The organism is Streptomyces sp. NPDC046939 (genome assembly GCF_040644575.1).
In the GTDB taxonomy this organism is placed as follows: Bacteria; Actinomycetota; Actinomycetes; order Streptomycetales; family Streptomycetaceae; genus Streptomyces.
This window is the reverse complement of record NZ_JBEYWV010000015.1, coordinates 115,344-173,014: the sequence shown is the minus strand read 5'-3', so window position 1 is coordinate 173,014 and position 57,671 is coordinate 115,344. Positions and strand designations below refer to the sequence as shown.

Annotated in this window: 45 protein-coding genes and 1 tRNA gene (2 of these 46 cut by a window edge); 27 read left to right on the top strand and 19 right to left on the bottom strand. The window is 72.0% G+C overall.

Annotated elements, in window-relative coordinates; genetic code table 11:
* From ABZ877_RS18660 to ABZ877_RS18645, 4 genes are all read left to right on the top strand, one after another.
* Positions 1-350, top strand: the end of a protein-coding gene (locus tag ABZ877_RS18660; RefSeq protein WP_361071982.1) for a TatD family hydrolase. It extends 532 nt beyond the left edge of the window; only the last 350 of its 882 coding nucleotides appear in the window; its start codon lies off the left edge, out of view; it ends in the stop codon at positions 348-350.
* Between the two features lie 159 nt (positions 351-509).
* The gene (locus tag ABZ877_RS18655) at positions 510-2,093 is read left to right on the top strand and encodes a ubiquitin-like domain-containing protein (protein ID WP_361071979.1); all 1,584 of its coding nucleotides are present in this window, start codon (positions 510-512) and stop codon (positions 2,091-2,093) included.
* Positions 2,094-2,126: 33 nt separating this feature from the next.
* Positions 2,127-3,005, top strand: a complete 879-nt coding sequence (rsmA, locus tag ABZ877_RS18650; RefSeq protein WP_361071976.1) for a 16S rRNA (adenine(1518)-N(6)/adenine(1519)-N(6))-dimethyltransferase RsmA — start codon at positions 2,127-2,129, stop codon at positions 3,003-3,005.
* Positions 3,002-3,901, top strand: coding sequence for a 4-(cytidine 5'-diphospho)-2-C-methyl-D-erythritol kinase (locus ABZ877_RS18645; protein ID WP_361071973.1), 900 nt, complete (start codon positions 3,002-3,004; stop codon positions 3,899-3,901). Before rsmA ends, ABZ877_RS18645 begins: the two co-directional genes overlap by 4 nt.
* 22 nt (positions 3,902-3,923) lie before the next feature.
* Here ABZ877_RS18645 and ABZ877_RS18640 read toward each other — a convergent pair whose 3' ends face one another.
* Positions 3,924-4,727, bottom strand: a complete 804-nt coding sequence (locus ABZ877_RS18640; RefSeq protein ID WP_361071970.1) for an acyl carrier protein — start codon at positions 4,725-4,727, stop codon at positions 3,924-3,926.
* A 622-nt stretch (positions 4,728-5,349) separates the two neighbouring features.
* On the opposite strand from ABZ877_RS18640, the gene ABZ877_RS18635 reads away from it, so the two are divergent.
* The 4 genes from ABZ877_RS18635 (at position 5,350) to ABZ877_RS18620 (ending at position 12,164) form a co-directional block, all read left to right on the top strand.
* Complete coding sequence (locus ABZ877_RS18635) at positions 5,350-7,158, top strand: ABC-F family ATP-binding cassette domain-containing protein (protein ID WP_361071967.1); 1,809 nt, start codon at positions 5,350-5,352, stop codon at positions 7,156-7,158.
* 204 nt (positions 7,159-7,362) lie between these two features.
* Positions 7,363-9,186 (top strand): PQQ-binding-like beta-propeller repeat protein, encoded by a 1,824-nt coding sequence (locus ABZ877_RS18630; protein WP_361071964.1) that lies wholly within the window; start codon positions 7,363-7,365, stop codon positions 9,184-9,186.
* A 55-nt stretch (positions 9,187-9,241) separates the two neighbouring features.
* Entirely contained in the window at positions 9,242-11,188 is a 1,947-nt protein-coding gene (locus ABZ877_RS18625; protein WP_361071961.1) for a PQQ-binding-like beta-propeller repeat protein, read from the top strand.
* 247 nt (positions 11,189-11,435) lie between these two features.
* Positions 11,436-12,164: a LuxR C-terminal-related transcriptional regulator gene (locus ABZ877_RS18620; protein WP_361071959.1), complete on the top strand. Its 729-nt coding sequence runs from the start codon at positions 11,436-11,438 to the stop codon at positions 12,162-12,164.
* A 166-nt stretch (positions 12,165-12,330) separates the two neighbouring features.
* On the opposite strand, the gene ABZ877_RS18615 is transcribed toward ABZ877_RS18620, so the two are convergent.
* The gene (locus tag ABZ877_RS18615; RefSeq protein ID WP_361071956.1) at positions 12,331-14,232 is read right to left on the bottom strand and encodes an AfsR/SARP family transcriptional regulator; all 1,902 of its coding nucleotides are present in this window, start codon (positions 14,230-14,232) and stop codon (positions 12,331-12,333) included.
* A 116-nt stretch (positions 14,233-14,348) separates the two neighbouring features.
* Between ABZ877_RS18615 and ABZ877_RS18610 the strand changes: the two genes are divergently transcribed.
* Positions 14,349-15,233, top strand: coding sequence for an alpha/beta hydrolase (locus tag ABZ877_RS18610; RefSeq protein WP_361071953.1), 885 nt, complete (start codon positions 14,349-14,351; stop codon positions 15,231-15,233).
* Positions 15,234-15,508: 275 nt separating this feature from the next.
* Here the strand turns inward: ABZ877_RS18610 and ABZ877_RS18605 are convergent, their stop codons facing one another.
* Both ABZ877_RS18605 and ABZ877_RS18600 read right to left on the bottom strand, forming a co-directional pair.
* Complete coding sequence (locus tag ABZ877_RS18605) at positions 15,509-15,799, bottom strand: hypothetical protein (RefSeq protein WP_361071950.1); 291 nt, start codon at positions 15,797-15,799, stop codon at positions 15,509-15,511.
* A gap of 26 nt (positions 15,800-15,825) precedes the next feature.
* Positions 15,826-17,523 (bottom strand): sodium:solute symporter family protein, encoded by a 1,698-nt coding sequence (locus ABZ877_RS18600; protein ID WP_361071947.1) that lies wholly within the window; start codon positions 17,521-17,523, stop codon positions 15,826-15,828.
* A 214-nt stretch (positions 17,524-17,737) separates the two neighbouring features.
* Here ABZ877_RS18600 and galT point away from each other — a divergent pair, with 214 nt between their 5' ends.
* From galT to galK, 3 genes are read left to right on the top strand one after another with little or no spacing between them, the layout of a single operon-like run.
* On the top strand, positions 17,738-18,802 hold the full coding sequence (gene galT, locus ABZ877_RS18595; RefSeq protein ID WP_361071944.1) for a galactose-1-phosphate uridylyltransferase: 1,065 nt from the start codon (positions 17,738-17,740) through the stop codon (positions 18,800-18,802).
* Entirely contained in the window at positions 18,802-19,773 is a 972-nt protein-coding gene (galE, locus tag ABZ877_RS18590) for a UDP-glucose 4-epimerase GalE (protein ID WP_361071941.1), read from the top strand. Before galT ends, galE begins: the two co-directional genes overlap by 1 nt.
* Before the next feature lie 37 nt (positions 19,774-19,810).
* Positions 19,811-20,986 (top strand): galactokinase, encoded by a 1,176-nt coding sequence (galK, locus tag ABZ877_RS18585; RefSeq protein ID WP_361071938.1) that lies wholly within the window; start codon positions 19,811-19,813, stop codon positions 20,984-20,986.
* Positions 20,987-20,996: 10 nt separating this feature from the next.
* Here the strand turns inward: galK and ABZ877_RS18580 are convergent, their stop codons facing one another.
* On the bottom strand, positions 20,997-21,440 hold the full coding sequence (locus ABZ877_RS18580) for a GNAT family N-acetyltransferase (protein ID WP_361071935.1): 444 nt from the start codon (positions 21,438-21,440) through the stop codon (positions 20,997-20,999).
* Between the two features lie 299 nt (positions 21,441-21,739).
* Here ABZ877_RS18580 and ABZ877_RS18575 point away from each other — a divergent pair, with 299 nt between their 5' ends.
* On the top strand, positions 21,740-22,489 hold the full coding sequence (locus ABZ877_RS18575; RefSeq protein ID WP_361071932.1) for a response regulator transcription factor: 750 nt from the start codon (positions 21,740-21,742) through the stop codon (positions 22,487-22,489).
* Between the two features lie 190 nt (positions 22,490-22,679).
* Here the strand turns inward: ABZ877_RS18575 and ABZ877_RS18570 are convergent, their stop codons facing one another.
* Positions 22,680-23,177, bottom strand: coding sequence for a MarR family transcriptional regulator (locus ABZ877_RS18570; protein ID WP_361071929.1), 498 nt, complete (start codon positions 23,175-23,177; stop codon positions 22,680-22,682).
* An 88-nt stretch (positions 23,178-23,265) separates the two neighbouring features.
* Between ABZ877_RS18570 and ABZ877_RS18565 the strand changes: the two genes are divergently transcribed.
* A complete protein-coding gene (locus tag ABZ877_RS18565) occupies positions 23,266-24,081 on the top strand; it encodes a trans-aconitate 2-methyltransferase (protein WP_361071926.1) in 816 nt (271 codons plus the stop codon).
* Positions 24,082-24,171: 90 nt separating this feature from the next.
* On the opposite strand, the gene ABZ877_RS18560 is transcribed toward ABZ877_RS18565, so the two are convergent.
* Together ABZ877_RS18560 and ABZ877_RS18555 are read right to left on the bottom strand one after the other, a co-directional pair.
* On the bottom strand, positions 24,172-24,852 hold the full coding sequence (locus ABZ877_RS18560) for a TetR/AcrR family transcriptional regulator (RefSeq protein WP_361071923.1): 681 nt from the start codon (positions 24,850-24,852) through the stop codon (positions 24,172-24,174).
* Between the two features lie 23 nt (positions 24,853-24,875).
* The gene (locus tag ABZ877_RS18555; protein WP_361071920.1) at positions 24,876-25,871 is read right to left on the bottom strand and encodes a fatty acid desaturase; all 996 of its coding nucleotides are present in this window, start codon (positions 25,869-25,871) and stop codon (positions 24,876-24,878) included.
* Between the two features lie 392 nt (positions 25,872-26,263).
* Here ABZ877_RS18555 and ppc point away from each other — a divergent pair, with 392 nt between their 5' ends.
* Complete coding sequence (gene ppc, locus ABZ877_RS18550; protein WP_361071917.1) at positions 26,264-28,999, top strand: phosphoenolpyruvate carboxylase; 2,736 nt, start codon at positions 26,264-26,266, stop codon at positions 28,997-28,999.
* Between the two features lie 13 nt (positions 29,000-29,012).
* Here the strand turns inward: ppc and ABZ877_RS18545 are convergent, their stop codons facing one another.
* From ABZ877_RS18545 to ABZ877_RS18520, 6 genes are all read right to left on the bottom strand, one after another.
* Complete coding sequence (locus ABZ877_RS18545) at positions 29,013-29,462, bottom strand: hypothetical protein (RefSeq protein WP_361071914.1); 450 nt, start codon at positions 29,460-29,462, stop codon at positions 29,013-29,015.
* 60 nt (positions 29,463-29,522) lie between these two features.
* The gene (pth, locus tag ABZ877_RS18540; RefSeq protein WP_361071911.1) at positions 29,523-30,116 is read right to left on the bottom strand and encodes an aminoacyl-tRNA hydrolase; all 594 of its coding nucleotides are present in this window, start codon (positions 30,114-30,116) and stop codon (positions 29,523-29,525) included.
* A gap of 96 nt (positions 30,117-30,212) precedes the next feature.
* Positions 30,213-30,803 (bottom strand): 50S ribosomal protein L25/general stress protein Ctc, encoded by a 591-nt coding sequence (locus ABZ877_RS18535; protein ID WP_361071908.1) that lies wholly within the window; start codon positions 30,801-30,803, stop codon positions 30,213-30,215.
* 187 nt (positions 30,804-30,990) lie between these two features.
* Entirely contained in the window at positions 30,991-31,968 is a 978-nt protein-coding gene (locus ABZ877_RS18530) for a ribose-phosphate diphosphokinase (protein ID WP_361071905.1), read from the bottom strand.
* Between the two features lie 120 nt (positions 31,969-32,088).
* Positions 32,089-33,543, bottom strand: a complete 1,455-nt coding sequence (glmU, locus tag ABZ877_RS18525; protein ID WP_361071902.1) for a bifunctional UDP-N-acetylglucosamine diphosphorylase/glucosamine-1-phosphate N-acetyltransferase GlmU — start codon at positions 33,541-33,543, stop codon at positions 32,089-32,091.
* Between the two features lie 112 nt (positions 33,544-33,655).
* Positions 33,656-33,727 (bottom strand) — tRNA-Gln (locus ABZ877_RS18520).
* Positions 33,728-33,903: 176 nt separating this feature from the next.
* On the opposite strand from ABZ877_RS18520, the gene ABZ877_RS18515 reads away from it, so the two are divergent.
* Entirely contained in the window at positions 33,904-35,223 is a 1,320-nt protein-coding gene (locus ABZ877_RS18515) for a histidine kinase (protein ID WP_361071899.1), read from the top strand.
* A gap of 16 nt (positions 35,224-35,239) precedes the next feature.
* Here the strand turns inward: ABZ877_RS18515 and ABZ877_RS18510 are convergent, their stop codons facing one another.
* Complete coding sequence (locus tag ABZ877_RS18510; protein WP_361071896.1) at positions 35,240-35,761, bottom strand: SUKH-3 domain-containing protein; 522 nt, start codon at positions 35,759-35,761, stop codon at positions 35,240-35,242.
* Complete coding sequence (locus tag ABZ877_RS18505) at positions 35,761-36,327, bottom strand: YwqJ-related putative deaminase (RefSeq protein ID WP_361071892.1); 567 nt, start codon at positions 36,325-36,327, stop codon at positions 35,761-35,763. The genes ABZ877_RS18510 and ABZ877_RS18505 overlap by 1 nt, the downstream gene beginning before the upstream one ends.
* Positions 36,328-36,610: 283 nt before the next feature.
* Between ABZ877_RS18505 and ABZ877_RS18500 the strand changes: the two genes are divergently transcribed.
* From ABZ877_RS18500 to ABZ877_RS18485, 4 genes are all read left to right on the top strand, one after another.
* Positions 36,611-37,621: an SMI1/KNR4 family protein gene (locus ABZ877_RS18500; RefSeq protein WP_361071889.1), complete on the top strand. Its 1,011-nt coding sequence runs from the start codon at positions 36,611-36,613 to the stop codon at positions 37,619-37,621.
* 7 nt (positions 37,622-37,628) lie between these two features.
* The gene (locus ABZ877_RS18495) at positions 37,629-40,169 is read left to right on the top strand and encodes an SUKH-4 family immunity protein (protein ID WP_361071886.1); all 2,541 of its coding nucleotides are present in this window, start codon (positions 37,629-37,631) and stop codon (positions 40,167-40,169) included.
* 60 nt (positions 40,170-40,229) lie between these two features.
* Complete coding sequence (locus ABZ877_RS18490; RefSeq protein WP_361071883.1) at positions 40,230-41,216, top strand: LCP family protein; 987 nt, start codon at positions 40,230-40,232, stop codon at positions 41,214-41,216.
* Between the two features lie 142 nt (positions 41,217-41,358).
* Entirely contained in the window at positions 41,359-42,252 is an 894-nt protein-coding gene (locus ABZ877_RS18485) for a cellulose-binding protein (RefSeq protein WP_361071880.1), read from the top strand.
* Here ABZ877_RS18485 and ABZ877_RS18480 read toward each other — a convergent pair.
* Together ABZ877_RS18480 and ABZ877_RS18475 are read right to left on the bottom strand one after the other, a co-directional pair.
* The gene (locus ABZ877_RS18480) at positions 42,227-43,861 is read right to left on the bottom strand and encodes a cation acetate symporter (RefSeq protein ID WP_361072113.1); all 1,635 of its coding nucleotides are present in this window, start codon (positions 43,859-43,861) and stop codon (positions 42,227-42,229) included. The two genes, ABZ877_RS18485 and ABZ877_RS18480, sit on opposite strands and share 26 nt — an antisense overlap.
* A gap of 20 nt (positions 43,862-43,881) precedes the next feature.
* Positions 43,882-44,322 (bottom strand): DUF485 domain-containing protein, encoded by a 441-nt coding sequence (locus ABZ877_RS18475; RefSeq protein WP_361071877.1) that lies wholly within the window; start codon positions 44,320-44,322, stop codon positions 43,882-43,884.
* Between the two features lie 287 nt (positions 44,323-44,609).
* Here ABZ877_RS18475 and ABZ877_RS18470 point away from each other — a divergent pair, with 287 nt between their 5' ends.
* From ABZ877_RS18470 to ABZ877_RS18450, 5 genes are all read left to right on the top strand, one after another.
* Complete coding sequence (locus tag ABZ877_RS18470; protein WP_361071874.1) at positions 44,610-45,398, top strand: ABC transporter ATP-binding protein; 789 nt, start codon at positions 44,610-44,612, stop codon at positions 45,396-45,398.
* Positions 45,395-47,977, top strand: a complete 2,583-nt coding sequence (locus ABZ877_RS18465; protein ID WP_361071872.1) for an FtsX-like permease family protein — start codon at positions 45,395-45,397, stop codon at positions 47,975-47,977. The genes ABZ877_RS18470 and ABZ877_RS18465 overlap by 4 nt, the downstream gene beginning before the upstream one ends.
* A gap of 532 nt (positions 47,978-48,509) precedes the next feature.
* Complete coding sequence (mfd, locus tag ABZ877_RS18460) at positions 48,510-52,055, top strand: transcription-repair coupling factor (protein ID WP_361071869.1); 3,546 nt, start codon at positions 48,510-48,512, stop codon at positions 52,053-52,055.
* Positions 52,056-52,222: 167 nt separating this feature from the next.
* The gene (locus tag ABZ877_RS18455; protein ID WP_361072110.1) at positions 52,223-52,912 is read left to right on the top strand and encodes an HNH endonuclease family protein; all 690 of its coding nucleotides are present in this window, start codon (positions 52,223-52,225) and stop codon (positions 52,910-52,912) included.
* A 4-nt stretch (positions 52,913-52,916) separates the two neighbouring features.
* Positions 52,917-53,681, top strand: a complete 765-nt coding sequence (locus tag ABZ877_RS18450; protein ID WP_361071866.1) for an N-acetyltransferase — start codon at positions 52,917-52,919, stop codon at positions 53,679-53,681.
* A 91-nt stretch (positions 53,682-53,772) separates the two neighbouring features.
* On the opposite strand, the gene ABZ877_RS18445 is transcribed toward ABZ877_RS18450, so the two are convergent.
* Positions 53,773-54,618, bottom strand: a complete 846-nt coding sequence (locus ABZ877_RS18445; protein WP_361071863.1) for a DUF4190 domain-containing protein — start codon at positions 54,616-54,618, stop codon at positions 53,773-53,775.
* Between the two features lie 222 nt (positions 54,619-54,840).
* Here ABZ877_RS18445 and ABZ877_RS18440 point away from each other — a divergent pair, with 222 nt between their 5' ends.
* Together ABZ877_RS18440 and ABZ877_RS18435 are read left to right on the top strand one after the other, a co-directional pair.
* A complete protein-coding gene (locus tag ABZ877_RS18440; RefSeq protein WP_361071860.1) occupies positions 54,841-56,940 on the top strand; it encodes an N-6 DNA methylase in 2,100 nt (699 codons plus the stop codon).
* 171 nt (positions 56,941-57,111) lie between these two features.
* Positions 57,112-57,671: the 5' portion of a hypothetical protein gene (locus tag ABZ877_RS18435; protein WP_361071858.1), read on the top strand. The gene runs 19 nt beyond the window's last position; the window shows 560 of its 579 coding nt (coding positions 1-560); the start codon lies at positions 57,112-57,114; its stop codon lies beyond the right edge, outside the window.

The following is a 57,671-nucleotide window of genomic DNA, read 5'->3' as shown; positions in this document are numbered from 1 at the left end:
GCATCCTGAAGGAGGAGGGCGCGCCCGAGCGCACCGTCTTCCACTGCTACTCCGGTGACGCCGCGATGGCCCAAGTCTGCGCGGCGAACGGCTACTTCATGTCGTTCGCAGGCAACGTCACCTTCAAGAACGCCCAGCCGTTGCGGGACGCCCTCGCCGTCGCCCCCCTCGAACTGGTCCTCGTCGAGACCGACGCGCCGTTCCTGACCCCGGCGCCGTACCGCGGACGGCCCAACGCGCCGTATCTCATTCCGGTCACGCTGCGCGCGATGGCGGCGGTCAAGGGCGTCACGGAGGAAACCCTCGCGACGTCGGTGTCCGCCAACACGGCGCGCGCATTCGATTACTGACCGATAACACGCATCCCGGAATCGCCCGAGATGTCGACGTGCGCCCGCGACACTGCGTGACCGCCCTGCTTTGGAGAGTGACGGTCACTCCGCTAGGTTCTGCTCGCCCGTTCCGCCCCCGCCCGGGGACCGGACCCCTGGAGCGCCTGGAGCGTCGTCGTGAGCAATACGCCGTACGAGACGTACGAGGACACGTACGGCCCCTACGTCCCGCGTGCCCGGTACGGGGGGTACTCGGGGACGGTTCCTGATCCGCGGGCGGTGCCGTTTGAGGGTGGCGCGTCGGGTGCCGGGCAGGGCTCGTACGCGGAGGGCCCGTACGCGGCCGAGGGTGGGTATGGCGGGTACGGCCAGTACAACCCTTACGGCCAGTCCAGTCCCCACGGCCAGTCCAGTCCGCACGGCCAGTCCAGTCCCCACGGCCAGTACGGCCTCCCGGACCCCTACGCTGCGTCCGAGTCCTACCCCGTCCAAGGCACCTACCCCACCCAGGACTCCGCCCCCCTCCACGACACCTACCGCCCCGCCTACACGTACGCCCGGCCCGCGCCCCGCCCGCCGCAGGCGAAGGCGCCGGAGGCCGTCGTCCGGCCGGTGACCGGGCGGGTCGCCGCCCGGCGGGCCGCGCGGCGCAGGAGGGCCGAGCAGCGCCCTGAGGCGCTGCGGCGGCTGGTCCCGCAGGCGCTGGTGGTCGCGGTCCTGGCCGGAGGCACCACCGCGTTCGTCGCCGACGACAAGGCGATCCTGCTGAACGTCGACGGCAAGGAGCGCACGCTCCACACCTTCGCCGACGACGTCACCGAGCTGCTCGCGGACGAGGGCGTGGACGTCGGCGCCCACGACGTCGTGGCGCCGGGCCGCACCGCGGCCCTGACCAGCGGCGACGAGGTCGACGTCCGCTACGGCCGCCCCCTGAGGCTCACCCTCGACGGGCAGCGCCGCGAGGTGTGGACGACCGAGCGCACCGTCGAGGGGGCGCTGAGACAGCTCGGGGTGCGGGCGGAGGGCGCGTACGTCTCCGCGTCGCGCTCCCGCCGCATCGAGCGCCACGGCCTCGACCTCGACGTACGCACCGAGCGGAGCGTCACCGTCCTGGCCGACGGCCGCCGCCGCACCATCCGCACCAACGCGGCGACCGTCGGCGAGGCCGTCGACGCCGCCGGGGTCCGCCTGCACGGCCAGGACACCACCTCCGTACCGGCGCGGAGCTTCCCCCGCGACGGGCAGACGATCACCGTGATGCGGGTGACCGGCGGGAAGGAGGTGCGCGAGGAGGTCATGCCGTTCGCGACGGAGCGCATCGACGACCCGGCCCTGTTCCAGGGCACCGAGGTCGTCACGCAGGTCGGCGAGCCCGGGATGCGCCGGGTCACGTACGCGCTGCGCACCGTCAACGGCGTCAGGCAGAAGCCGCGCCGCGTCCGGGCGGAGACGGTGCGCGAACCCCGTACGCAGATCATCCGCGTGGGCACGCGGCCGCTGCCCACCTCCGTGGCCGGCGCCGACACCCTCAACTGGTCGTCGCTGGCCGCCTGCGAGTCCGGCGGGCGGCCCGCCGCCACGGACGCGACCGGCACGTACGGCGGCCTCTACCAGTTCGACACGCAGACCTGGCAGTCCCTCGGCGGCACGGGCCGCCCCGAGGAGGCGCCCGCCGCCGAGCAGACGTACCGGGCGAAGAAGCTGTACGTGCGGCGCGGCACGAGCCCCTGGCCGCACTGCGGGCCCCGGCTGCACGGGTGATCCCCGGCCGGCGCCGCCCCGTACCCTTGAACGGTGAGCACCCCTGACCCCCAAGGCCCCCTGTTCGGCGCCGCCGACATCCGCGAGCTGGCCGCCGCCCTCGGCGTCCGCCCCACGAAGCAGCGCGGCCAGAACTTCGTCATCGACGCCAACACGGTCCGCCGGATCGTCCGCACCGCGGAGGTCACCGCGGACGACGTGGTCGTCGAGGTCGGCCCGGGCCTCGGCTCGCTCACCCTCGCGCTCCTCGACGTGGCCCGGCACGTGACCGCCGTCGAGATCGACGACACGCTCGCCGCCGCGCTGCCCGCCACCGTCGCGGCCCGCATCCCGGCGAAGAAGGACGCGTTCGACCTGGTCAACATGGACGCCATGCAGGTCACCGCGCTCCCGGGCCCGACCCCGACCGCCCTGGTCGCGAACCTCCCGTACAACGTGGCGGTCCCGGTCCTCCTGCACATGCTCGACACCTTCCCGACCATCGAGCGCACCCTCGTCATGGTCCAGGCCGAGGTCGCCGACCGGCTCGCCGCGGGCCCCGGCTCCCGGGTCTACGGCGTTCCGTCCGTCAAGGCCAACTGGTACGCCGAGGTCAAGCGCGCGGGCAGCATCGGCCGCAACGTCTTCTGGCCCGCCCCGAACGTCGACAGCGGCCTCGTCTCCCTGGTCCGCCGTACCGAGCCGATCGCCACGACCGCCTCCAAGGACGAGGTCTTCGCGGTCGTCGACGCGGCGTTCGCCCAGCGCCGCAAGACGCTGCGCGCCGCGCTCGCCGGATGGGCCGGATCGGCCGCCGCCGCCGAGGCGGCGCTCGTCGCGGCCAGGGTCTCGCCCCAGGCGCGCGGCGAGGCGCTGACGGTGGAGGAGTTCGCGAAGATCGCCGAGCACAAGCACGAGGAGACGGCCGCGTGAGTGTGACCGTACGCGTCCCCGCCAAGGTCAACGTCCAGCTCGCCGTCGGCGCCGCCCGCCCCGACGGCTTCCACGACCTGGCCAACGTCTTCCTCGCGGTGGGTCTGTACGACGAGGTGACGGTCGAGCCCGCGGACTCCCTCACCGTCACCTGCACGGGCCCCGGGGCCGACCAGGTCCCCCTCGACCGTACGAACCTGGCCGCGCGGGCGGCCATCGCGCTCGCCGAGCGGCACGGACTCGGCGACGACCCGAAGGTCCGCATCCACATCGCCAAGGACATCCCCGTCGCGGGCGGCATGGCGGGCGGCTCGGCGGACGCGGCGGGCGCGCTCGTGGCGTGCGACGCGCTGTGGGGGACCGGGGCCTCGCGCGAGGAACTCCTCGACATCTGCGCCGAGTTGGGCAGCGACGTGCCGTTCAGCCTGGTGGGCGGGGCGGCGCTCGGCACGGGCCGCGGCGAGCAGCTCGAACCCCTCGACGTGCACGGCCCGTTCTGGTGGGTGTTCGCGGTGGCGGACGGCGGTCTGTCCACTCCGGCCGTGTACCGGGAGTTCGACCGCCTGACGCCGCGGGCGCCGGAACCGGTCGCCTCCCCGGCCCTCCTTGACGCGCTCCGCACCGGCGACGCGTCCGCCCTCGCGGCCACCGTCACCAACGACCTCCAGCCCGCCGCGCTCTCCCTCTTCCCGTCCCTGAAGGCCACGCTCGACGCCGGCACGGAGGCCGGGGCGCTGGCCGCGCTGGTCTCCGGGTCCGGGCCGACGACCGCGTACCTGGCGGCGGACGAGGCGGCCGCGCGCCGGATCGCCGACGCGCTGACCGCCTCCGGGACCTGCCGCACGGCTCGCGTGGCGCCGTCCCCCGCGCCGGGCGCCTCACTCGTCACCGGGTGAGACGCGGGCGGCGGCGCGCTGCTCAGGTGCGGGGCAGCGAGGTGTTCGTGACGGGCAGCTTCGTCTCGGTCCCCGCCACATAGAGGTCGCGGGTGGCCGTACGGAGCACGAAGACGCCGTCCTCGGCGCGGACCCGGGCGGACATCACGAAGGTGCCGTCGTCCTCCGTGGTGACCTTCACACGGGACTGGCTCTCCCAGTACGTCTGGAGAAAGACCTCGATGTCCTGGGGGTCGACGCCCCGCGGCACGGTCACCTTGCCCTCGACGGTGAGGATGTCGCCCTTCTTCACCTTCTTCTTGTTGACCTTGTACGTGACCGAGGACGCCTTGGGCGTGGCGTGCACGGTCGTCTCGTCGAAGTAGCCGTCCTGCGGGGTGTTCAGGTCGCCGTCCTCGTCCCACATCGCGGTGATGTGCACGTCCTGCTGGACGTTGAGCAGGCTGCTGTTGGTGGTGTGGTCGATGCGGACGTCTTTGATCGTGAACTTCCCGTTCGCGTCGGTGACCGGGGTGCCCAGGTCGCGGGGCTCGTAGTAGTTGGGGTCGATCGGGTCGCCCCACGGGTTCCAGGTCGTGAACTGCACGACTTCCTGGACGGTGACGGGCACGTTCGGCGCGGGGGTGCCGTCGGCCTTGGTGACGGTGCCGGTGACGTCGACGGTGCGGTGGTCGTAGTCGGTGCCGGCCGGGTCGGCCGTCACGTCGATGACGTACGGGTCGCCGGGCGCGGGGTCCGCCGAGGCGGCGGGCGCGGTCAGGACGCCGGTCGCGAGCAGCAGGGCGGCGGTGGCGGCGAGACGGATCGGCAGGGACTTGTTCGGCATGGGGTACTCCGGTCGCGGGTCGGTGTGTTCGGTGTGGGCGGTGCGGATTGTTTGACCGGGGTGGGGTGCGGGGCGTTGTTCTGGGCGGGCGGGCTGTTACGGGGCTGTGGCTTGGGATGGATTTATCCCGTTTGGTCGTTCACCTGAAGGCCACCGAGACGCGCCCCCGCCGTAAGCGGCCCCAGCGGTTCTACGCGGCTGCGGCCCGGTGGGGGCTGGTCGCGCAGTTCCCCGCGCCCCTGAAGGCGCACTGCGTGCGGCCTTCTCCGGTTCACGGGTGCGGGTCTCGTCGTGGCTGGTCGCGCCGTTCCCCGCGCCCCTGAAGGCTGCGGCTTCGCCGCGCCTTCCCCTGGAGCTCGCTCCACGGGAGCGCGCCTCTCTGAGATGGCGCACGCAGTGCGCATCTCAGGGGCGCGGGGAACGGCGCGAGCAACCACGACGAGACCCGCGTCCGAAAACCATGGGAATGGCGCACGCAGTGCGCCTTCAGGGGCGCGGGGAACTGCGCGAGCAACCACGACGGTGCCGCGCCCGGCGACGCGACCCCGGGAACCCGCGGCGCGAAGCCCAACCCAGGACCCCGACTACGCTGGAGGACAGATACCCCCGCGGCAGGAGCGAAATGGCAGTCAATCTGGTCAACGTCGAGAACGTCACCAAGGTCTACGGCACAAGGGCCCTGCTCGACGGAGTCTCCCTCGGCGTCTCGGAAGGCGACCGGATCGGCGTGGTCGGGCGGAACGGGGACGGCAAGACGACCCTGATCCGCATGCTCGGCAAGCTGGAGGAGGCGGACACGGGCCGGGTCACGCACAGCGGCGGCCTGCGCCTCGGCGTCCTGACGCAGCACGATTCCCTCGACCCGGCGGCGACGGTCCGCCACGAGGTGATCGGCGACCTGGCCGACCACGAGTGGGCGGGCAACGCCAAGATCAGGGACGTGCTCACCGGTCTGTTCGGCGGACTCGACATGCCCGGTTTCGACCAGGGCCTGGACACCGTCATCGGCCCCCTCTCCGGCGGCGAGCGCCGCCGTATCGCCCTCGCGAAGCTGCTCATCGACGACCCGGACCTGCTGATCCTGGACGAGCCGACCAACCACTTGGACGTGGAGGGCATCGCCTGGCTCGCCCGCCACCTCCAGGCCCGCCGCTCGGCGCTGGTCTGCGTGACGCACGACCGCTGGTTCCTGGACCAGGTCTGCACCCGCATGTGGGACGTGCAGAAGGGCACGGTCTACGAGTACGAGGGCGGCTACTCGGACTACGTGTTCGCCCGCGCGGAGCGTGAGCGGATCGCCGCGACCGAGGAGACCAAGCGCCAGAACCTGATGCGCAAGGAGCTGGCGTGGCTGCGCCGCGGCGCCCCGGCCCGCACCTCGAAGCCCCGCTACCGCATCGAGGCGGCCAATGAACTGATCGCGGACGTGCCGCCGCCCCGCGACAAGAGCGAGCTGATGCGGTTCGCGAACGCCCGCCTCGGCAAGACCGTGTTCGACCTGGAGGACGTGACGATCCAGGCCGGCCCGAAGGTGCTGCTCAAGCACCTCACCTGGCACCTCGGCCCCGGCGACCGCGTCGGCCTGGTCGGTGTGAACGGCGCGGGCAAGACGTCCCTCCTCCGCGCCCTCGCGGACGCCGCCCGCACCCAGGGCGAGCAGCAGCCCGCCGCGGGCAGGATCGTCGTCGGCAAGACGGTCCGCCTCGCCTACCTCTCCCAGGACGTGACCGAGCTGCCCGCCACGCTCCGCGTCCTGGAGGCCGTGCAGCAGGTCCGCGACCGCGTCGACCTCGGCAAGGGCCGTGAGATGACCGCGGGCCAGTTGTGCGAGCAGTTCGGGTTCAGCAAGGAGAAGCAGTGGACGCCGGTCGGTGACCTGTCGGGTGGCGAGCGGCGCCGCCTGCAGCTCCTGCGCCTGCTCATGGACGAGCCGAACGTCCTCTTCCTCGACGAGCCGACCAACGACCTGGACATCGAGACCCTGGCCCAGTTGGAGGACCTCCTCGACGGCTGGCCCGGCTCCATGATCGTCATCTCCCACGACCGGTACTTCATCGAGCGCACGACGGACAACACGTTCGCGCTGCTCGGCGACGCCACCCTGCGGATGCTGCCGCGCGGCATCGAGGAGTACCTGGAGCGCAGGCAGCGGATGATCGAGGCGGCGTCCCCGGCGCCCGCGCCCGCCGCCCCCGCCGCCGCGAAGTCCGGCCCGTCGGCCGCCGACGCCCGCGCCGCGAAGAAGGAGTTGCAGAAGATCGAGCGGCAGCTCGACAAGCTCTCCTCCCGTGAGTCCACGCTGCACGCGCAGATCGCGGAGAACGCCACGGACTTCGAGAAGGTCGCGAAGCTCGACGCGGAGCTTCGGGAACTGGTGGCCGAGCGGGAGGACTTGGAGCTGCGCTGGCTGGAACTCGCCGATGACGCGTGAAGGCCGCGTGTAGGCGCGTAACAGACGCATCACGGGCCGGTCCACCCTTGGGAACAGGGGATCGACCGGCCCTTCGCATGCGTGTCCAGAGTGATAGAAAGGGCGGCTGGGGGCGGCCTGAGCGCACCTCGTGACCGATCTGAGAACGTCCGGAAAACACCCAGGCGTGCCGGTACATCAGCAGGGAAAGAGGGGGGAGCGCTGATGACTCAGCCGCCCAGCGGGCCGCCGTCCGGCGGGTTCGGAGCGCCGCAGGATCCGCCGAATCCGCAGCCGAATCCGCATCCGCATCCGAACGCGAGCCCGCAGCAGGGGCAGACGCCGCCGCCTCCGCCGAACGCCCCGGCGCAACCCGGTTACGGCTACCCGCAGCAGCAGCCGGGGCCGTACGGCCAGCCCCCGCAGCAGCCCGGCCCCTACGGCCAGCCCGGCCCGTACGGTCAGCAGCAGCCGGGCCCGTACGGATACCCGCAGCAGCAGCCGGGCCCCTACAACCAGCAGCCGCAGTACGGCTACCCGCCGCAGCAGCCCCCGACCATGCCGGGCAACGGCGGCGGTGGCGGCGGTGGCGTCAAGGGCAGGACCTGGGCGATCGCGGCCGCGGCCGTCGCCCTCCTCGTCGTCGCGGGCGGTGTCGTGTTCGCCGTGGTCGGCGGGGGCGACGACAGCGACGACGGCAAGACGGACACCGCCGGCAAGGACAAGGACCCCAAGGCGTCCGCGTCCGCGCCGGTCAACCCGGGCGACGGGCAGGGCGACGGGCGCGAGGGCGAGGAGGACCTGAACGCGGGCCGCCAGGACGGCGAGGCCAAGGTCCTCTGGTACAAGACCGCCCCCAAGGTGGGCAGCGACGGCGCCGACGCCCCCGGCATGTGGATCACCGACAAGGTCGCGGTCAAGGCCGCGTACAAGGAGGTCCTCGGGTACGACGTCGCCGACGGCAAGATCAGTTGGCCCGCGATCACGCTGCCGCAGAAGATCTGCGCCGTCACCAAGACGCCGTCCGACGCGGGCAAGATCGTCGTCGCCTACATGAGCGGCACCACCTCCCGCGCCCACTGCAACCAGGTCCAGGAGATCGACCTCGCCACCGGCGCCAAGGGCTGGAGCGCGAAGATCCCCGAGCGCGAGGACAAGAACGACTTCTTCGACGGCACCGGCTCCAGCATCTCGCTGTCCTACGTCGGCACCGACACCCTCATGGTCGGCCGCCAGATGTCGGGCCTCGCCCTGGACGCGAGGACCGGCACGAAGAAGAAGTTCGTCGTCAGCGAGTACGACTCGAACTGCTTCCCCAAGGCGTACACCGGTGACAGGACGAAGCTGATCTCCGTCGCCTCCTGCGGGGCGGGCGGCGACAACGCGCACGAGGAGCTGCGCCAGCTCGACCCGGAGACCGGCAAGGCGCTGTGGACCAGGAAGTTCCCGAAGGACTGGTCCATCGGGAACGTGTACTCCGTCAGCCCGCTGGTCGTGTACAGCACGAACACGGACGCGAAGAAGTACAACATCGCCTCCTTCAAGGACAACAGCAGCGCCGTGCGGGCCGAGGTCTCCGTCGACGGCCTCGACACACGCTGCGGCTCCGGCTTCTTCTCCCTGAACCGGAGCATCAGCGGCTGCGCGGGCGTGATCGCCGACGCCTCCACCCTCTACATGCCGACGCAGGGCACGAACGGCGGGCGGAACGAGGTCGTCGCCATCAGCCTCACCAGCGGCAAGGAGCGCTGGCGCGTCAAGTCGCCCGACGATCTGCCGCTGAAGCCGTTGCAGATCGAGAACGGCGCCGTCGTCGCCTACATGGGCGCCTCGTACAGCGGCAGCGCGGGGCGCGTGGTGTCCCTGCCCGTCTCGGGGGCGCACACGCCGAAGACGCTGCTGCAGAACCCGGCGGGCACGGCCGAGATCGAGAGCGGTATCTCCTCGCCGGACACCGTCTGGCGCGACGGACGCTTCTATCTGTCCGCCACCCGTCTGACCGGCAGCGTCAAGGGCCAGCAGAAGCTGATGCTGGCGTACGGCGACTGATCCGCCCCCTCCTTCCCTCTCCCGTCCCCGCTCCAGGCACCGAGGTACCCACGCCATGACACAGCCGCCCCCGCCCCCACAGCAGCCCCCGAACCAGCCCCCGGCCCAGCCGAACCAGCCCCCGGGGCAGCCGCAGCAGCCCCCGGGGCAGCCGCAGCAGCCCCCGGGCCAGCCGCAGCAGCAGCCCTCCGGCCAGCCCGCGAACCAGCCCCCGAGCCAGCCCGCGAATCAGCAGCCGGGCCAACCGCAGCAGGACCCTTTCCGCAAGCAGCCCGAGCAGCAACAGCAGCCGCAACCGCCCCAGCAGCCCCCGGCCGGTGGTTTCGGCGCGCCCACCACGCCCCCGCCCGGCGGCTTCGGCGCCCCGACGCCGCCCCCGCCGCAGGGCGCCCCGGGCTACGGCTACCCGGCCCAGCCGCCGCAGCAGCAGCCGCCGGCGCCCGCGTACGGCCAGCCCTACGGTCAGCCGCAGCAGCCCTACGGCCAGCAGCCGCAGTACGGCTATCCGCAGCCGCCCACCACCCCGATGGCGACGGCGGGCGGACCCGGCGGCGGTGGCGGCAAGAAGCCCTCGCCGATCGTCTGGATCATCACGGCGGCCGTCGTGGTGATCGCCCTCATCGTCGGCGGCGGCATCTTCTACGCCAACTCCTCCGACGACGACGGCGGCAAGGACGACACGAAGAACTCCGCCGACGGCGAGAAGGGCGGCGACGAGGGCAAGGGCGGCGGCTCCGAGGGCGCCGCGGGCGAGGAGAAGGTCCCCGCCAGCACCGCCGCGAACATCGCCTTCCAGGTCCCCGCGCCCACCGTGGTCAAGGACGCCGTGTGGAGCGTCGAGGGATCGTGGCTGACCGACTCCACGTACGTGAAGGCCGGGCTCAACGAACTCATCGGCTACGAGCCGGACTCCGGCACCAAGAAGTGGACCCTTCCGCTGTCCGGGCAGACCTGCGGCGCCTCGCCCGAGGTGACCGAGGCGGGCCTGGCCGCCGTGCTCTCCGAGGACGGCAAGCGCAAGAAGGAGAAGGACTACTTCAAGTGCACCGAGATCACGGTCTTCGACGTCAACACCGGTAAGAAGGTGTGGACGAACAGTGTCCGGGCGGGCGGCCAGAAGATCGCCTTCAAGGAGCTGTCCATCAGCGGCAACACCCTGGCCGTCGGCGGCGGTTACGACGGCGGCGCGGCCTTCGACATCACGAGCGGCAAGTCGCTGTGGAAGCCGCAGCAGGGCACCTGCGAGGACGTCGGCTACCGAGGCGGCGAGCAGCTCGTCGCCGTCCGCAAGTGCGGTGACTTCGACGCGGAGACCTACGAGGTCCAGGTCCTCGACCCGGCGACGGGCAAGCCCAAGTCGACGTACAAGGTCCCGGGCCAGGCCGGCAGCGTCAACCTGCTCTCGGTCTTCTCCAGCAAGCCGGTCGTCTTCGGCGTCGCGCTCGGCGAAGAGGTCAAGTACACCGACGCATTCGCGCTCGACGACAAGGGCGCGCTGCGCGCCAAGATCTCCATCGACCCGGACAAGTACGACGTCGACTGCCAGGTCAGTGAGGTGCACGGCTGCAAGGGCGTCGTCGTCGGCAACGACCGCCTCTACCTGCCGTCCCGGCAGCACGACGGCAGCGGCACCGACCAGGTCAACGAGATCGTGTCGTTCGACCTCGCCACCGGCAAGCTGACCGGCGACCGCTTCGACAGCGGCGCGGGCTACGAGATCTTCCCGCTCCGCATGGACGGCGGCAACGTCCTCGCGTACAAGGACGGCCCGTACGACAAGGGCGCCCAGATCGTCACCATCGCCCCGAAGGGCGGCAAGCAGACGACGCTCCTGGAGACCCCCGGGACCCCGGCCGTGCGCAACGTGCTGAGCCGCATGGTGCCGAAGTCGTCCGAGATGCTGTACGGGAACGGCCATCTGTTCCTCGGCGAGGACCTGATCAGCGAGCGCTACTCCTCGGGCGACAAGCAGGACTCCGCGGTCGGTTTCACCGCCAAGTAGCCGACGCTTTACGCTCGTTGCTCCTTCAACGGCCCCGCGCCCCCTACCGGGCGCGGGGCCGTCGCGTACGCGAAGGCCGGAATTTCAGCAATGCGGGCCGCTTCTCACCGGTAGGGGGCGCGCAACGTCGAACAAGCGTGTAGCTTCCGGGGGATGAAGGAGGACGGAGAGTCGGGGGGCTCACCTGTCCGTGGGGGGCCCGGGAGTCCTATAGGCAGCTTCTGGGGCGAACTGGGGGGTTTGCTCAATGGGTGTGCGGCTCATGGTGGTCGACGATCACCGATTGCTCGCCGAGGCACTCGCCTCGGCCCTCAAGTTGCGCGGGCACCGGGTGCTCGCCGCGGCCGCGCCCGCCGCGGGCGCCGCCGAACTGGTCATATCCCGGGCGCCCGAGGTCTGCCTCATCGGCACCGCGACCCCGGCCGAGCCCGGCACCTTCGACCCGGTGGTCCGCATCAAGAAGGAGCGGCCCCAGGTGGCGGTCGTGGTCCTCGGCCCCGTCCCGTCCCCGCGCGGCATCGCCGCCGCCTTCGCCGCGGGCGCCTCCGGCTACGTACGCCATGACGAGCGCATAGAGGGTGTCGAACGGGCGCTGATGAAGGCCAGGGCGGGCGAGGCTGCGGTGGCACCGGCCCTGCTCCAGGGCGCGTTCAGCGAACTCCTCAACCCCGCGGCCCAACCCGACGACGAGGGCCAGCGCCTCCTCCAGATGCTGACGCCGCGCGAGGTCGAGGTCCTGGTCCGGGTCGCGGACGGCGAGGACACCCGCCTCATCGCGGCCGGCATGGGCATCGCCCCCTCGACGGCCCGCACGCACGTCCAGCGCGTCCTGATGAAGCTCGGCGTCGGCTCCCGCCTGGAGGCGGCGGCGCTCGCGGCGCGCACGGGCCTCCTCGACAGGGCGGGCCCGATCCCGCAGCACGCGCCCTCCCCTGCCCTCGCTCCCACTCCGGACTCGCCAGAACCGGATGCGTGAGCTACAGTGATCTTGTTCGGAACGCCGCAACAGCGGCCCCCGGACAGTGCGTTGGTGGTCCAAGGAAAGACGCCCCGCTTCCTGCGGGGAAATGCAGGTGCAAGGCCTGCCCGGCGCTCCACTCCATGTCCCGCCCTGCCGCTCCGGCAGGGCGGGACATGTGCGTTCAGGCCATGGCGTCCACTTCGCCGAGGTACCGGGCCACGGACCCAAGAGTGAGCAACCCGCTGGCGGCGCCCGCCTGTTCGGTACGGGCGTCACGCAAGGCGTCGGCGGCGCGGCCGGCGATGTCCCGCGCGCCGAGGACCACGGCGGCGCGGGCGGTGAGACACCACATGGCCTCTTGCAGATGATCGTGTGCCGGTTCCGGCTGGGCGCGCAGGGCCGTACGGGCGTCCGCGTCCCGGCCCTGGGCGAGGAGGACGAGAGGCCGCGCCCACGGCTCGTACGGTCCCCAGTCCAGCCGGTGATCGGTGGGCGCGGGCCGGTCGTGCAGCAGCCGGAGCCCGAGGAGGGCGAGGGGGAAGAGGCCGCGGTGCAGACCCGGCATCCCGGCCGTACGCAGCCGCTCCTCGGCGGCGCGATAGCGGGCGGCGGCGTCCGTGGCGCTGGACTCCGCGGCCCGGCGCGCCCGGAACCAGTCGGCGAGGACCGGCACGAGCGGCGACTCGATGGCGGCGGCGAGCCGCTCGGCGGCCTCGGCGTGCGAGGCGGCGGCGTCGAGGTCACCGAGGGCGGAGGCGGACTGCAAGCGGATCAGCCGCCCGAGCACGGCGAAGCGCGGCAGGTCGTGGCGGGTGGCGAGGTCGAGGATCTCGGCGCCGATCCGGTCCCGTGCGGGGGCGAGCCCGCACCGCTGGAAGGACTGTAGAAAAACTCCGTTGAGGGCGAAGACGAGCAGGGCGGGGTCACCGGAGGCGCGCGCCAGGGCCTCGGACCGCCGGGCCGCCCGCCGAGCCCGCTCGGCCTCTTCCGGTGTCGCGTCGGCGCTGCGGCTCTCGACGGCGATGGTGGCGAGGAGGCGGACGCGGAGGTCGGCGGGTCCGTTGGCCCCGAGGGCGTCGAGGGTGCGCTCGGCGGCGGCGACGACGGCGCGGGACTGTCCGGGATCGTCGGCGCGGCTCCAGAGGGCGGGCACGTCGTAGGCGCCGATGACGCGGGCGGTGAGGAGGAGGTCCCCGGTGCGTTCGGCGGCCCGGACGGCGGCGAGCCGGTCACGCCGCGCGTGCACCAGGGCGTCACCACCGGCGAGGGCGAGGGTCCGGGCGAGGTCGACGGTGGTACGGGGCCCGAGCCGGCCACCGAACGACGGGGCGGCCTCTTCTTCCCGTACGGAGTCGTTGAGGATGTCCGTCTCGATGCGCCGGAGTTCCGGCCCGGGGTCGAGTCCGAGCTGCCCGGCGAGCAGGGCGCGGGCCCGCCGCAGACAGGCGAGGGCGTCGGCCTGGCGCCCCGCGCGGTGGAGAGCGCGGGCGAGCAGCCCCCAGGCGGGCTCACGCCAGGGATGCTCGGTGACGTGCGCGTTCAGCTCGGCGACGAGATCGGCCCCGTCGCCGCGGTCGAGGAGAATCCGGGCCCGCAGCTCGATCCCCTCAAGGCGCAGCTCCTCGAGCCGGGCCCGCTCGCGCTGGGCCCACAGGGAGTCGGGTACGTCGGCGTAGGCGGGGCCGCGCCAGGAGGCGAGGGCGGCGGCGAGGTCGTCGACTGCGGAGGGCCGGCGCCGGGCGTGCTCCAAGGTGTCCTCGTAATGGTGGACGTCCACGTCGGCGCGCGGCAGCCGCAGCGCGTACCCGGGGCCTTCGGTGACGAGGAGGCGCGGCGGGTCGCGGGGCGGCCGCTCGGGTTCGAGGGCGCGGCGCAGGGCGGCGACGAACGTCCGCAGGGCGCCGACGGCACGGACCGGCGGCTCGGCGCCCCACAGCTCGTCGACGAGCGTCCCGGTACTGACCATCCGCCCCTCGGCGGCGACCAGCCTCCCCAGCACCTCCCGGTGCCGGGGCCCGCCCAGCTCCACGGCGCTCCCGTCGTCGTGGACGGCGCGCACGGCACCGAGTACGTCGATTCGCATGGGTCCATGGTGCGGGGCGGGGGCGGGACGGCGCGCGCCGCACTGATCGGTTGCTGATCGGGGGGCGGGAGTCTGCCGGGGACGGTTTCCCCTCCCTACCTCAAGGACGGCCCAGGATGACGACGATCTCCCTTCCCGGCTTCGAATACGTACGCCTGCCGGGTGCGACGGACGGTGTCGAACTGGCGGCTGCTGTCGGCGGCAGCGGCCCTCCGCTGGTCCTGCTGCACGGCTTCCCGCAGACCCACCTCATGTGGCGCCACGTGGCGGAACGGCTGGCCGCCGAGCACACGGTGATCTGCCCGGACCTGCGCGGCTACGGGGCGAGCGACAAGCCGGAGGCCACGGACCCGGACGTCTACGCGAAGCGGACGATGGCGGCGGACGTGGTGCGGGTGGCGTCGGCGCTGGGCCATGACCGGTTCGCGCTGGTGGGCCACGACAGGGGCGCGCTGGTCGCCTTCAGGGCGGGCCTGGACCACCCGGAGACGGTGACCCACCTGGGCATCCTGGACGTGGTCCCGACCCTGGACATGTGGAACGTCCTGCAGGGCGTCCAGGCGGCGGTCGCCTACCACCTCTACCTGATGGCGCAGCCGCCCGGTGTCCCGGAGGCGCTGATCGGGGGCAGCGCGGACACGTTCTTCGGCCCGTTCCTGGACGCGTGGGCGGCCGACCCGAAGGCGCTTCCGGGCCCGGTGCGGGCGGAGTACCTGCGGGCCAGTGCGGCGGCGGTCCCGTCGATCGTGGCGGACTACCGGGCCTCGGCGACCATCGACGTCACGCACGACCAGGCGGACCTGGACGCGGGTACCCAACTCGCCATGCCCGTCGCGGTGATGCAGCAGGACTGGGGCGCGCGGCTCGGTTACGACGCGGCGGAGGTGTGGCGGGCGTGGGCCCCTGACCTCGATCACCGGCTGACGCGGGCGGGCCACTTCATGGCGGAGGAGGCGCCGGACGAGGTGGCGGACATGGTCCGGGAGCTGCTGAAACGCTGAGACTGGCGCCGATCGGCTTCACGGGTTAGAGTGGATCTTGTTCGGGACGCCGCAACAGCGGCCCCCGGTCAATGCGTTGGTCGTCTAAGGAAAGACGCCCCACTTCCTGTGGGGAAATGCAGGTGCAAGGCCTGCCCGGCGCTCCACTCCACATCCCGCTCTGCCACTCCGGCAGGGCGGGATGTGTGCGTTCGGGGCAGATGCGGGCAAGGGCCGGGGCCCACCGCCCGTGGGCGATGGACCCCGGCCCCCCAACTGGCACGCAGCGGAACGGGTTACTCCGACTCGTCCGGCGTGGGCGGCGCCGTGGGACGCAGCTTCAGCCAGACCAGGAAGAACAACCCGAGCGCGAGCATGCCGATGCCCGTCCACAGGTTGATGTTGATGTCCTGGGCCTTCTTGAGGTCCGCGTCGGATGCCGTGATGCCCGCGATCGTGACGATGATCCCGTACACCACGAAGAGTCCGCCGATGATGCGGCGCACGTCGAAGAGGCGGGCGGCCGTCGCCGACTTGGCCTCCAGCTCCGCCACCTCGTCCACGTGCTTGTTCGTGTGGTCGCTCATGTCGTGTACCTCGTGTACCTGGGGCCTCAGAAGGAGAACGGGATGTAGCAGATGACGGCGAGCGCGATCGCGCCCCAGCCCAGGAGGGCCGGCTTGCGGTACCAGGCGTCGTCACCCTCGGCGGGCGGTTCCTCCAGGCCGGGCGCCTTGGTGCCGTAGACGAGGCCGGCCAGCTCCTCGGCGGGCTTGGACTTGGTGAAGAGGGTGACCACGAACATCACCGCGCCGCCCACCACGAACGCCACGATCGAGGAGACGAAGTTGGCGCCCTGGTCCGAGGGGATCGAGATGACGCCCTGCTTGTAGAACCAGAAGTAGTTCACCATGGCGGCGACGGTGCCGGAGAGCAGGCCCCAGAACCCGGCCGCGGCCGACGTGCGCTTCCAGAACATGCCGATGATGAAGACGACGAACAGCGGCACGTTGAAGAAGGAGAACAGCGTCTGCAGGTAGTTCATGATGTTGCTGAAGCTGCCCGCGATGAACGCCGTGCCCATGCCGATGAAGACACCGACGGCGGTGACGACCCGGCCGGTCTTCAGGTAGTACGCGTCGCTGCGGTCCTTCTTGACGTACGCGCCCCAGATGTCGTTCGTGAAGACGGTGTTGAAGGACGAGACGTTGGCCGCCATGCCGGCCATGAACGCGGCCAGGAGGCCCGTCACCGCGATGCCGAGGACGCCGTTCGGGAGCAGGTCGCGCATGAGGACCGGGATGGCGTCGTTGTACTGGAGGCCGTCCTCGCCGCCCTTGCCGAGGGAGGGCTCCATCACCAGGGCGATCAGGCCCGGGACGACCACGACCATCGGGATCAGGATCTTCGGGAACGCGGCGATCAGCGGCGTGCGCTTGGCCGCCGAGAGGTTCTTCGCGGACAGGGCGCGCTGCACCTCGGCGAAGTTGGTCGTCCAGTAGCCGAAGCTCATGACGAAGCCGAGGCCGAGCACGATGGTCAGCCAGTTCGCGCCGAGCGGGTTCGACGAGCCGATGCCGGTGCCGTCCCAGGCCGTCATGAACGAGTCGCCGTGCGAGGAGGAGAGGGAGTCCGTGATGCCGTCCCAGCCGCCCACGCGCTTCAGGCCGACGACCGTCAGCGGGATCAGCGCGGCGAGGATGACGAAGAACTGCAGGACCTCGTTGTAGATCGCGGAGGAGAGGCCACCGATCGTGATGTACGCGAGGACGAACAGGCCCGCGATGACGATGGCGAGCCACTGCGGCCAGCCGAGCAGCGCCTGGAGCACCAGCGCCATGGCGTACAGGTTGACGCCCGCGATCAGCACCGAGGAGACGGCGAAGATGATCGACGAGAGGAGGTGGGAGGAGGGGCCGAACCGGTGCAGCAGGAACTCGGGGACCGAGCGCACCTTCGACGAGTAGTAGAACGGCATCATGACCAGGCCGAGGAAGACCATGGCCGGGATGGCGCCGATCCAGTACCAGTGGACGGTGTAGACGCCGTACTGCGCGCCGTTGGCGGCCATGCCGAGGATCTCGGTGGCGCCCAGGTTGGCGGCGACGAAGGCGAGGCCCGTGACCCAGGCGGGCAGGGAGCGCCCGGAGAGGAAGAAGTCGAGGCTCGTCTTCACCGAGCGGCGGGCCATGAAGCCGATGCCGAGGACGACGACGAAGTAGATCGCGAGGATCGCGTAGTCGAGGCCGTTGGTGGGCAGCCGTAGCCCTTCGGCCAGGGTTGTCGTGCCGGACAGTGTGGGGGACTGCATGGGAACTCGCTTCGTTGCGCGAACTGAATCAGACCGGAACCTACGCCTCAATGTTCAATAAGTGAACAGTTCCCATGGCGTTCTTTGTTTGATTGTGATCGAGACCCAAGCCGCAGACGGCCCGCACGGCACCCCTTGACTGGCCTGTTGCCTTATGCTTAGTTGTGTTTGGTTCTGTTTATTTGTTCGGTTGGCGCGATGAGGAGTGTCGGACGTGAAGAAGACGTCGACCCGGCTGGCTGACGGGCGCGAGCTCGTCTACTACGACGCGCGCGACGACGTCGTCCGGGACGCGGTCGACCGGCGCCCCCTCGACCGCACCGTCACCACCTCCGAGATCCGCCGCGACCCGCTGCTCGGCGACTCCGTCGCCATCGCCTCGCACCGGCAGGGCCGCACCTACCACCCGCCGGCCGACCAGTGCCCCCTCTGCCCGACCCGGGGCGAGCGGCTCAGCGAGATCCCGGACTCGTCGTACGACGTCGTCGTCTTCGAGAACCGGTTCCCCTCCCTCGCCGGGGACTCCGGGCGCTGCGAGGTCGTCTGCTTCACCTCCGACCACGACAAGTCCTTCGCCGACCTCAGCGAGGACCAGGCGCGGCTCGTCCTGGACGCGTGGACCGACCGCACCGCCGAGCTGTCCCACCTGGACTCCGTCGAGCAGGTCTTCTGCTTCGAGAACCGGGGCGCCGAGATCGGCGTCACCCTCGGCCACCCGCACGGGCAGATCTACGGCTACCCCTTCACCACCCCGCGCACCGCCCTCATGCTGCGCTCACTCGCCGAGCACAAGGAGCAGACGGGCGGACGGAACCTGTTCGCCGATGTGGTGGAGAAGGAGATCGCCGACGGCTCGCGTGTCGTCATCGACGGTGAGCACTGGGTCGCGTTCGTGCCGTACGCCGCCCACTGGCCCTACGAGGTCCACCTCTACCCCAAGCGGCAGGTCCCCGACCTGCTCGGGCTCGACGACGACGCGCGCACAGAGTTTCCCAAGATCTATCTGGAACTCTTGAAGCGCTTCGACCGGATCTTCGGTGAGGACGAGCCGCCGACGCCGTACATCGCGGCCTGGCACCAGGCCCCGTTCGGCACGCTGGAGGAGTTCGACGGGGTCAACCGGGACGACTTCGCGCTCCACCTCGAGCTTTTCACCATCCGACGCACTTCCGGCAAGCTGAAGTTTCTCGCGGGTTCCGAATCCGGCATGAACGTGTTCATCAACGACGTGCCGCCGGAGACCGCGGCCGAGCGACTGCGAGAGGTAGCGAGCGAGTAATGGGCAACGCCGTTCCGAAGAAGTACATGGTCACGGGTGGTGCGGGGTACGTCGGCAGCGTCGTCGCCCAGCATCTGGTCGAGGCGGGCCATGACGTCACGGTCCTCGACAACCTCTCCACCGGCTTCCGCGAGGGCGTGCCCGCGGGCGCCGTCTTCGTCGAGGGCGACATCCGCGACGCCGCCAAATGGCTGGACCCCTCCTACGACGCGGTGCTGCACTTCGCCGCGTTCTCCCAGGTCGGCGAGTCCGTCGTGAAGCCCGAGAAGTACTGGGACAACAACGTCGGCGGGACGATGGCCCTGCTCGCCGCGATGCGCTCCGCGGGCGTGCGCAAGCTCGTCTTCTCCTCGACCGCGGCCACGTACGGCGAGCCCGTCTCCACGCCGATCACCGAGACCGACCCGACCGCGCCCACCTCCCCGTACGGCGCCTCCAAGCTCGCCGTCGACCACATGATCAGCGGCGAGGCGACCGCGCACGGCCTGGCCGCCGTCTCCCTGCGCTACTTCAACGTCGCCGGGGCCTACGGCGACCACGGCGAGCGCCACGACCCCGAGTCGCACCTCATCCCGCTCGTCCTCCAGGTCGCCCAGGGCCGCCGCGACGCCATCTCGATCTACGGCGACGACTACCCGACCCCCGACGGCACCTGCGTCCGCGACTACATCCACGTCGCCGACCTCGCCGAGGCCCACCTCCTCGCCATCGACGCCGCCCGCCCGTCCGAGCACCTCATCTGCAACCTCGGCAACGGCAACGGCTTCTCCGTCCGCGAGGTCATCGAGACCGTCCGCAAGGTCACCGGACACCCCATCCCCGAGGTCGTGGCCCCCCGGCGCGGCGGCGACCCGGCGACCCTCGTCGCCTCCGCCGCCACCGCTCGCGAGCGCCTCGGCTGGAACCCGTCCCGCGCGGACCTCGCGGACATCGTCGCCGACGCCTGGCGCTTCGCCCAGGCGCGCCAGTAGTCCCACTCGTCGTCGTAGCAGGGTAGGTAGTCACCGCATGTCAGTCGTCGCCGCGCAGTTCAAGGATCTGTACGGGTACGAGCCCGCCGGGGTGTGGGCGGCTCCGGGCCGCGTCAACCTCATCGGCGAGTACACCGACTTCAACGAGGGCTTCGTCATGCCGCTCGCGCTGCCGCACACCGCGGTCGCGGCGGTCGCCAGGCGGACGGACGGCGTGCTGCGCCTGCACTCCGCCGACATCGACGCCCCCGTCACCGAACTGCGCGTCGACGACCTGACCCCGCTGTCCACGTACGGGCAGGGGGGCTGGGCCGCCTACCCGGCGGGCGTCGTCTGGGCGCTGCGCGCGGCGGGCCACGCGATCACCGGCGCGGACCTGCACCTGGCCTCCACGGTGCCGACCGGTGCGGGCCTGTCCTCGTCGGCGGCCCTGGAGGTCGTGACGGCGTACGCGCTCAACGAACTCTTCGACCTCGGGCTCACCGGCCCCGAGCTGGCGGTCCTCGCCCAGCGCGCCGAGAACGACTTCGTCGGCGTCCCCTGCGGCGTCATGGACCAGATGGCGTCCGCCTGCGCGACCGAGGGCCACGCCCTGCACCTGGACTGCCGCGACCTGTCGACCCGGCAGGTCCCGTTCGACCTGCCGGCGCACGGCCTCCAGCTCCTCGTCGTCGACACCCGCGTCAAGCACGAGCTGGGCGACGGGGCGTACGCGGAGCGCCGCGCGGGCTGCGAGGAGGGGGCGCGGGTCCTCGGCGTCTCCCACCTGCGTGACGTCCCGTACGGTGAACTCGACGCCGCGCTCGCGAAGTTGGAGCAGGCGCAGGTGGACGAGAAGGTCGTCCGCTACGTCCGGCACGTCGTCACCGACGACCACCGCGTCGAGCGGACCATCGCCCTCCTCGACACCGGCGAGTCCTCCGACGTACGCGCGATCGGCCCCATCCTCACCGACGGGCACCGCTCGCTCCGCGACGACCTGCGCATCTCCTGCCCGGAACTCGACCTTGTCGTCGCCACGGCCAACGCCGCGGGCGCGCTCGGCTCCCGGATGACGGGCGGCGGGTTCGGCGGCTCGGCGGTCGTCCTCGTGGAGAGCGCCGACGCGGACGCCGTGACCAAGGCGGTCCTGACGGCGTTCGAGGAAGCCGGATACACCGTGCCGCGCGTGTTCCCGGCGGTGCCGTCACCGGGCGCGCACCGGGTGGCCTGATCCTCGCGGCTCAGGTCAGCCGCTTCGTGAACGTGAACTCCTTGACCCCCGGCGGATAGTCCGGCACCACCGCGACCACGTCGTAACCGTGCTGCCGGTAGAAGCCGGGGGCCTGGAAGTCCCACGTCTCCACACGGGAGTTGACACAGCCGTGCTCCTCGACGGCGATCCGCTCCGCCTCCGCGAGCAGCCGGGAGCCGAGGCCCGTACCGCGACGGTGGTCGGCCACCCAGAGCAGGTCCACGTGCAGCCAGGTCGCCCAGGTGTGCCCGTCCAGCCCCCCGGCCAGTGAGCCGTCCTCCGCCAACGCCCATACCTGGAGCGGAACTTCGCGGTCGGCGGGCGTGCCGCGCAGGTCGCGCAGGACCGGGGACGCCGCCGTGTTGGCGTCCGCGAGCAGCGACCTGAGCAGAAGGCGGCGCTCTTTGTCGACTTCTGTCTCAATGCGCACCATGTGCCACACCCTAAACGCGCCGGACAGGCGACGACCGGCCAACGGGTAACCAGTTCTGTGAATTGCCTTCCCCTCCTGCCGCACAGCCCTACTCTGAGGGACAACACCGGTGGGGGCCGGTGTTGATCAGGGGGCGAGACAGCCGGGTACGACGCCCGGGGTGGGGGTAGCGGAACCGACACGGCGGCGGCCGTGCGACCGCGGTGACCCGCACGCCGGGCGCCGTACCCGCGTTGATCCCATCTCCCGACGATCAGGTACCCCCCGCTCCACGAGAGGGCGGGGAAGGGGGTTCTCACGTGGTACGCATCCGGGTTCTGGTCGTCGACGACCATCGCATCTTCGCCGAGTCCCTGGCCGCGGCGCTCGCCGCCGAGCCGGACGTCGACGTGTCGGCCGCGGGCAGCGGCCCGGCCGCCCTGCGCAGCCTCGACCGGGGCGCCGCCGAGGGCCGCAGATTCGATGTGCTCCTCGTCGACGCCGACCTGGGCGCGGCCTCCCTGCAAGGCATGCGGCCACCGACCGTCGTGCCCGACGGGCCCGCGCAAGAAGGTCTCGTCGACGGGATCTCCCTCGTCGCCGGCGTCCGCTCCGGACAGCCGGCCGTACGTACGGTGGTGCTGGCCGAGCGGGACGACCCACGCCGGGCCGCGCTCGCCCTCCAGGCCGGGGCGTCCGGATGGGTGGCGAAGGACTGCTCCCTGTCGCGGCTGCTGACCGTCATCCGCGGTGTGCTGCGGGACGAGACGCATCTGCCTCCGGCGCTGCTCACCGGTGTGCTGCGCGAGCTGACCGCGGCGCGCAAGCACCGGACCGAGTCCGAGCGGCTGGTCGAGTCCCTCACGCCGCGCGAGCGCGAGGTCTTGCGGTGCATGGTGGCTGGGCTGGGGCGCAAGGCTGTGGCCGAGCGGTTGTTCTTGTCGCCGCATACTGTGCGGACGCATATGCAGAATGTGTTGGGGAAGTTGGGTGTGCACTCGACGCTGGCCGCGGTTGCGCTCGCGCGCCGAGCGGGTGTGGGGCCGGTCGATCTTGAGGCGGCCAGCTAGATCCCTGGGAGGGTCGGCTTTCGGGTGCGGGTGGCGATGTGGCTGGTCGCGCAGTTCCCCGCGCCCCTAGGAGGCGCGGCTTCGCCGCGGCCTCCCAGGGGGAATGCCGCACGAAGTGCGCATTCAGGGGCGCGGGGAACTGCGCGAGCAACCACGACGAGAGCCGCGCCTGCGAACCGCGGAGCGTCTGTCACCCGGGGATGTTGTCGAACGGGGCCGTCAACTGGCGTAGGAGTGAGGCCAGTTCGCCGCGTTCGGAGCGGGAGAGTTCGGCCAGGATCGCCCGTTCCTGCGCGAGCAGCCCCGCCAGGGCCTGATCCGCCCGGTCCCGCCCCTCGGGCGTGAGGCGGACGAGGACGCCCCGGCGATCGCTCGGGTCGGGGAGGCGTTCGACCAGGCCCTTCTTGGCGAGGCGGTCGATGCGGTTGGTCATGGTGCCGGACGTGACGAGGGTCTGCGTCAGCAACTGCCCGGGGGAGAGCTGATAGGGCGCACCCGCACGCCGCAGGGACGTGAGGACGTCGAACTCCCACGGTTCGAGCTGGTGCTCGGCGAACGCGAGGCGCCGCGCACGGTCGAGATGGCGCGCGAGCCTGCTGACCCGACTGAGCACCTCGAGGGGCTCCACGTCGAGGTCAGGGCGCTCCCGGCGCCACGCTGCGACCAAGCGGTCGACCTCGTCCTCCATGACGATCAGTGTAGGGGGTGTGTCGATGTGAAGTCTCTTGATGTCAAGTTACTTGACGGCGAGATAAATGAGGCGGGACCCTGTCCGTATGGCTCCCTTCACCTCTCCCACCTGGGACCCCCGCCAGTACCTCCGCCACGCCGACCACCGCGGCCGCCCTTACGCCGACCTCCTGGCCCGCGTCCCCGACCTCCCCGGCGAACCCGCCCGCATCGCCGACCTCGGCTGCGGCCCCGGCAACGTCACCACGCTCCTCGCCGACCGCTGGCCCACCGCCCACATCACCGGCTACGACAACTCACCCGAGATGCTCCGCAAGGCCGAGCAGTACGCCGGGCCGACGAAGAGCGGCGGCCGCGTCGAATTCGCCCACGCCGACCTGCGGCACTGGACGCCCCCGGAGACGTACGACCTCATCGCCTCCAACGCGACGCTGCAATGGGTGCCGGGCCACGTCGACGCCTTCCCCGGGCTCTTGGACGCGCTCGCGCCCGGCGGGACCTTCGCCTTCCAGGTGCCCGGCAACTTCGACGCGCCCAGCCACGTACTCATGCGGGAGCTCGCCGGTTCGGCGCCCTGGCGGGACAGGCTGGCCGGGGTGCTGCGCCACGGCGACGCCGTGCTCGGCCCCGCCGCCTATCTGGAGCGGCTCACGGCGCTTGGCTGCTCGGTGGACGCCTGGGAGACCACGTACGCGCATCTGCTGACCGGGGACGACCCCGTTCTGGACTGGGTGAAGGGGACCGGGCTGCGGCCCGTCCTCACCGCCCTCGCCGACGACCCGGACGCGCGGGACGCCTTCGTCGCCGCCTACCGCGATCTGCTGCGTGACGCCTATCCGGCGACACCGCACGGCACCGTCTTCCCGTTCCGGCGAATCTTCGTCGTCGCCGTCAAAGCATGATCACGGGGTTGGACCGGCCGACCGGGCGCGGCGCCCGCGTCACCTGGGACGACGGGCTGCTCCCGGCCTACCGGCGCTTCTAGGCGTGGGCTAGCTCTTGCGGTGGCCTATCAGGCGCGGCTTGGGTTCCAGGCCGTCGAGGCCGTGCCACGCCAGGTTCACCAGGTGCGCCGCGACCTCCGCCTTCTTCGGCTTGCGGGCGTCCAGCCACCACTGGCCCGTCAGGGCGACCATGCCGACCAGGGCCTGCGCGTACAGCGGGGCGAGCTTGGAGTCGAAGCCCCGGGCCTTGAACTCGCGGCCCAGGATGTCCTCCACCTGCGTGGCGATGTCGGAGATGAGGGAGGCGAAGGAGCCCGTGGACTGCGGGATGGGGGAGTCGCGGACCAGGATGCGGAAGCCGTCCGTGTACTCCTCGATGTAGTCGAGGAGCGCGAACGCGGCCTGCTCGCACAGTTCGCGCGGGTGCCCGGCGGTCAGGGAACTGGTGACCATGTCGAGGAGCTGGCGCATCTCCCGGTCGACGACGACCGCGTACAGGCCCTCCTTGCCGCCGAAGTGCTCGTACACCATCGGCTTGGAGACCCCGGCCTTCGCCGCGATCTCCTCCACCGACGTGCCCTCGAAGCCCTTCGCGGCGAAGAGGGTGCGGCCGATCTCCAGCAACTGCTGGCGGCGTTCGGCTCCCGTCATCCGCGTACGGCGCGTACGCCGTGGCTTGTCGGGCCGGTCGCTGCTCGCGCTGCTGGGGGTGCTTGAGTCGGTCGCCACATCCCCATCATGCCTGGCGTCGCTCACGCGGCGTCGGGTACCTCTGCTTCGGCCTTGCGGCGCTCGATCCGCTCCTTCGACGGCCAGCGCACGTCGTGGGCCCAGCCGAGCTGTTCGAACCAGCGGATGAGGCGGGCCGAGGAGTCGACCTGGCCGCGCAGGACGCCGTGGCGGGCCGAGGTCGGGTCGGCGTGGTGGAGGTTGTGCCAGGACTCGCCGCAGGAGAGGACGGCCAGCCACCACACGTTGCCGGAGCGGTCGCGGGACTTGAAGGGGCGCTTGCCGACCGCGTGGCAGATCGAGTTGATCGACCAGGTGACGTGGTGCAGCAAAGCCACCCGGACGAGCGAACCCCAGAAGAACGCGGTGAACGCCCCCCACCACGACATCGTCACCAGACCGCCGATCAGCGCGGGCAGGAGGAGCGAGAGCGAGGTCCACAGGATGAACTGGCGGGAGATCGCGCGCAGCGCCGGGTCCTTGATCAGGTCGGGCGCGTACTTCTCCTGCGAGGTCTGCTCCTCGTCGAACATCCAGCCCATGTGGGCCCACCACAGGCCCTTCATCAGGGCGGGCAGGTCCTCGCCGTACCGCCACGGCGAGTGCGGGTCGCCCTCCGCGTCGGAGAACTTGTGGTGCTTGCGGTGGTCCGCCACCCAGCGCACCAGCGGGCCCTCCACCGCCATGGAGCCGGCGACGGCGAGCGCGATGCGCAGGGGGCGCTTGGCCTTGAAGGAGCCGTGGGTGAAGTAGCGGTGGAAGCCGATGGTGATGCCGTGGCAGCCGAGGTAGTAGAAGAGGACGAGCAGCCCGAGGTCGAGCCAGCTCACCCCCCAGCCCCAGGCCAGCGGCACCGCCGCGACCAGGGCGAGGAACGGCACGACGATGAAGAGGAGCAGCGCGAACTGCTCCACGGAGCGCTTCTGCTCACCGCCGAGGGTCGCCGGGCCGGAGAGGGCGGTGGAGGGTTGGGACGCCCCTTGCGGAGCGTCCTCGATCACGTCGGACTGTGCGGCCATGGGGTCCCCTGTTCGTCGAGGGTCGGGTCAAGGGCTGAACGTGAGGGTCGAAGGGAGCACGGAGGATTGAGAGCCCTCCAAACTGGCGAGAAGCCCTACCGGGCCAACGAAGCCCCATAGAGCCCCGAGACGATCCGAGGCCCCGGAGACCTCCAGGCCCCCGGAGATGCCCGGAAGGGCTTCGTTTCTACGGTTCCGTAACTTACGGGGTCGTAAGCGTAGCGGCGTGTATCCGGGTGTCTTGAGGGTCCGGGCGGCGCCGCGGGCCCGGGCACATATCCTTGGGAACGGTCGGACAGCGCGGTCCGCTCTGAATCTCCACCCGGGACTTCTACCCGGTTCCGGGGACTCTTCCCTCCAGACGAGCTTCACCACTGCAAGGAGCCGCACCTGTGAGCAGTGCCGAACAGACCGCCTCGACGAGCACCAGTGCCGAGCTGCGCGCCGACATCCGCCGACTGGGCGATCTGCTGGGCGAGACCCTCGTCCGGCAGGAGGGGCCCGAGCTCCTCGAACTCGTCGAGAAGGTCCGCCGCCTGACGCGCGAGGACGGCGAGGCCGCCGCCGAGCTGCTGCGGGGGACCGAACTGGAGACGGCGGCCAAGCTGGTCCGCGCCTTCTCCACCTACTTCCACCTCGCCAACGTCACCGAACAGGTCCACCGCGGCCGGGAGATGCGCGCCAAGCGCGAGGCCGAGGGCGGCCTCCTCGCCCGCACCGCCGACCGCCTGAAGGACGCCGACCCGGACCACCTGCGCGAGACGGTGCAGAACCTGAACGTGCGGCCCGTGTTCACGGCCCACCCGACCGAGGCGGCCCGCCGCTCCGTCCTGAACAAGCTGCGCCGCATCGCCGAGCTGCTCGAGACGCCGGTCCTGGAGGCCGACCGCCGCCGCTACGACACCCGCCTCGCCGAGAACATCGACCTGGTGTGGCAGACGGACGAGCTGCGCGTGGTGCGCCCCGAGGTGACCGACGAGTCGCGGAACGCGATCTACTACCTCGACGAGCTGCACGCGGGCGCGGTCGGCGACGTCCTGGAGGACCTGACCGCCGAGCTGGAGCGCGTCGGCGTCACCCTGCCCGACGACACCCGCCCGCTGACCTTCGGCACCTGGATCGGCGGCGACCGCGACGGCAACCCGAACGTGACCCCGCAGGTCACCTGGGACGTCCTGATCCTCCAGCACGAGCACGGCATCAACGACGCGCTGGAGATGATCGACGAGCTGCGCGGCTTCCTGTCGAACTCGATCCGCTACACCGGCGCCACCGAGGAACTGCTCACCTCCCTCCAGCAGGACCTGGAGCGCCTGCCGGAGATCAGCCCGCGCTACAAGCGGCTCAACGCCGAGGAGCCCTACCGGCTGAAGGCGACCGCGATCCGGCAGAAGCTGGAGAACACCAAGGAGCGGCTCGCCAGGAACACCCCGCACGTGGAGGGCCGCGACTACCTCGGCACCTCCGAGCTGCTCCGCGACCTCACCCTGATCCAGACGTCGCTGCGCGAGCACCGCGGCGGCCTCTTCGCCGACGGCCGGATGAACCGGACGATCCGCACCCTGGCCGCGTTCGGCCTCCAGCTCGCGACGATGGACGTACGGGAGCACGCGGACGCCCACCACCACGCCCTCGGCCAGCTCTTCGACCGGCTCGGCGAGGAGTCCTGGCGCTACGCGGACATGCCCCGCGAGTACCGCGGCAAGCTGCTCGCCAAGGAGCTGCGCTCGCGCCGCCCACTCGCCCCGACCCCGGCGCCGCTCGACGCGGCCGGCGAGAAGACCCTCGGCGTCTTCCACACCATCGCCAAGGCGCTGGACGTGTTCGGGCCCGAGGTCATCGAGTCGTACATCATCTCGATGTGCCAGGGCGCCGACGACGTCTTCGCCGCGGCCGTGCTCGCCCGCGAGGCCGGCCTCATCGACCTGCACGCCGGCTGGGCCAAGATCGGCATCGTGCCGCTCCTGGAGACGACGGACGAGCTGAAGGCCGCCGACACGATCCTGGAGGACATGCTCTCCGACCCGTCCTACCGGCGCCTCGTCGCGCTCAACGGGGACGTGCAGGAGGTCATGCTCGGCTACTCCGACTCCTCGAAGTTCGGCGGCATCACGACGAGCCAGTGGGAGATCCACCGGGCTCAGCGCCGCCTCCGCGACGTCGCGCACCGCTACGGCGTGCGCCTGCGCCTCTTCCACGGCCGCGGCGGCACCGTCGGCCGCGGTGGCGGCCCCTCGCACGACGCGATCCTCGCCCAGCCCTGGGGCACCCTGGAGGGCGAGATCAAGGTGACCGAGCAGGGCGAGGTCATCTCCGACAAGTACCTCGTGCCGTCCCTGGCCCGCGAGAACCTCGAACTGACCGTCGCGGCCACCCTGCAGGCGTCCGCCCTGCACACCGCGCCGCGCCAGTCCGACGAGGCTCTGGCCCGCTGGGACGCCGCCATGGACGTCGTCTCCGACGCCGCGCACGCCGCGTACCGCAAGCTGGTCGAGGACCCGGACCTGCCGACGTACTTCCTCGCGTCGACCCCCGTCGACCAGCTCGCCGACATGCACCTGGGCTCGCGGCCCTCGCGCCGCCCCGGCTCCGGCGTCTCCCTCGACGGCCTCCGCGCCATCCCGTGGGTGTTCGGCTGGACCCAGTCGCGGCAGATCGTGCCCGGCTGGTACGGCGTCGGCTCGGGCCTGAAGGCGCTGCGCGAGGCCGGTCTCGACTCCATGCTCGACGAGATGCACGAGCACTGGCACTTCTTCCGCAACTTCATCTCCAACGTCGAGATGACGCTCGCCAAGACGGACCTGCGCATCGCCCGGCACTACGTCGACACGCTCGTCCCGGACAACCTGAAGCACGTCTTCGCCGACATCGAGGCCGAGCACGAGCTGACCGTCCGCGAGGTGCTCCGCGTCACCGGTGAGAGCGAACTCCTCGCCGCGCAGCCGGTGTTGAAGCAGACCTTCGACATCCGCGACGCCTACCTCGACCCGATCTCCTACCTTCAGGTCGCCCTGCTCAAGCGTCAGCGCGACGCGGCGGCGGCGGGCGAGGAGCCGGACCCGACGCTCGCCCGGGCCCTGCTGCTCACGGTGAACGGTGTGGCGGCGGGTCTGCGCAACACCGGCTGACCGCCCGCAAGAGCTAGACGACGGCGACGAACGCCGCCGTGAGGAGTGCGACACCGGCGCCCGACGTGATCCACGCCAGGCGCCGGTTCAGCATTCCGCCCGCGAGCACGACCGACGCGAGCAGCAGCGCGCCGCCCAGCGGCATGAACGCGGTGAAGAACCCGGCCGTCCCGGAGCGCACGGCCTGCCGGCTGCTCGGCTTGACCACGACGTCGATGCGGGCGCCCTTCTTCACGCCGACGGAGCGCCGCATCCAGACGTCGCCGCCGCCGGGCGCCGAGGCCAGCGGCCCACTGCACTTGGTGCCCGTGCACCGCTCCACGAGGAGTTCACCGTGGAGGCGCCCCTTGGGGAACACCACGTGCTGCGCGGCGCCCCACGACGCCCAGAACCCCGCCACCACCAGGAGCAGGGCGATCGCCAACGCCGCGATCCGCCGGGTCACCGACACCGCTGAAGCCATGGCCGTGATCTTTGGCCATGGGTACGCGTACGGTCAACTCCTGGCACCTCGGGAACGGGCTCAGGAGTTGTACGAGGACTGCGCGCGCTCCAGGCCCTCCGTGATGAGCGCCTCCACCGCGTCGGCGGCGCGGTCCACGAAGTAGTCGAGCTCCTTGCGCTCGGTCGAGGAGAAGTCCTTCAGGACGAAGTCCGCGACCTGCATCCGGCCGGGCGGGCGGCCGATGCCGAACCGCACCCGGTGGTAGTCGGGGCCCATCGCCTTGGTCATCGACTTGAGGCCGTTGTGCCCGTTGTCGCCGCCGCCGAGCTTGAGGCGCAGCACTCCGTAGTCGATGTCCAGTTCGTCGTGGACGGCGACGATGCGCTCGGTGGGCACCTTGTAGAAGTCGCGCAGCGCGGTGACGGGGCCGCCGGAGACGTTCATGTACGACATCGGCTTGGCGAGGATCACGCGGCGGTTCGCGGGTCCGGGCGGGCCGATCCGCCCCTCCACGACCTGGGCCTGCGCCTTCGTCGCCCGCTTGAACTTGGCGCCCATCCGCTGTGCGAGCAGGTCGGCCACCATGAAGCCGACGTTGTGCCGGTTCATCGCGTACTCGGGGCCTGGGTTGCCGAGCCCGGCGATCAGCCAGGGGGCGTTGTCGTCGGACATCCGCGTTCCTTCGCTAGAGATGCGGCTCAAGACGGCTGTACGGGGTGGCGGGCCGTGCCCACCACCCCGTACACCGGGACTTCATACGGCGAAGGCTCAGGCCTCCGCGGCGGCCTCGTCGCCCTCGGCCTCGGCCGGGGCCTCCTCGGCCTGGGCGGCCAGGACCTGGAGGACGACGGCGTCCTCGTCGACGGCGAGGGTGGTGCCGGAGGGCAGCTTGATGTCCTTGGCGGCGACGGAGTCACCGGCGTCCAGGCCCTCGACGGAGACGGTGACCGACTCCGGGATGTGCGTGGCCTCGGTCTCGACGGACAGCGTGTTGAGGACGTGCTCCAGGATGTTGGAGCCCGGGGCCAGCTCGCCCTCGGTGACGATCGGGAGCTCGACGGTGACCTTCTCGCCGCGCTTCACGAGGAGCAGGTCGACGTGCTCCAGGAAGCCCTTCAGCGGGTCGCGCTGCACGGCCTTCGGGATGGCCAGCTCGTTCTTGCCGTCGATGTCCAGGGAGAGCAGGACGTTCGGCGTGCGCAGGGCGAGCAGCAGCTCGTGGCCCGGCAGGGTGATGTGGACGGTCTCGCCACCGTGGCCGTAGACCACGCCGGGAACCTTGTTCTCGCGGCGGATGCGGCGGGCGGCGCCCTTGCCGAACTCGGTACGGGTCTCGGCGGCGAGCTTGACCTCGGACATGCTCTTCAACTCCTCGTAGAAGTAGGGGACCTTTGGAGAAAGGTGGTCACCCGGCCACGAACGGCCTGCTACGAAGAGCGCGTCGATAACGGACCGCCGTACGAATGAGTACGGCCTCCCTCGCCGAGCAACTTCAGCAGTTTACTCGGCGGGGAAGGCCGCACCCAAATCGATCTTCAGCTGATCCTTACGCTTCGCCCTCGAAGAGGCTGGTCACCGAGCCGTCCTCGAAGACCTCGCGCACGGCGGAGGCGATCGTCGGGGCGATCGACAGGACCGTGATCTTGTCCAGCTCCAGCTCGTTCGGCGTCGGCAGCGTGTTCGTGAAGACGAACTCGCTCACCTTCGAGTTCTTCAGGCGGTCCGCGGCCGGGCCGGAGAGCACGCCGTGCGTGGCCGTCACGATGACGTCCTCGGCGCCGTGCGCGAACAGGGCGTCGGCGGCGGCGCAGATCGTGCCACCGGTGTCGATCATGTCGTCGACCAGGACGCAGACGCGGCCCTCGACGTCACCGACGACCTCGTGGACGGTCACCTGGTTGGCGACGTCCTTGTCACGGCGCTTGTGCACAATCGCCAGCGGGGCGCCGAGCCGGTCGCACCAGCGGTCGGCGACGCGCACACGGCCGGCGTCCGGGGAGACGACGGTCAGCTTGGAGCGGTCGACCTTGGCGCCCACGTAGTCCGCCAGGATCGGCAGCGCGAACAGGTGGTCCACCGGGCCGTCGAAGAAGCCCTGGATCTGGTCCGTGTGCAGGTCGACCGTGAGAATGCGGTCGGCGCCCGCGGTCTTCATCAGGTCCGCGATCAGACGCGCCGAGATCGGTTCACGTCCGCGGTGCTTCTTGTCCTGCCGCGCGTAACCGTAGAACGGCACGATGACGGTGATGGAGCGGGCCGACGCGCGCTTCAGCGCGTCGATCATGATGAGCTGCTCCATGATCCACTTGTTGATCGGAGCCGTGTGGCTCTGGATCAGGAAGCAGTCGGCACCGCGAGCGGACTCCTGGTAGCGGACGTAGATCTCACCATTGGCGAAATCGAAAGCCTTGGTCGGGACGATCCCGACACCGAGCTGGTGCGCGATCTCCTCGGCAAGCTCGGGGTGGGCGCGGCCCGAGAAGAACATCATTTTCTTCTCGCCCTGCGTCTTGATCCCGGTCACAGCACTAGTCTCCTCAGACGAGTTCGTCCGCCGCAGCTGCCCGCGCGTCCCTATAGCAGCGAGCCAGGCGAATCGTGAGCATCTATCACGGTACGCCGTGTCGGACGCACCTGTTTCCGGTCAGCCTTCGCTGCCCGGCTCCTCGGTGAGCGCCTCGGCCGCCTTCGCGGCCGCGCTGCCCGGACGCTTGCGCGCCACCCAACCCTCGATATTCCTTTGCTGGCCCCGGGCGACGGCCAGCGAACCGGCCGGTACGTCCTTCGTGATCACGGACCCCGCGGCGGTGTAGGCACCGTCCCCGACCGTGACAGGAGCCACAAACATGTTGTCCGCTCCGGTGCGGCAGTGGGAGCCGATCACGGAGGGGTGCTTGTCCTGGCCGTCGTAGTTCACGAAGACGCTCGCGGCGCCGATGTTGGTGAAGTCACCGATCGTCGCGTCGCCCACGTACGACAGGTGCGGCACCTTGGTGCCCTCGCCCAGGGTGGACTTCTTCAGCTCGACGAACGTGCCGACCTTCGACTTCAGGCCGAGGCGCGTGCCCGGCCGCAGGTACGCGAACGGGCCCACGCTCGCCTGCGGGCCGATCTCCGCGCTGTCGGCCACCGTGTTGTCCACACGGGCGCCCGCGTGGACCGTGGTGTCGGTCAGGCGGGTGTTCGGGCCGACGACGGCGCCCTCGCCGATGTGCGTGGCGCCGTGCAGCTGCGTGCCCGGAAGGATCGTCGCGTCGCGGTCGAAGGTGACCGTGACGTCGATGAACGTGGTGGCCGGGTCGACCACGGAGACGCCGTCGAGCATGGCGCGCTCAAGGAGGCGGTCGTTGAGGATGCGGCGGGCCTCCGCGAGCTGGACGCGGTTGTTGATCCCCGCGATCTCGCGGTGGTCGCGGGCCACGGAGGCGCCGACGCGGTGGCCGGCGGCGCGCAGGATGCCGAGGACGTCCGTCAGGTACTCCTCGCCCTGGCTGTTGTCCGTACGCACCTTCTTCAGCGCGTCCGCGAGGAGGCGGCCGTCGAACGCGAAGACACCCGAGTTGATCTCGGTGAGGGCGCGCTGCTCCTCGGTGGCGTCCTTGTGCTCGACGATCGCGGTCACGGCACCGGTCCCGGCGTCGCGGACGATGCGGCCGTAGCCGGTGGCGTCCGGGACGTCGGCGGTGAGCACGGTCACCGCGTTGCCGTCGGCGGAGTGGGTGGCGGCGAGCGCCGTCAGGGTCTCGCCGGTCAGGAGCGGGGTGTCGCCGCAGACGACCACGACGGTGCCGTCGAGGGCGCCCTCGGGGGCCAGGCCCTCCAGGCCCATCCGGACGGCGTGCCCGGTGCCGTTCTGCTCCTCCTGCACGGCGGTGCGGACGCCCGCGTCCACGGCGTTCAGATGGGCGGTGACCTTCTCGCGCGCGTGCCCGACGACCACGACGAGCTGCTCGGGGTCCAACTCACGAGCGGCGGCCAGCACATGGCCGACGAGGGAGCGGCCGCAGAGTTCGTGCAGGACTTTGGGGGTGGCCGACTTCATACGGGTGCCCTCACCCGCTGCGAGAACGACGACGGCGGCCGGGCGGATGGCGCTCACGGAGGTGCCCTTCGGCTTCGAATGGGGTGGACATCCGCAGGATACCGGGGTGTTCGAGAGCCGAAACGGGCGCGGGGCCCGACCGGTCGGCCGGGCCCCGCGTTGCGTCGTGCTCCCCCGCCAGGACTCGAACCCGGACAAATGGCACCAAAAGCCACGGTGCTGCCAATTACACCACGGGGGATCAACCCGACTGATCGGGCATTGCGCCGGTCCGCCGAGCGAGCACCCAACACTATGCCGTACCAGGCACCTTCCACGCGACGGTACAACTCACGCCCCCCGTGTCCGCGGGCGGGCCCGGCGGGGCGGAGCGAAAGTCACCGGAAATCGGGCGCCGACCGACCGTAGGCTGGGGGCATGACCACGACGGGGGAAGTTCACCGAGCCACGGCCGGGGGGCCGTGGTGGTGGGAGCGGCGGCGCGGAGCCGTGCTGGACGCGGGGCTCGCGGCGGCCTCCGCTGTCGAGTGCGCGTTCGAGGGTGTGCCGTTCGCGCACAAGGCCGGTCTTCCGGTCTGGACAGGCATCGTCTTCGGGGTCCTGACCGGCGCGACGCTCCTGCTGCGACGGCGCTGGCCGATCGCCGTGGTGCTCGTCTCCGTGGCGGTCACCCCGGCACAGATGGGCATCATGCTCACGGTCGTCGGCCTGTACTCGCTGGCCGCCTCCGAGATGCCGCGGCGGATCATCGGCTCGCTCGCCTGCATGTCGTTCGTCGGCACGCTCATCGTGTCGGTGGTCCGGGCCCAGCAGGACATGGTGCACAGCGACCGGTTCCAGATCGGCGGCTGGTTCGTCCCCTTCGTCGCCGTCACCACCTCGCTCGGGGTGACCGCGCCGCCGCTCCTGCTCGGCCTGTACGTGGGTGCGCGGCGCCGCCTGATGGAGAGCCTGCGCGAGCGCAACGAGTCGCTGGAGCGCGAGCTGTCGCTCCTCGCCGAGCGGGCCGAGGAGCGGGCCGAGTGGGCGCGCGGCGAGGAGCGGACCCGGATCGCGCGGGAGATGCACGACGTCGTGGCGCACCGGGTGTCGTTGATGGTGGTGCACGCGGCGGCGCTCCAGGCGGTCGCCCGCAAGGACCCGGAGAAGGCGGTGCACAACGCGGCGCTCGTCGGGGACATGGGCCGGCAGGCGCTCACCGAGCTGCGGGAGATGCTCGGCGTGCTGCGGTCCGGCGACCCGGTGCCCGAGCGCGGGCAGAGCGTGCCGCTCGCGGCGGTCGCGCAGGCGGCGGCCGCGGCGGCGTCCCGGGCCGAGGCGGAGGAGGGCCCGGCGGAGGGCGGCCCGTGCCTGGCCGACCTGGACGAGCTGGTGGGCCAGTCCCGGGAGGCCGGGATGGTCGTCGAGATGACCGTCGAGGGGGAGGCGCGCGAGTACGCCGGGGCGGTCGAGCAGACCGCCTACCGCGTCGTGCAGGAGGCCCTGACCAACGTGCACAAGCACGCGGCCGGCGCCAAGACCTACGTCCGCCTCGCCCACCGCGCCGCCGAGGTCGCCATGCAGGTGGAGAACGACCCGCCGCCGAATCTCGCGGCCGCCTCCTCCGCCGACCTCCCCTCGGGCGGCAACGGCCTGGTCGGCATGAAGGAGCGCGTGGCGGTGCTCGGCGGCGTCTTCGTCTCGGGCCCGACGGACGCGGGCGGCTACCGGGTCTCGGCGGTGCTCCCGGCGGCGTAGGCCGCGTACGGCCGGGTTAGGTCGCCTGGAGGCGGGCCGGCTGGACCCCTGTGACCAGGGTTTCCAGGGCGCGGTCGATGTTCGGGCCCAGATACCAGTCGCCGCTGTGGTCGAGGGCGTAGACGCGGCCCTCCGTGTCGATGGCGAGGAGCGCCTCCGTGCCGGACTCCGCGCCGAGCGGGGCGACCTCCGTGTCCAGGGCGCGGCCCAGGTCACCGAGGGTGCGGGCCATGTGCAGGCCGTGCAGGGGGTCCAGGTGCGGCTGGACCGGGGCGATCTGGCGGCCCGGCCCGGTCGGGGTGAGGTGCAGGCCGCCGAACTCCGCCCACGCCTCGACCGCCGCCGGGAAGACGGCGTGCCGGTGCCCGGCGGGGGAGACGTGCGAGCGCAGGGCGTCCGCCCAGAACTCGGCCTGCTTGATGTCCCAGCGGCCGGGCTGCCACCCCGCGGCGCGCAGCGCGGCGTCCACGGGCACGGTGAAGCGGGTGCTCGTCGTGCGGTCCGAGAGGGCGGTGGAGGAGGATCCTTGGGTGGGCATCAGGAGGCCGTCTCGCTCTCGGCTGTGTCTGCGGAGGGGTCCACCACGCGGACGCCGAAGTGGGCCGTCAGCGCGGCGCAGGCGCGGCAGGGCCGGGCGAAGCCGCCGTGCAGCGGGTCGCCGTCCTCGCGGATGCGCCGGGTGGTCAGTTTGGCGTGCTTGAGCGCTTTGCGCGCCTCGCCCATCGTCATCGGTCTGCGCCGGGCCCGCTTGGACTTCTCCGTGCGCTCGGCGTCCGCCGCGACGAGGTGGCGCGAGATGAGGATCGCCTCGGCGCAGCGCCCGGTGAACCGGTCACGCTGCGCGCTCGTCAACGTGTCCAGGAAATCCTGCACCAAAGGATGGAGCGCGGGCGGCAGTTCACCGCGCGCGGCGGTGGAGGTGAGTGTGCCGCCGCGCACCGACAGCGCGGCGGCGACGGCGGGCAGGATGCCGTCCCTGCGCCCGCGCAGAATGGGTACGTCGATGGCGTCCGCCGCGCTCCAGCCCACGCGCGGGTCGTTGCCGGACGGCGTCTCCGCGTCGGCGGACGGCTCCGTCGCCGTCTCTGCGATACCGCTGTTCATGTAGTGCTTCCCCTCCTGCAATCCCCCAGGTTGCCTGCACAGAGTGCCAAATGGGACGCCGGGTGCGGAAGCCGGTACCCGTCGACACGCCCGATCGTCACGGGGCGGTGACGCGAAGGTGACTGCTGGTCATGGAAGCGGAGGCCCGGTGACCGGTGCCGTACGACCGCATAGGCTGTCGGTGTCCGCGATCGACTCGGGCCGGGGACGGACCACGCGTTCGTCACCCGTTCGGCCGCGGTGCAGCAGGTACCCGTCAACAGCGCCGCAGGGGGCAACCGCCATGACGACAGGTCGGCTCGGGCAGCAGGCCGCGCCGCCGAACGCGGCTTACGCCGGGCAGGTAGTGAACTTCCCTGACCCGGTCCGCGCCGCCCGGCACCCCCGCGGGGTGCGGGTGGACGGCGACGGCTATCCGGACTTCTCCCCGTACGCGCGCGCGGCGGCGGAGATCGCGGAGCCGCCCCAGGGCTTCGGCGTCGACGAACTGCGGCTCACGGACTACGTGTCGGCGAACGCCGCGCTCGCCGCCTCCGGCCACGAACTGTGGGACACCATCCCGGCGGTCGCGACCCCGCACGGCTGGACCTGGCACCACGTCCGCGGATCGCGCCGCCTCGAACTCGTCCCCGTCGAGGTCAAGGCGCTGCTGCGGCACCACGGCGGGCTCGCGACGGCCGCCGTCGACCAGCACAAGCGCGGCACCCGCCCCCTCCAGGACACCCGCCCGGTCCACTTCGGGCTGCCGAAGTCGTCGGTGGCGGTGACCGAGCAGCAGGTCCTCGGCGTCGAGGAGGACCTCGGCTACCGGCTGCCCGGCGCCTACCGCTCGTTCCTGAAAGCGGCCGGCGGCTGCGCGCCCGTCGGCGCCGCGCTCGACGCCGACCTCGGCCTCCTCGTCGACCAGCCGTTCTTCACGGTCCGTGACGAGGCCGCCGTCAACGACGTGGTCTACGTCAACAAGTGCCTGCGCGACCACCTCACCAAGGACTACCTGGCGGTCGGCTTCGTGCAGGGCGGCATCCTCGCCGTGAAGGTGCGGGGCGAGCGCACCGGTTCCGTCTGGTTCTGCGCGTACGACGACGCGCGCGACGGCGGCGACCTGGCCGCCCTCTCGGTCGCCGAGCGGGTGGAGCGGCTGCTGCTGCCGTGCGGGGACGACTTCGACGCGTTCCTGTCCCGGTTGGCCGGAAACCCGCCGGAGCTGGAGACGGTGGCGAACCTGATGGTGGACGGCGGCTTCGCGAGCGCCGTCCCCGTTTCGACGCATTCGACGTACGCGGACGAGGGGTGAGGGTCCGATGGTGACGTTCGCGCAGGCGCAGGAGCGCGCCGAGGAATGGATCAACGGCGACGTGCCCGGCTACCAGCAACGCGAGGTGCGGGTGCGGGAGTTCGAGCTGGGCTTCGTCGTGTGGGCGGAGGACCGCGAGAACGGCCCCGTCTCCGACGGCGGCCGCCAGCGGCTCGTCATCGCCCGCGACAGCGGCGAGGCCACGCTGTGGCCGTCGCTGCCCGTGGGTGAGGTGATCCGGCGGTACGAGGAGGAGTACGGGCTGCCGGAGGTCCCCGCGCAGTCGCCGGCGCCCCGGGCGCCGGAGCGGGTGGACCTGAACCAGACGTCGTTCCTGCTCAGTCCGCCGGAGTGGTTGCAGGAGGCGGCCGACAAGCTGGGCATCCCCGACCGTCGTACGCCCGCCGCGGCCTCCGCCCCGGCCGAGCCGCGTGACGCCGTGCCGGACGGGGCGACGCCGTGGGCCGGTACGGACACGAACGGGGCCGGTGACGAGGAGGACCGCTCGGTGCCGCTGCCCGAGACGGTGTTCTCGCCGCCCGTGCCCGAGGAGACGCCGCCGCCGCCCGGGGTCACCCCCGACGCGAAGACGGCGCTGATCTCCGGTGGCAGCCGGCTGCCGCGCACGGAGGTCGCCCCGGCGCTGGACGACTCCCCGGCCCCGCCCACGCCGAGTGCGCCGCCTTCTGGCACGTCCCCGTACGGCTACCCGCAGGGCCCGGTCGGCGGCCCCCACACGCCCCCGCCCGCGCCGGGCGCCCCGCTGCCACCACCGGTACCGGGTTCGGCGGTGCCGCTCACGCCGCCGCCGGGGTACACGCAGTACGGAATCCCCCAGGGCCCGAACACACCGCCCCCGCCGCCCGCGCCGAGCGGTCCGAGCACGCCGCCGCCCGCACCGGGTACGCCCCCGCCGGGTGCTCAGCCGTACGGCTACCCGCAGGGCTCGAACACGCCGCCGCCTCCGTCCGTGCCGGGTGGCCCGAGCACGCCTCCGCCCGCGCCGGGAGCCCAGCCGTACGGTTACCCGCAGGGCCCGGGCGCGTCGAACACGCCGCCTCCGCCGCCCGCGCCGGGTGGGCCGAGTACGCCTCCGCCCGCGCCGGGCGCGCCGCTGCCTCCTCCCGCGCCGGGTGGGCCCGGCACGCCGCCCCCGCCGCCCGCCGCGCCCGGTGCGCAGGACATCGCCAAGGTCGCCACCAGCAAGGCGCAGGGTCCGCAGGCGCCGCAGCCTCCGCAGGCGCCCGGGGCCCCCGGCGCGCCGGCCGGGGGGTACGTGCCGACCCAGCTCGTCTCCTCGCTCGGCCCGGACGGGCAGCCGTCGTCGCCCGGTGACGGTGTGCACCACGCCGCGACCATGCTGGCGGGGCCGGGCGGACAGACGCCGCCCCCGCCGGGCGCCCCCGGCGCGCCGAAGCCGCCGCCCGGCGCCACGCCCCCGCCCCCCGCGGGCGGCGGCGTGCACCACGCCGCGACGATGCTCGCCCAGCCGGGCCCGCAGGGGCCGGGCGGGCCGGTGCCGCCGCCCGCGCCGGCGCCCCCGGCCGCGTACGGCTATCCGCAGCAGGGCGGTCAGCCGACCGTCGGGCCCGGCTACCAGGCCGTGCTGCGCTACCGCGCGCCCGACGGCTCCGAGCAGCAGCTCATCCGGCGCAGCGCGCCGGGCACGCCGCACCCGGAGTGGCAGATCTTCCACGAGCTGCGCGGCATGAACATCCCGCCGGACCAGGTCCTCGAACTCCACACGGAGCTGGAGTCCTGCGCGCTGCCGGGCGCGTACTGCGCGCGCATGATCAAGGAGCAGTGGCCGCAGGCGCGGATCACGTCGATCGCCCCGTACGGCACGGATCACGCCTCGCGCCAGCAGGGCATGCGGCAACTGATCGCGCACCAGGGCGAGTTGCACCAGGTCGCGGACGGCCCGGCGCGCCCGGCGCCGGTACGCGCGCCGCTGCCGCCCGTGCAGCCCGCCCCGCCGATCCCCCCGGAGGGCATCGCGCAGGAGCTGGCCGGGGCGTTCGGCCCGGGTGTGTTCCGGTTCGACCAGCGGGCCGTGTCGCGGCAGGGCGTGCCGGACATCGTGGCGCACACGCTGGTCGTGGCGGGGCTGCCCGCGGACTTCGGGCCGTTCTTCTGGGCGCAGGCGGTGCCGGGCCGCCCGGTGCCGACGCTGGCCGAGCTGGCGCAGGAGCGCGGGGTACAGCCGGCGTCGGACGCGGGCTCGTACCTGGTGATGGGCAGCGATTTCGGCAAGGCGATCTGCGTCCAGTACGGGACGGCGCACATCGTGGCCGTGCCGGTGGAGTCGGGTCCTGGCGGGGCGCCGGTGCCGCCGCAGTTCGTCAACACCGGTCTGCCGGAGTTCGCGCGGTCGCTGGGGCTGCTCGGCCGGATGTGGCGGCTGCGCTACGGCCTGAACCCGGAGCAGGCGGGCCGCTGGACCGTCGACTTCCAGGCGCAGCTGAACGCGATCGACCCGGCGGCGCTCGGCTCGCCCGAGACCTGGTGGTCGGTGCTGCTCGAACAGATGTGGGACGGCCTGCTGTAGCCGGGGCCTGCTCGGGGCGCTCGACCTGCGGAACGGGTCGGGCGCCCCGATCATGCGCTCATGGCGGCGACACGGAGGCGGAACGGCGCGGCGGGCAAGCGGCACTGGCTCACACGCGCCCTGCTGACGCTGCTGGTCGTGCTCGTGCTGCTCGTCGGGTACGGCACAGCGCTGTATTTCTGGGCGGATCACCGCCTGCGCACCACGGAGGCGTTCGGCGACGAGAGCGACCGTCCGACGGGCGGCGAGGGCACGGACTGGCTGCTCGTCGGCTCGGACTCGCGCGCGGACCTGACGCCCGAACAGCGCAAGCGGCTGCACGTGGGCAATGACGGCGGCCTCAACACCGACACGATCATGATCCTGCACTACGGGGAGAGCGGCCCGTATCTGATCTCGATCCCGCGCGACTCCTACGTCCCGATCCCGGGCCACGGCCACGGCAAGATCAACGCGGCGTACGCGATGGGCGGCGCGCGCCTGCTCACCCGCACCGTCGAGCAGGCGACGGGGCTGCGCCTCGACCACTACGCGGAGATCAGCTTCCTGGGCCTGGTGGACGTCGTCGACGCGGTCGGCGGCGTGCGGATCTGCGTACCGGACGGCGGTCTGCGCGACGCGAAGTCCGGCGCCGACTTCGCCGCGGGCTGCCAGGACATGGACGGGGTGCAGGCGCTCCAGTTCGCGCGGGCCCGCTACTCCGACCCACAGGGTGACCTCGGCCGGGTGAAGCGGCAGCGGCAGCTCGTTGACGCCATCGCGGACAAGGCGCTCGGCCCGTCGGTGGCGCTGCCGCCGTGGCGGCTCGTCCCGTTCGCGCGGACCACGCTGGACGCGCTGACCGTCGACCGCGGCACCGGTGTCGGCGCCCTCACCGCGATGGGCCTGCGGGTCCGCGACCTGGCCGGGACGGCGACCGTGCCGGTGGCCGGCGAGCCGTACGTGGCCGGGGCGGGCGACGTCGTCGTCTGGGACCGGGACAAGGCGCGCCGGTTGTTCGGCGCGCTGAAGGACGACACCGGGATTCCGACTTTCGACTCCAAATGACGCATCCTTGACCGAGTAGGCCGGGTGGATGTGTCGCCTGTGACGTGTGTGCGTCGTGTGTCGCGGTATCGGCGCCCGCGCCGGATCCATCAGGATGTGCGCCGGTCGCGTGGAACACGTGGATCGCGCAGAAGGGATCGAGATGAGCGGTGCAGGAGCGTCGTCGTCGCCGTACGGTTTCGTCGTCGTACGGGGCCGTGGATACCGACCCGAACAGGTGGAGGCCGTCGCCGCCGAACTGTCCGGGGACCGTGACGCCGCGTGGGAGCGGGCCGCGCGCCTGACCGTCCTCGCCAAGGAGATGGAGGCGGAGGCCGAGCGGCTGCGCGAGGTCGTCGCGCATCTCGCCCCGCAGACCTACGAGACGCTCGGCAGGCGCGCGCAGTACCTCCTGGAGCTGGCCGAGGAGGAGGCCGTCGCCGTCCGGCAGGAGGCGCACGAGGCGGCCAACGCGATGGCCGAGGCCGCCGCGGAGGCGGGCCGCGCGACGCGGGACGCCGCCCGCGCCCACGCCGACGAGGTGCTCGGCGCGGCCGAGGAGTGGGCGGAGCGCCGGGAGCGGGAGGCGCGGGCCCGGGCCGACGAGATCAGGGTCGCCGCGCGCCGCGACGTGAAAGAGGTGCGCGGCGAGGCGCTCGCCCTGGTGCGCGAGGTGCGCCGGGAGGGCGAGGCCGCGCTCGCCGAGCAGGCCGAGGAGCACGCCGAGAGGGCCGAGGCGCTGGAGCGCGAGATCGCCGGGTGGACGGCGGCGGCGGACGCGCGGGAGACGGCGGCCCTCGCGGAGGCCGAGGAGCGGCTCGCCGCGGTGAAGCGGGCGTACGCGGAGGCGGGCGAGGCGGCCCGGCACCGGCAGGAGGACGCGGAGGCCGCCGCCGCGGAGGTGCTGGCGCGGGCGCGGGCCCGCGCGGAGTCCGTGGCCCGGGAGACGGAGCGGATACTGCGCGAGCACGAGGAGGCCTGCGACGAGGTACGGGCCCACATGGACCACGTACGCAGCTCGCTGGCGACGCTCACCGGGCGGGCGGTGGCGGAGTAGCGAGCCCCCCTCCCCGGGTGTCGGGGGCGGGGGTGCGCCTGGCCGCGGCTCCGGCGAGGATCCACTCCTCGACCGCCTCGTACCGCCGTCGCTGCTCGGCCGCGCTGCGGGCCGGGGTGAGGACCGTGCCGAGCCAGCCGAGGAGGAAGCCGAGGGGGACGGAGACGAGCCCGGTCGTCGTGAACGGGAACCAGTTGAAGTCCCGGTCGGGGAAGGCCGCGCCCGGGGCGCCCGAGACCAGATTGGTGCCGGTCATCAGGGTCAGGCAGGCCACCGCCCCGCCGAGCAGCGTCCACATCAGGCCCGCGCGTGTGTAGCGGCGCCAGAAGAGGCTGTAGACGAGGGCGGGGGCGAGCGCGGAGGCGCCCAGCGAGAAGGAGAGCGTGACCAGCGGTTGCAGGTTGCGGTGCTGGACGAGCGTGGCCAGGAGGATCGCGGGCGCGCCGACCGCGAGCGCCGTGATCCGCACCGTGCGCAGCTCGGCCCTCTCGCCCGACTGCCGTCTGCCGTACGCGAGGACGTCGTGGGCGAGGGAGTTCGCGCAGGCCAGGATCATGCCCGCGACCGAGGCGAGCAGCGTCAGGAACAGGGCCGTGGTGACGGTCGTGAACAGCAGCGCCTCCGTCGTGGACAGCGTCGGGCCGAACGCGGCCCGCGCGCCGAGCAGGTACGCCGTGTTGCCCTGCGGATGCGCCGCCATGATCGTCGAGCGGCCGAGCAGCGCCGTCGCGCCGACGCCGACGACGGAGACGATCAGCGCGAAGACGCCCACCGACGACACCGCCCACGTCATGGAGCGCCGTACCTCGCGCGCGTGCCGGGCCGTGTACATGCGCATCGTGACGTGCGGCAGGCAGGCCGCGCCGAGCACCACGGTGAGCTGGGAGCTGATCATGTCCGTACGGGGCAGGGGGCCGTCCCGGAACTCCAGGCCCGACATCAGATAGGCGCTGCCCGCGTCGCTGCGGTGCGCGGCCTCCGCGAGGAGCAGGCCGGGGTTCCAGTCGAAGCGGTGCAGGATGAGGCCCGCGACGACGGCGCCGGAGCCGAGCAGCATCACCATCTTCACGATCTGGATGACGGCCGTGCCCTTCATGCCGCCGATCGCCGCGTAGCTGATCATCAGCGCGCCGAGGGCGACGACGCAGCCGGTCTTGAACCCCTGGCTGGTGAAGCCGAGCAGGAACGCGAGGAGGTCGCCGGTGCCCGCCAGTTGGACGAGCATGAGCGGGAGCAGCGCGGTGAGGGTGGTGGCGCAGGCGGCGACGCGCACCGCGCGGCCGGGCATGCGGCGGGCCAGCGCGTCGCCCATGGTGAAGCGGCCCGCGTTGCGCAGCGGTTCGGCCAGCAGGAACATCAGCAGCATCAGGCTGAGCCCCGTACTGAGGGCGAGGACGACGCCGTCGTACCCCATCAGGGCGATGATGCCGCCGGTGCCGAGGACGGTCGCCGCCGAGATGTAGTCACCGGCCACCGCGAGGCCGTTGCCCATCGGGGAGAGGCGGCCGAAGCCCGTGTAGAACTCCTCCAGGTCGTCCCGGTCGGGCCCGGTCACGATGCAGAGCAGGAGGGTGACCGTGGCGGCCGCCGTGAACGCGACGAGGGACATGGACTCCGCGGAGGACCCGTTCACGCGCGCCTGCCCTGCCGGCGCAGCCGGTGGGCGAGCGGGTCCACGCGCCGCCGGGCCGTGTACTCGTACAGGAACAGCGCCACGCACATCACCGGGAACTGGCACAGGCCGATGAGCAGGCCGGAGGAGAGGCCGCCGGTGACGGCGCGGTTCATCAGCGCCGGGGCGTACGCGGAGAGCAGCAGGAACAGCGTGAAGTAGCCCAGCGCGGTGAGCGTGGCGACGCGGCGCTGGCGGCGGTAGGCGGTGCGCAGCGCCACGAGGTCGTGGCTCGGGCCGCCCGGCGGGGGCAGGTCCGGGTGGCGCGGCAGGCGGTGGGCCGGGGCGCGATGGGCATGGGCGTGGTGCGGCATCCCGTTCTCCTTGCGTGGCCGGAGCCGTGCGGGGGAAGGCGGAACGCTACTAGCGCGTAGAGGGGTTGGGGAGGGGGCGCGCATACCGATCGGTCGGAATGTTGGGCGGGCGGGTGGAGCGGCCGGGTGGAGACGACCCTGAGACGGGGTCCGCCGAAGGGTGCGGCTCCCCTAGGGGGCCCTCCGTACAACGGACCGGGGACCGGTCGTCCCCCCGGAGGACGAGGCGGGCCGGGGGTTCTTCCTACCGTCGGGGGGTGGGGTTTTCCCCCGGGAAAGACGGTGACTTCCACCAGCGCGCCCGGGGCCCCGCGTCACCAGACTTGGGCGTACCGCAGACACCGCTGCGGCCACCGACATAGGAGAACACCGTGACATCGGCTGTGACCATTCCCAGGACCGGGGGCACTGGAGAGCGTACGGCCGTTGCCGCGCGGGCGCGGCAGGTCGTGAAGGCGTACGGGGCGGGGGAGACCCGCGTCGTCGCGCTCGACCACGTCGACGTCGACATCGCCCGCGGGCAGTTCACCGCGATCATGGGCCCCTCGGGGTCCGGCAAGTCGACGCTCATGCACTGCCTGGCCGGGCTCGACACCGTGACCTCCGGCCAGATCTACCTGGACGAGACCGAGATCACCCGGCTCAAGGACAAGCGGCTGACCCAACTGCGCCGCGACCGGATCGGCTTCATCTTCCAGGCGTTCAACCTGCTGCCGACCCTGAACGCCCTGGAGAACATCACCCTCCCCATGGACATCGCGGGCCGCAAGCCCGACCGGCAGTGGCTGGACCGCGTCGTGGAGACCGTCGGGCTCGCCGGGCGGCTCAAGCACCGGCCCACCCAGCTCTCCGGCGGGCAGCAGCAGCGCGTCGCCGTGGCCCGCGCGCTCGCCGCCCGGCCCGAGATCATCTTCGGCGACGAGCCCACCGGCAACCTGGACTCCCGGGCCGGCTCCGAGGTCCTCGGCTTCCTGCGCCGCTCCGTGGACGAGCTGGGCCAGACCATCGTCATGGTCACCCACGACCCCGTCGCCGCCTCCTACGCCGACCGCGTCCTGTACCTCGCCGACGGCCGCATCGTCGACGAGATGCACCGCCCGACGGCCGAGGCGGTCCTGGACCGGATGAAGGACTTCGACGCCCGGGGACGTACGTCATGAGCGCCAACACCGTGCTGAAGACCTCGCTGCGCAACTTCGTCGCGCACAAGGGCCGCATGGCCCTTTCCGCCGTCGCCGTGCTCCTGTCGGTGGCGTTCGTCTGCGGGACGCTCGTGTTCACGGACACGATGGACAAGACCTTCGACAAGATCTTCACGGCGACCGCGGCCGACATCACCGTCAGCCCGAAGGACGCCGAGACCGAGGGGTCCGCGACCGGCCGGCCCGAGTCGCTGCCCGCCTCCACGATCGCCGCCGTCAGCAAGGTCGACGGCGTCAAGTCGGCCGAGGGCGCGATCAGTTCGATGAACGTGACGGTCGTCGACTCCCACAACAAGAACATGGGGTCCGAGACCGGCGCGCCCACCATCGCGGGCAACTGGACCAGGAACGACCTCCGCTCCATGGAGATCACCTCCGGGCACGCCCCGCGCGGCCCGACCGAGACCATGATCGACTCGGACGCGGCCGACAAGCACCACCTCAAGCTCGGCGACGAACTGCGCACCATCACCGCCACCGGTGACATCAAGGCGAAGATCGTCGGCATCGCCGACTTCAAGGTCACCAACCCGGGCGCGACCGTCGTCTACTTCGACACCGCCACCTCCCAGCGCGAACTCATCGGCGCCACGGGCCGGTTCACCGCGATCAACCTCGTCGCCGAGCCCGGCGTCAGCAACACCCAGCTCAAGGCGAACGTCGCCGCCGCGCTCGACGGACCGTACAAGATCCAGACGCAGAAGGAGGCCGCGGACGCCAACGCCGCCGACGTCTCCTCCTTCATGGACGTCATCAAGTACGCGCTGCTCGGCTTCGCCGGGATCGCGTTCCTCGTCGGCATCTTCCTGATCATCAACACGTTCTCGATGCTCGTCGCCCAGCGCACCCGCGAGATCGGCCTCATGCGGGCCATCGGCTCCTCCCGCAAGCAGGTCAACCGCTCGGTGCTCGTCGAGGCGCTGCTGCTCGGCGTCGTCGGCTCGGTGATCGGGGTCGGCGCGGGCGTCGGCCTCGCCATCGGCCTGATGAAGCTGATGTCGGCGGCGGGCATGGACCTGTCCACCGACGACCTCACCGTCAAGTGGACGACCCCGGCGATCGGCCTCCTCCTCGGCATCGTCGTCACCGTCCTCGCCGCCTACCTGCCCGCACGCCGGGCCGGCAAGGTCTCCCCGATGGCCGCCCTGCGCGACGCGGGCACCCCGGCCGACGTCAAGGCCGGTGTCGTACGCGCCGTCCTCGGCACCGTCCTCACCGCGGGCGGCGGCTTCGCGCTCTACCTCGCCACGCAGGCCGACAAGGCGAGCCAGGGCGCCTCGTGGCTCGGCCTCGGCATCGTCGCCTCGCTCATCGGCTTCGTCGTCGTCGGCCCGGTCCTCGCGGGTCTCGTCGTCCGCGTCATCAGCGCCGTCCTGCTCCGCTTCTTCGGCCCGGTCGGTCGGATGGCCGAGCGGAACGCGCTGCGCAACCCGCGCCGCACCGGGGCCACCGGAGCCGCGCTGATGATCGGGCTCGCGCTCGTCGCCTGCCTCTCCGTCGTCGGCTCCTCGATGGTCGCCTCGGCCACCGACCAGCTCGACAAGTCGGTCGGCGCGGACTTCATCGTCGAACCCAGCAACGGGACGATCACGCCGCAGGCCGCCGCGTCCCTGAAGAAGGCCGCCGGATCCGGTGTCGTCTCCCACGTCACCGAGGTCAAGTACGTCAAGACGACGCTCACCACCCCGTCCGGCAAGAAGGAGAAGGAGGAGCTGGTCGCGGCCAGCCCGTCCTACGCGCAGGACCTGCGGCGCGAGGCGACCTCCGGGAAGCTCGCGGCGGCCTACGGCGCGAACGCCATGTCGGTCGGCTCCGAGTTCGCCAAGAAGAACGGCGTCAAGGTGGGCGACGCCCTGACCGTCGCCTTCGAGCACGGCCGCACCACGAAGCTCAAGGTCGCCGCGATCACCTCCGACGACACCGTCTTCGACAAGGGCGCGATGTACACCAACATCGCCACCGCCACGAAGTACCTTCCGGCGGACCGGGTGCCGCTCAACGGGATGATGTTCGCCAAGGCCGCCGACGGCAAGGCCGAGCAGGCGTACGCGGCGCTCAAGAAGTCCGTCGCCGCCGACCCGACCGTCAAGGTCAAGGACCAGACCGACTACAAGGAGTCCCTGAAGGACCAGATCGGCCAGCTCCTGAACATGATCTACGGTCTGCTCGCGCTGGCGATCATCGTGGCGGTGCTCGGTGTCGTGAACACCCTGGCCCTCTCGGTGGTCGAGCGGACCCGGGAGATCGGCCTCATGCGGGCCATCGGCCTCTCCCGCCGGCAGCTGCGCCGCATGATCCGCCTGGAGTCGGTCGTCATCGCCCTCTTCGGCGCGCTGCTCGGCCTCGGCCTGGGCATGGGCTGGGGCGCCACCGCCCAGAAGCTCCTCGCCCTGGAGGGCCTCGGCGTCCTGGAGATCCCCTGGCCGACGATCATCGCGGTCTTCGTGGGGTCGGCGTTCGTGGGGCTGTTCGCGGCGCTGGTACCGGCGTTCCGGGCGGGCCGGATGAACGTGCTCAACGCCATCGCGACGGATTAGCTCCGCCGGCTGAGCGGAAGACCCCGGGGCTGTTGGTCCCGGGGTCTTCTTATGCGTGCGCTGCGTTCGGGTGCGGCTTTCGTTGTGGCTGGTCGCGCAGTTCCCCGCGCCCCTGGGATGCGCACTGCGTGCGCGACCCCTCCGGTTCTTCGGGTGCGGGTCTCGTCGTGGTTGCTCGCGCCGTTCCCCGCGCCCCTGAGATGCGCACTGCGTGCGGCATCTCAGCGTCGCTGGAGCTGCGGCGGAGCCGCATGCTTCAGGGGCGCGGGGAACTGCGCGACCAGCCACGACGGCGTCGCACGTATCGATGCGGCAACCCCGGTGGCGCCGACAAGCGGCGCCATCGCCACCCCGTCACCCGTTACGGTGACGTCCCCGCACGCCCGGCCCAAGGGCGGAGCCCCCGCGTACCGTCCCTCGATCGGGCGACAGCCCCGGGCGCGACGTACCCTGGAACCCCCGGCCCGTTCGACGTGTCGGGCCTCTTGCGTTGCTTAAGGACCCCCGGACGGGAAAGGCCGAGCCCCCACCCATGAGCCTGTACGGACTTCTCGACGCCGTCGTCAAGGACGCGGCCCTCACCGAAGCGGTGAAGGCCGCCGGCGACGGCAACCGGATGCACATCGACCTCGTGGGCCCGCCCGCGTCCCGCCCGTTCACCGTGGCCGCCCTCGCCCGGGAGGCCAGGCGCACGGTCCTGGCCGTCACCGCGACGGGCCGCGAGGCCGAGGACCTGGCCGCCGCGCTGCGCTCGCTGCTCCCCGAGAACGAGGTCGTGGAGTTCCCGTCCTGGGAGACGCTGCCGCACGAACGCCTCTCCCCGCGCTCGGACACCGTCGGACGCCGCCTCGCCGTGCTGCGCCGCCTCGCCCACCCGAGCACCGACGACCCGGAGACCGGCCCGGTGTCGGTGGTCGTCGCCCCCGTGCGGTCCGTGCTCCAGCCGCAGGTGAAGGGGCTCGGGGACCTGGAGCCCGTCTCCCTGCGGACCGGACAGAGCGCCGACCTCAACGAGATCGTCGAAGCCCTGGCCGCAGCCGCGTACGCCCGCGTGGAACTGGTCGAGAAGCGCGGCGAGTTCGCGGTGCGCGGCGGCATCCTCGACGTCTTCCCGCCGACCGAGGAACACCCGCTGCGCGTGGAGTTCTGGGGCGACGACGTCGAGGAGATCCGGTACTTCAAGGTCGCCGACCAGCGGTCCCTGGAGATCGCCGAGCACGGGTTGTGGGCGCCGCCCTGCCGCGAGCTGCTGCTCACCGATGACGTACGGGCGCGCGCCGCCGAGCTGGCCGAACAGCATCCGGAGCTGGGCGAGCTGCTCGGGAAGATCGCCGAGGGGATCGCCGTCGAGGGCATGGAGTCCCTCGCCCCCGTCCTCGTCGACGACATGGAGCTGCTCCTCGACGTGCTGCCCAAGGGCGCGATGACCCTGGTCTGCGACCCCGAGCGGGTGCGCACCCGCGCCGCCGACCTCGTCGCCACCTCGCAGGAGTTCCTCCAGGCGTCCTGGGCGGCGTCGGCGACGGGCGGCGAGGCCCCGATCGACGTGGGCGCGGCCTCCCTGTGGGGCATCGCGGACGTCCGGGACCGGGCCCGTGAGCTGGGCATGATGTGGTGGTCCGTCTCGCCCTTCGCCGCCGACGACCCCGACGCCTCCCTCGATGGAGACGCCGACACCCTCCGCCTCGGCATGCACGCCCCCGACACCTACCGCGGCGACACCGCGAAGGCCCTGGCCGACACCAAGGGCTGGCTGGCCGACGGCTGGCGCACCGTCTACGTCACCGAGGGGCACGGCCCCGCCGCCCGTACGGTCGAGGTGCTCGGCGGCGAAGGCATCGCGGCCCGCCTCGACAAGGAGCTGGACAGCCTCGCCCCCTCCGTCGTGCAGGTCTCCTGCGGCTGCCTCGACGTCGGCTTCGTCCACCCCGGTCTGAAGCTCGCCGTCCTCACCGAGACCGACCTGACCGGCCAGAAGGCCGCCGGCAAGGACGGCCAGCGGATGCCCGCCCGGCGCCGCAAGACCATCGACCCGCTCACCCTCGAATCCGGCGACTACATCGTCCACGAGCAGCACGGCGTCGGCCGCTACATCGAGATGGTGCAGCGCACGGTGCAGGGCGCGACCCGCGAGTACCTCGTGGTCGAGTACGCGCCCGCCAAGCGCGGCCAGCCCGGCGACCGCCTCTACATCCCCACCGACCAGCTGGAGCAGATCACCAAGTACGTCGGCGGCGAGGCCCCGACGCTGCACCGGCTCGGCGGCGCCGACTGGACGAAGACGAAGGCGCGCGCCAAGAAGGCCGTCAAGGAGATCGCCGCCGACCTGATCAAGCTGTACAGCGCGCGCATGGCCGCCCCCGGTCACGCCTTCGGGCCGGACACGCCGTGGCAGCGCGAGCTGGAGGACGCGTTCCCGTACATCGAGACGCCCGACCAGCTCACCACGATCGCCGAGGTCAAGGAGGACATGGAGAAGACGGTCCCGATGGACCGGCTGATCTGCGGCGACGTGGGCTACGGCAAGACGGAGATCGCGGTGCGCGCCGCGTTCAAGGCGGTCCAGGACGGCAAGCAGGTCGCGGTGCTCGTGCCGACGACGCTGCTCGTGCAGCAGCACTTCGGCACGTTCAGCGAGCGGTACGCCCAGTTCCCGGTCAGCGTGAAGGCGCTCAGCCGCTTCCAGACGGAGGCCGAGTCGAAGGCGACGCTCGAAGGGCTGCGGGACGGCTCGGTGGACGTCGTCATCGGCACGCACCGCCTGTTCTCCTCGGAGACCAAGTTCAAGGACCTGGGCCTGGTCATCGTCGACGAGGAGCAGCGCTTCGGCGTCGAGCACAAGGAGCAGCTGAAGAAGCTGCGGGCGAATGTGGACGTACTGACCATGTCGGCCACGCCCATCCCCCGTACGCTCGAAATGGCCGTCACCGGCATCCGCGAGATGTCGACGATCACCACGCCGCCCGAGGAGCGCCACCCGGTCCTCACCTTCGTCGGCCCCTACGAGGAGAAGCAGATCGGCGCCGCCGTCCGGCGCGAGCTGCTGCGGGAGGGCCAGGTCTTCTACATCCACAACCGCGTCGAGTCCATCGACCGCGCGGCGGCCCGGCTGCGCGCCATCGTCCCCGAGGCGCGGATCGCGACGGCCCACGGCCAGATGTCCGAGCAGGCCCTCGAACAGGTCGTGGTGGACTTCTGGGAGAAGCGGTTCGACGTGCTCGTCTCCACGACGATCGTCGAGTCCGGCATCGACATCTCCAACGCCAACACCCTCATCGTGGAGCGCGGCGACAACTTCGGCCTGTCGCAGCTGCACCAGTTGCGCGGTCGTGTCGGCCGTGGCCGCGAGCGCGGGTACGCCTACTTCCTGTATCCGCCGGAGAAGCCGCTGACGGAGACCGCGCACGAGCGGCTCGCGACCATCGCCCAGCACACGGAGATGGGCGCGGGCATGTACGTCGCCATGAAGGACCTGGAGATCCGAGGCGCGGGCAACCTCCTCGGCGGCGAGCAGTCGGGCCACATCGCGGGCGTCGGCTTCGACCTGTATGTGCGGATGGTCGGCGAGGCCGTGGCCGACTACCGAGCCTCCCTTGAGGGTGGTGTCGAGGAGGAGCCGCCCCTTGAGGTCAAGATCGAGCTGCCCGTCGACGCGCACGTCCCGCACGACTACGCGCCCGGCGAGCGCCTGCGCCTCCAGGCGTACCGTTCCATCGCCTCCGCCAACACGGAGGAGGACGTCAAGGCGGTGCGCGAGGAGCTGACCGACCGCTACGGCAAGCTGCCCGAGCCGGTCGAGAACCTGCTCCTCGTCGCGGGGCTGCGGATGCTCGCGCGCGCGTGCGGCGTCGGCGAGATCGTCCTCCAGGGCAACAACATCCGCTTCGCCCCGGTGGAGCTGCGGGAGTCGCAGGAGCTGCGCCTCAAGCGGCTCTACCCCGGCACGGTGATCAAGGCGGCCACGCACCAGGTCCTCGTACCGCGTCCGAAGACGGCGAAGGTCGGCGGCAAGCCGCTGATGGGGCGTGAACTCCTGGCCTGGGCGGGCGAGTTCCTCGCCTCGATCCTGGGTTCGTAGTCCCGGGGCGCCCGGCATCGCCCGGTCCGCAGGGGGTAAGCGACCCGTGGACCGGGCCCGGTGCTGTGTGTGATCTTGCTCGGGTACGGTGAGCGGGGCCGTACACGAGCAAAAGGGGAGGTAGTGCCGTGCTGCGAGGCGCTGGGCGGGGAGCGGCCGCCGTACTGATGGCCGCCGTCGCCGTCACCGGGTGCAAGGCCGAGGTGGACCGGGCCGGCGGGGCCGGGCCCGAGCCGCAGGAGCAGGGCAGGGCGGGCAGCGCGCTCGCCGCCGTCGACGACCTCACGGTCAAGGGGCGTGCGCCCAAGACGGGGTATGCGCGGGAACGGTTCGGCACCGCCTGGGCCGACACCGACTCCAACGGCTGCGGCACCCGCGACGACATCCTCAAGCGGGACCTGGAGTCCGTGCGGTTCTCGGACGGCACGTGCAAGGTCGTCTCCGGGCGGCTCGCCCCCGATCCGTACGGCGGCAAGGACATCACCTTCACGCGTGGCGCCAGCAAGGTCGACATCGACCACCTCGTGGCCCTCTCCGACGCCTGGCAGAAGGGCGCCTTCCGGTGGGAGCCGAGCAAGCGCATCGCGTTCGCCAACGACCCGCTGAACCTGCTCGCCGTCGACGCGACCCCCAACCGCAGCAAGGGCGACGGCGACACGGCGACCTGGCTGCCGCCCAACAAGGCTTTCCGGTGCACGTACGTCGCCGGGCAGGTCGCGGTGAAGAAGAAGTACGGGGTGTGGGTGACCGCCGCCGAGCGCGCCGCCATGAAGAAGGTGCTCGGCACGTGCCCGGACCAGAAGCTCCCGACGGGTGGAAATCCGACTGCGGCGCCGTCGCGGTTCCATGCACGATGAGGGCATGAACGCCGCTCCCTCGCCCTCGTTGACCGTCACCACGCTCGCCGAGCGGCCCGAACTCGCCGACGCGCTGTGGGAGATGCCGGACAACTGGCCCGTCTTCGCCGTGCAGGACCCGGTCGCCGTGCTGCTCATGCCCCGCATTCGCGACGAGCTGCCCGAGTACGTGCTCGTCGCCACCGACGCGGACGGGGAGGTCGTCGCCCGGGGCTTCAGCGTGCCGTTCGCGCTGCATGTCGAGGGGCGCGGGGAGTTGCCGGACCGGGGCTGGGACCAGGTGTTGCAGTGGGCGTTCGCCGATCTGGCGAGCGGCCGGGCGCCGGACACGGTCAGCGCCGTCGAGATCACCATCGTGCCCGCGATGCAGGGCAAGGGGCTGTCCGCCCTGATGCTCGCCGCCATGCGGGACAACGCGCGCGGGCGGGGCTTCCGTGAGGTCGTCGCGCCGGTGCGGCCCAGCGCCAAGCACCTGGAGCCCGCCGTGCCGGTGAGCGCGTACGCGTACCGGGTGCGGGAGGCGGACGGGCTGCCGGGCGATCCGTGGCTGCGGGTGCACGTCCGCGCGGGCGCCGTCATCGACAAGGTCGCGCCCGCCTCGATGGCCGTGTCCGGGTCGCTGGCGCAGTGGCGCGCGTGGACCGGGCTGCCCTTCGACACGGCGGGGGACGTGGAGGTGCCGGGCGCGCTGGTGCCGGTGCGGTGCGAGCCGGCCCACGACCACGCCTCGTACGTGGAGCCGAACGTGTGGGTGCGGCACGCGCTGTAAGACGCATGAAAGCGGCACGCGCTGTGGACAGCGCGTGCCGCTTTCCTGAAGCCTCGCGGGCCGGTCGTCTCCCCCCTCGGGCGACCGGTTCCTACAGCTTCAGGTCCCATTGCGTGGCGTTGTACTCGAAGCTCGGCGTGACCTCGACCGTGAGGTCCTTCGCGGCGGCCGGGGTGTCGAAGCCGTAGACGACCGTGGCCTTCTTGCCGGGCAGGATCGTGCCCTCGAAGCCGGTGCCGACCTTGTCGTCGAAGATCTGCTCGGCCTCGACGCCGTCCTTGCCGGCCCGCGCGGTGGTGCTGAGCAGGTTCGCGTCGAACTTGGCCTTGCTGTCGTTGGTGACCGTGACGGTGACCTTGTAGGCGTGGTTGCCCTTGGTGTGGCCCGCCGCGTACGCGCTCGGGTTGTAGGCCACCGGGTTGGACACCGTCACCGTCAGGTCGTCGTCATAGATCACGGAGTCGCCGGCCTCCAGGGCCTTGGCGGGGTCCGGCTTCTTCCCCTCCTCCGCGGTGTCGGACGTGCCCTTGTCCTTGGCGTCGCCCTTGGCGTCGCCGGACGCCTTCGTGTCCTTGGCCTTCGTGTCCTGGACCGACTTGTTGATCTCGTCCACCGCGTCGTCGACCGCCTTGAACGTGGTGACCGCGCCGAAGACCGCGAGGCCCAGGGAGACGAGCGCGAGGATCACGCCGGTCAGCGCCACGCCCTTGTTCGTCGCCTCGCCGCGCTTGGCCCTGCCCCGGCCCGTGAGGCCCAGGATCAGGGCGATCACGCCGAGGATGCCGGCCAGCCAGAACATGATCGGGACGAGCCCGGACAGCGCGCCGATGACGCCGAGGATCAGCGCCGCCGTGCCCAGCCCGTTCCGCGCGACCGGCCGGTGCTGCTGCGGCGGCTGGAACGGCGGGTACTGCGGGTGCTGCTGGGTCTGGGACATGGGTTCCTCCGTGATGAGAGACGCCAACCTCCCCCCGGCTTTCCGTGTATCCGGCGGTTGGCTGCGTCAAGAACACCACAGCGTGTGAACCGAGTCAACCAAGTTCACGGTTTTCAGGTCTCTACACGCGTGAACAGGGCTCTTACGCGACAGTCGGTAAGGTCGGAAGTGCGCACCCGCCGGCAGGCGAGCACGCCGACCGCAACGAGGGGAGACGAAGCGGTGCAGGACAACGCGACAGAGGTGACGGCCGCGGGAATCGCCCGGCTCGCGGGCGTGGGCCGGGCCGCCGTCAGCAACTGGCGGCGCCGCCACGCCGACTTCCCCAAACCCGTCGGCGGCACCGAGACCAGCCCCTCCTTCGCGCTTGCCGAGGTCGAGGACTGGCTGCGCGCCCAGGGCAAGCTCGCCGAGGTCCCGCTCCGCGAACGCGTCTGGCAGCAGCTCGCCGGACACCCGGCCGGACCCGTCACCGCCCTCCTGCACGCCGGATGCGTCCTCCTCCTCGTGCACGACCGGCCCACCGAATGGCTCGCCCTCGCCACGACGGACGACGACCAGACCCTGGCAGAACTCCTGTCCCCGGCCCTCGAAGGCGTCCTCACCCCGCGCTTCGGCCACGCCACCGAGCGCGCCCTGCCCACACCGGACCCCGCCGACCTGCGGCCGTCCGCGCCCCTGCTGCGCGGCGCCGCCGAACTCGCCGCCGACATGGGCGCCCGCCGCGCCTTCGCGTTCCTGCTCGGCCGCCACCTCGACGCCAACCCGCGCCAGTACACCCTCACCCCGCCGGGCCCCGCCGAACTGATGGCCGCCCTCGCCGGGCCCGCACGGACCGCGCTCGACCCGGCCTGCGGCACCGGCGCCCTGCTGCACGCCGTCCGCGCCCTCGACGCCCGCCCCGGGCAGCGCCTCCACGGCCAGGACGCCTCCGCCGAACTCGCCGCCCTGACCGCCCTGCGCCTCGCCCTCGACGGACCCGGCGGCGCGGACGCCGCCCCCGTCATCCGCACCGCCGCCGCCGACACCCTGCGCCACGACGCCCTGAGCGGCGTACGGGCCGACGTGGTGCTCGCCCACCCGCCGTTCAACGAGCGCGGCTGGGGCCACGACGAACTCGCCTACGACCCGCGCTGGGAGTACGGCCTCCCCGCCCGCACCGAGTCCGAACTCGCCTGGGTGCAGCACGCGCTGGCCCGCCTCAAGGACGGCGGCACCGCCGTGCTCCTGATGCCGCCCGCCGTCGCCTCCCGCCGCTCGGGCCGCCGCATCCGCGCCGACCTGCTGCGGCGCGGCGCCCTGCGCGCCGTCATCGCGCTGCCCGCCGGAGCCGTCCCCCCGAACAACATCCCGCTGCACCTGTGGGTCCTGCGCAGGCCCGCCGCCCAGCCGCCCGCCGCGCCCGAACTGCTCCTCGTCGACACGACCTCCCTCGCCGCCGCCGGAGACGTGCGCGAGAAGCAGGGCTGGGCCGCCGTGCGGGACGCCGTGCTCGACGCCTGGCGCGCCTTCGACCGGGCCGGATCCCTCGCCGAACGGCCCGCGCTCGCCCGCTCCGTGCCCGTCATCGAACTCCTCGACGACGAGGTCGACCTCGCGCCCGCCCGCCGCCTCCCGCCGCAGGCCACGGGCGGCGGCGCCGCCGAACTGTCCGCCGTGCGCGAGCGGCTCACCGAGACCCTGCGCCTGACCACCCGGCTCACGCCGAAGGACGCCACCCCGGCCGCGTCCCCCGCGCGCTGGCCGCAGACCACGGTCGGCGAACTCGCGCGCGCGGGCGCGCTCACGCTGCGCTCGGCCTCCACCCTGACGGCGAGCGCACCCGCCGACGGCCACGCGCGCGTACCCGTCCTCACCGACCACGACGTCCTCACCGGCGCCGCCCCCTCCGGCAGCCACGCCGGCGCCGCCGTCGACGGCGAACCCGTCCTCCTGGAAGCGGGGGACGTCGTCGTGCCGGTCGTCGGCGGCGGCGCCACCGCCCGCGTCGTCGACGAGGCCACCGCGGGCGCCGCCCTCGGCCGCGGCCTCGCCCTGCTCCGCCCGGACCCGGCCGCGCTCGACCCGTGGTTCCTCGCCGGGTTCCTGCGCGGCACCGCCAACAACCGGCAGGCCAGCAGCTACGCCTCCACCGCGACCCGGCTCGACGTGCGCCGCCTGCACCTGCCCCGCCTGCCCCTGAGCGAACAGGCCGGGTACGGCGCCCGGTTCAAGGCCCTCGCCGCCTTCGAGGACGCGCTGCGCCTCGCGGGCCGCCTCGGGGAACAACTCGTCCAGGGCCTGCACGACGGACTGACCGACGGCGTGATCGAACCGGAATGAACCGGGGACAACCGGAGTGCGCACTACCCGGCCCTGTTGTCCCCGGTGACCGTTACGCTCAGGGGCAGTACGCAGTTCGCAGCAGGCACGCACCCAGCAGGAGCAGTCATGCACGGCCACGGCTACGCGCCCCCGCCTCCCAGGCTCCCTTCCTCCGGAGCGCAGGCCGGCATGCGCGTGCTCTTCGTGGCCATCGCCGTGCTCACCATCGGCTTCCTCGGCTTCGTCCCCATGCTGCGGCTCGCCCTGACCACCCGCAGCAAGGTCGACTGGCGGGTCTTCATAGGCGTGGCCGCCGTCCAACTCGTCTGCTGGATCGCCGTCTTCAGCGACCCGGGCGGCGAGGAGTTCACCACCTGGTACGGGAACGCGGGGATGGGCCTGATGCTCATCAACCTGGCCGTCTCCGTCACGTACTACCTGATCGCCGACATCCGCCACGCCCACAGGAACCGGCAGCCCCTGGGCGCACCCCTGTACGGCGTGCCCGGCCCGCAGCAGCAGTACGGCTACCCGCAGCCCCAGCCCCAGCCGCGGCCTCAGCCGTACGCGCAGCCGCAGCCCCCCGCCCCGCCGTCGCTGCACGCCATGCCCACGCAGGTCTCCGGCCCAGCGCCCACCCCCGTACCGCCGACGCCGCCCACCCCGGCGCCGCGGAGCCAGACCCCGCCGCCGCACCGCATCGACCAGGTCCGCGCCGAGCTGGACGAGCTGAGCGACTACCTGCGGCG

Coding starts and splice junctions, on each gene's coding strand:
- ABZ877_RS18640 (WP_361071970.1), bottom strand. CDS start 4,727: ATGCCGAACAAGTCCCTGCCGATCCGTCTCGCCGCCACCGCCGCCCTG.
- ABZ877_RS18635 (WP_361071967.1), top strand. CDS start 5,350: ATGGCAGTCAATCTGGTCAACGTCGAGAACGTCACCAAGGTCTACGGC.
- ABZ877_RS18630 (WP_361071964.1), top strand. CDS start 7,363: ATGACTCAGCCGCCCAGCGGGCCGCCGTCCGGCGGGTTCGGAGCGCCG.
- ABZ877_RS18625 (WP_361071961.1), top strand. CDS start 9,242: ATGACACAGCCGCCCCCGCCCCCACAGCAGCCCCCGAACCAGCCCCCG.
- ABZ877_RS18620 (WP_361071959.1), top strand. CDS start 11,436: ATGGGTGTGCGGCTCATGGTGGTCGACGATCACCGATTGCTCGCCGAG.
- ABZ877_RS18615 (WP_361071956.1), bottom strand. CDS start 14,232: ATGCGAATCGACGTACTCGGTGCCGTGCGCGCCGTCCACGACGACGGG.
- ABZ877_RS18610 (WP_361071953.1), top strand. CDS start 14,349: ATGACGACGATCTCCCTTCCCGGCTTCGAATACGTACGCCTGCCGGGT.
- ABZ877_RS18605 (WP_361071950.1), bottom strand. CDS start 15,799: ATGAGCGACCACACGAACAAGCACGTGGACGAGGTGGCGGAGCTGGAG.
- ABZ877_RS18600 (WP_361071947.1), bottom strand. CDS start 17,523: ATGCAGTCCCCCACACTGTCCGGCACGACAACCCTGGCCGAAGGGCTA.
- galE (WP_361071941.1), top strand. CDS start 18,802: ATGGGCAACGCCGTTCCGAAGAAGTACATGGTCACGGGTGGTGCGGGG.
- galK (WP_361071938.1), top strand. CDS start 19,811: ATGTCAGTCGTCGCCGCGCAGTTCAAGGATCTGTACGGGTACGAGCCC.
- ABZ877_RS18580 (WP_361071935.1), bottom strand. CDS start 21,440: ATGGTGCGCATTGAGACAGAAGTCGACAAAGAGCGCCGCCTTCTGCTC.
- ABZ877_RS18570 (WP_361071929.1), bottom strand. CDS start 23,177: ATGGAGGACGAGGTCGACCGCTTGGTCGCAGCGTGGCGCCGGGAGCGC.
- ABZ877_RS18565 (WP_361071926.1), top strand. CDS start 23,266: ATGGCTCCCTTCACCTCTCCCACCTGGGACCCCCGCCAGTACCTCCGC.
- ABZ877_RS18555 (WP_361071920.1), bottom strand. CDS start 25,871: ATGGCCGCACAGTCCGACGTGATCGAGGACGCTCCGCAAGGGGCGTCC.
- ABZ877_RS18545 (WP_361071914.1), bottom strand. CDS start 29,462: ATGGCTTCAGCGGTGTCGGTGACCCGGCGGATCGCGGCGTTGGCGATC.
- pth (WP_361071911.1), bottom strand. CDS start 30,116: ATGTCCGACGACAACGCCCCCTGGCTGATCGCCGGGCTCGGCAACCCA.
- ABZ877_RS18535 (WP_361071908.1), bottom strand. CDS start 30,803: ATGTCCGAGGTCAAGCTCGCCGCCGAGACCCGTACCGAGTTCGGCAAG.
- ABZ877_RS18515 (WP_361071899.1), top strand. CDS start 33,904: ATGACCACGACGGGGGAAGTTCACCGAGCCACGGCCGGGGGGCCGTGG.
- ABZ877_RS18510 (WP_361071896.1), bottom strand. CDS start 35,761: ATGCCCACCCAAGGATCCTCCTCCACCGCCCTCTCGGACCGCACGACG.
- ABZ877_RS18505 (WP_361071892.1), bottom strand. CDS start 36,327: ATGAACAGCGGTATCGCAGAGACGGCGACGGAGCCGTCCGCCGACGCG.
- ABZ877_RS18500 (WP_361071889.1), top strand. CDS start 36,611: ATGACGACAGGTCGGCTCGGGCAGCAGGCCGCGCCGCCGAACGCGGCT.
- ABZ877_RS18495 (WP_361071886.1), top strand. CDS start 37,629: ATGGTGACGTTCGCGCAGGCGCAGGAGCGCGCCGAGGAATGGATCAAC.
- ABZ877_RS18490 (WP_361071883.1), top strand. CDS start 40,230: ATGGCGGCGACACGGAGGCGGAACGGCGCGGCGGGCAAGCGGCACTGG.
- ABZ877_RS18485 (WP_361071880.1), top strand. CDS start 41,359: ATGAGCGGTGCAGGAGCGTCGTCGTCGCCGTACGGTTTCGTCGTCGTA.
- ABZ877_RS18480 (WP_361072113.1), bottom strand. CDS start 43,861: ATGTCCCTCGTCGCGTTCACGGCGGCCGCCACGGTCACCCTCCTGCTC.
- ABZ877_RS18475 (WP_361071877.1), bottom strand. CDS start 44,322: ATGCGCGCCCCCTCCCCAACCCCTCTACGCGCTAGTAGCGTTCCGCCT.
- ABZ877_RS18465 (WP_361071872.1), top strand. CDS start 45,395: ATGAGCGCCAACACCGTGCTGAAGACCTCGCTGCGCAACTTCGTCGCG.
- mfd (WP_361071869.1), top strand. CDS start 48,510: ATGAGCCTGTACGGACTTCTCGACGCCGTCGTCAAGGACGCGGCCCTC.
- ABZ877_RS18455 (WP_361072110.1), top strand. CDS start 52,223: ATGGCCGCCGTCGCCGTCACCGGGTGCAAGGCCGAGGTGGACCGGGCC.
- ABZ877_RS18450 (WP_361071866.1), top strand. CDS start 52,917: ATGAACGCCGCTCCCTCGCCCTCGTTGACCGTCACCACGCTCGCCGAG.
- ABZ877_RS18445 (WP_361071863.1), bottom strand. CDS start 54,618: ATGTCCCAGACCCAGCAGCACCCGCAGTACCCGCCGTTCCAGCCGCCG.